General features: G+C 43.3%; 55 protein-coding genes (1 of these 55 running past the window's edge). 38 read left to right on the top strand and 17 right to left on the bottom strand.

Annotated features, from left to right (window positions below; translation table 11 throughout):
- Positions 1 to 344: 344 nt before the first annotated feature.
- Positions 345 to 1,268, bottom strand: a complete 924-nt coding sequence (locus M9196_RS15940) for a DMT family transporter (protein ID WP_250618515.1) — start codon at positions 1,266 to 1,268, stop codon at positions 345 to 347.
- Between the two features lie 57 nt (positions 1,269 to 1,325).
- Positions 1,326 to 1,457, bottom strand: a complete 132-nt coding sequence (locus tag M9196_RS23575; protein ID WP_284677200.1) for a hypothetical protein — start codon at positions 1,455 to 1,457, stop codon at positions 1,326 to 1,328.
- Between the two features lie 180 nt (positions 1,458 to 1,637).
- Here M9196_RS23575 and M9196_RS15945 point away from each other — a divergent pair, with 180 nt between their 5' ends.
- A complete protein-coding gene (locus tag M9196_RS15945; RefSeq protein WP_250618516.1) occupies positions 1,638 to 2,639 on the top strand; it encodes a Gfo/Idh/MocA family protein in 1,002 nt (333 codons plus the stop codon).
- A 101-nt stretch (positions 2,640 to 2,740) separates the two neighbouring features.
- Here M9196_RS15945 and M9196_RS15950 read toward each other — a convergent pair whose 3' ends face one another.
- A complete protein-coding gene (locus tag M9196_RS15950) occupies positions 2,741 to 3,001 on the bottom strand; it encodes a DNA polymerase III subunit epsilon (protein WP_250618517.1) in 261 nt (86 codons plus the stop codon).
- 66 nt (positions 3,002 to 3,067) lie between these two features.
- Here M9196_RS15950 and M9196_RS15955 point away from each other — a divergent pair, with 66 nt between their 5' ends.
- Both M9196_RS15955 and M9196_RS15960 read left to right on the top strand, forming a co-directional pair.
- Entirely contained in the window at positions 3,068 to 3,208 is a 141-nt protein-coding gene (locus M9196_RS15955; protein WP_250618518.1) for a hypothetical protein, read from the top strand.
- Positions 3,209 to 3,508: 300 nt separating this feature from the next.
- Positions 3,509 to 4,252 carry a class I SAM-dependent DNA methyltransferase gene (locus tag M9196_RS15960; protein ID WP_250618519.1) on the top strand — a complete coding sequence of 248 codons (744 nt, stop codon included), beginning with the start codon at positions 3,509 to 3,511 and terminating at the stop codon, positions 4,250 to 4,252.
- Positions 4,253 to 4,541: 289 nt separating this feature from the next.
- On the opposite strand, the gene M9196_RS15965 is transcribed toward M9196_RS15960, so the two are convergent.
- Together M9196_RS15965 and M9196_RS15970 are read right to left on the bottom strand one after the other, a co-directional pair.
- Positions 4,542 to 4,937: a GlcG/HbpS family heme-binding protein gene (locus M9196_RS15965; protein ID WP_250618520.1), complete on the bottom strand. Its 396-nt coding sequence runs from the start codon at positions 4,935 to 4,937 to the stop codon at positions 4,542 to 4,544.
- A gap of 35 nt (positions 4,938 to 4,972) precedes the next feature.
- Positions 4,973 to 5,920, bottom strand: a complete 948-nt coding sequence (locus M9196_RS15970; RefSeq protein WP_250618521.1) for an aldo/keto reductase — start codon at positions 5,918 to 5,920, stop codon at positions 4,973 to 4,975.
- A 130-nt stretch (positions 5,921 to 6,050) separates the two neighbouring features.
- Between M9196_RS15970 and M9196_RS15975 the strand changes: the two genes are divergently transcribed.
- Positions 6,051 to 6,932, top strand: a complete 882-nt coding sequence (locus M9196_RS15975; protein ID WP_250618522.1) for a LysR family transcriptional regulator — start codon at positions 6,051 to 6,053, stop codon at positions 6,930 to 6,932.
- A 57-nt stretch (positions 6,933 to 6,989) separates the two neighbouring features.
- On the opposite strand, the gene M9196_RS15980 is transcribed toward M9196_RS15975, so the two are convergent.
- Positions 6,990 to 7,463, bottom strand: a complete 474-nt coding sequence (locus M9196_RS15980; protein WP_250618523.1) for a Dps family protein — start codon at positions 7,461 to 7,463, stop codon at positions 6,990 to 6,992.
- Positions 7,464 to 8,049: 586 nt separating this feature from the next.
- Between M9196_RS15980 and M9196_RS15985 the strand changes: the two genes are divergently transcribed.
- Complete coding sequence (locus tag M9196_RS15985; protein WP_250618524.1) at positions 8,050 to 9,507, top strand: lipid-binding SYLF domain-containing protein; 1,458 nt, start codon at positions 8,050 to 8,052, stop codon at positions 9,505 to 9,507.
- 269 nt (positions 9,508 to 9,776) lie between these two features.
- Positions 9,777 to 9,935: a hypothetical protein gene (locus M9196_RS15990; RefSeq protein ID WP_250618525.1), complete on the top strand. Its 159-nt coding sequence runs from the start codon at positions 9,777 to 9,779 to the stop codon at positions 9,933 to 9,935.
- Positions 9,936 to 10,255: 320 nt separating this feature from the next.
- Here the strand turns inward: M9196_RS15990 and M9196_RS15995 are convergent, their stop codons facing one another.
- Positions 10,256 to 10,657, bottom strand: a complete 402-nt coding sequence (locus M9196_RS15995; RefSeq protein ID WP_250618526.1) for a DUF6515 family protein — start codon at positions 10,655 to 10,657, stop codon at positions 10,256 to 10,258.
- Between the two features lie 332 nt (positions 10,658 to 10,989).
- Here M9196_RS15995 and M9196_RS16000 point away from each other — a divergent pair, with 332 nt between their 5' ends.
- Complete coding sequence (locus M9196_RS16000) at positions 10,990 to 11,670, top strand: SDR family oxidoreductase (protein WP_250618527.1); 681 nt, start codon at positions 10,990 to 10,992, stop codon at positions 11,668 to 11,670.
- A gap of 17 nt (positions 11,671 to 11,687) precedes the next feature.
- On the opposite strand, the gene M9196_RS16005 is transcribed toward M9196_RS16000, so the two are convergent.
- The 3 genes from M9196_RS16005 to M9196_RS16015 form a co-directional block, all read right to left on the bottom strand.
- Positions 11,688 to 12,395 carry a GntR family transcriptional regulator gene (locus M9196_RS16005; protein WP_250618528.1) on the bottom strand — a complete coding sequence of 236 codons (708 nt, stop codon included), beginning with the start codon at positions 12,393 to 12,395 and terminating at the stop codon, positions 11,688 to 11,690.
- Positions 12,396 to 12,613: 218 nt separating this feature from the next.
- Positions 12,614 to 13,033, bottom strand: a complete 420-nt coding sequence (locus M9196_RS23640; RefSeq protein WP_319946357.1) for a response regulator transcription factor — start codon at positions 13,031 to 13,033, stop codon at positions 12,614 to 12,616.
- Positions 13,034 to 13,710: 677 nt separating this feature from the next.
- Positions 13,711 to 15,276: an arylsulfatase gene (locus M9196_RS16015; protein ID WP_250618529.1), complete on the bottom strand. Its 1,566-nt coding sequence runs from the start codon at positions 15,274 to 15,276 to the stop codon at positions 13,711 to 13,713.
- 341 nt (positions 15,277 to 15,617) lie between these two features.
- Between M9196_RS16015 and M9196_RS16020 the strand changes: the two genes are divergently transcribed.
- From M9196_RS16020 to M9196_RS16050, 7 genes are all read left to right on the top strand, one after another.
- Entirely contained in the window at positions 15,618 to 16,604 is a 987-nt protein-coding gene (locus M9196_RS16020) for an AAA family ATPase (protein WP_250618530.1), read from the top strand.
- Positions 16,605 to 16,618: 14 nt separating this feature from the next.
- Complete coding sequence (locus M9196_RS16025) at positions 16,619 to 17,593, top strand: DUF58 domain-containing protein (RefSeq protein WP_250618531.1); 975 nt, start codon at positions 16,619 to 16,621, stop codon at positions 17,591 to 17,593.
- Complete coding sequence (locus M9196_RS16030; protein WP_250618532.1) at positions 17,583 to 18,104, top strand: DUF4381 domain-containing protein; 522 nt, start codon at positions 17,583 to 17,585, stop codon at positions 18,102 to 18,104. The genes M9196_RS16025 and M9196_RS16030 overlap by 11 nt, the downstream gene beginning before the upstream one ends.
- Positions 18,091 to 19,191, top strand: coding sequence for a vWA domain-containing protein (locus M9196_RS16035; RefSeq protein ID WP_250618533.1), 1,101 nt, complete (start codon positions 18,091 to 18,093; stop codon positions 19,189 to 19,191). The genes M9196_RS16030 and M9196_RS16035 overlap by 14 nt, the downstream gene beginning before the upstream one ends.
- Positions 19,188 to 20,942, top strand: coding sequence for a VWA domain-containing protein (locus tag M9196_RS16040; RefSeq protein ID WP_250618534.1), 1,755 nt, complete (start codon positions 19,188 to 19,190; stop codon positions 20,940 to 20,942). The genes M9196_RS16035 and M9196_RS16040 overlap by 4 nt, the downstream gene beginning before the upstream one ends.
- Positions 20,939 to 22,270, top strand: a complete 1,332-nt coding sequence (locus M9196_RS16045) for a BatD family protein (protein WP_250618535.1) — start codon at positions 20,939 to 20,941, stop codon at positions 22,268 to 22,270. Before M9196_RS16040 ends, M9196_RS16045 begins: the two co-directional genes overlap by 4 nt.
- A gap of 76 nt (positions 22,271 to 22,346) precedes the next feature.
- Positions 22,347 to 23,270 (top strand): LysR family transcriptional regulator, encoded by a 924-nt coding sequence (locus M9196_RS16050; protein WP_250618536.1) that lies wholly within the window; start codon positions 22,347 to 22,349, stop codon positions 23,268 to 23,270.
- Positions 23,271 to 23,728: 458 nt separating this feature from the next.
- Here the strand turns inward: M9196_RS16050 and M9196_RS16055 are convergent, their stop codons facing one another.
- A complete protein-coding gene (locus tag M9196_RS16055; protein WP_250618537.1) occupies positions 23,729 to 24,655 on the bottom strand; it encodes a LysR family transcriptional regulator in 927 nt (308 codons plus the stop codon).
- A gap of 156 nt (positions 24,656 to 24,811) precedes the next feature.
- Here M9196_RS16055 and M9196_RS16060 point away from each other — a divergent pair, with 156 nt between their 5' ends.
- Positions 24,812 to 25,849 (top strand): alkene reductase, encoded by a 1,038-nt coding sequence (locus M9196_RS16060; protein ID WP_250618538.1) that lies wholly within the window; start codon positions 24,812 to 24,814, stop codon positions 25,847 to 25,849.
- 651 nt (positions 25,850 to 26,500) lie between these two features.
- Here M9196_RS16060 and M9196_RS16065 read toward each other — a convergent pair.
- Positions 26,501 to 29,185: an ankyrin repeat domain-containing protein gene (locus M9196_RS16065; RefSeq protein WP_250618539.1), complete on the bottom strand. Its 2,685-nt coding sequence runs from the start codon at positions 29,183 to 29,185 to the stop codon at positions 26,501 to 26,503.
- Positions 29,186 to 29,314: 129 nt separating this feature from the next.
- Here M9196_RS16065 and M9196_RS16070 point away from each other — a divergent pair, with 129 nt between their 5' ends.
- Positions 29,315 to 30,229 (top strand): viperin family antiviral radical SAM protein, encoded by a 915-nt coding sequence (locus M9196_RS16070; protein WP_250618540.1) that lies wholly within the window; start codon positions 29,315 to 29,317, stop codon positions 30,227 to 30,229.
- Between the two features lie 96 nt (positions 30,230 to 30,325).
- Positions 30,326 to 30,943: a deoxynucleoside kinase gene (locus M9196_RS16075; RefSeq protein ID WP_250618541.1), complete on the top strand. Its 618-nt coding sequence runs from the start codon at positions 30,326 to 30,328 to the stop codon at positions 30,941 to 30,943.
- 333 nt (positions 30,944 to 31,276) lie between these two features.
- Here the strand turns inward: M9196_RS16075 and M9196_RS16080 are convergent, their stop codons facing one another.
- Positions 31,277 to 32,002, bottom strand: a complete 726-nt coding sequence (locus tag M9196_RS16080; RefSeq protein WP_406707695.1) for a formylglycine-generating enzyme family protein — start codon at positions 32,000 to 32,002, stop codon at positions 31,277 to 31,279.
- 198 nt (positions 32,003 to 32,200) lie between these two features.
- On the opposite strand from M9196_RS16080, the gene M9196_RS16085 reads away from it, so the two are divergent.
- On the top strand, positions 32,201 to 33,547 hold the full coding sequence (locus M9196_RS16085; RefSeq protein WP_250618632.1) for an anaerobic sulfatase maturase: 1,347 nt from the start codon (positions 32,201 to 32,203) through the stop codon (positions 33,545 to 33,547).
- A 12-nt stretch (positions 33,548 to 33,559) separates the two neighbouring features.
- Positions 33,560 to 34,609 carry a tetratricopeptide repeat protein gene (locus tag M9196_RS16090; protein WP_250618543.1) on the top strand — a complete coding sequence of 350 codons (1,050 nt, stop codon included), beginning with the start codon at positions 33,560 to 33,562 and terminating at the stop codon, positions 34,607 to 34,609.
- Positions 34,610 to 34,681: 72 nt separating this feature from the next.
- Here M9196_RS16090 and M9196_RS16095 read toward each other — a convergent pair whose 3' ends face one another.
- A complete protein-coding gene (locus tag M9196_RS16095; RefSeq protein ID WP_250618544.1) occupies positions 34,682 to 34,930 on the bottom strand; it encodes a DUF3297 family protein in 249 nt (82 codons plus the stop codon).
- A gap of 648 nt (positions 34,931 to 35,578) precedes the next feature.
- Between M9196_RS16095 and M9196_RS16100 the strand changes: the two genes are divergently transcribed.
- The 3 genes from M9196_RS16100 to M9196_RS16110 are packed head-to-tail and all read left to right on the top strand — an operon-like array spanning position 35,579 to position 40,173.
- Entirely contained in the window at positions 35,579 to 37,723 is a 2,145-nt protein-coding gene (locus tag M9196_RS16100) for a TonB-dependent receptor plug domain-containing protein (RefSeq protein WP_250618545.1), read from the top strand.
- Positions 37,724 to 37,738: 15 nt separating this feature from the next.
- The gene (locus M9196_RS16105; protein WP_250618546.1) at positions 37,739 to 38,260 is read left to right on the top strand and encodes a YfiR family protein; all 522 of its coding nucleotides are present in this window, start codon (positions 37,739 to 37,741) and stop codon (positions 38,258 to 38,260) included.
- Positions 38,257 to 40,173: a diguanylate cyclase domain-containing protein gene (locus tag M9196_RS16110; protein ID WP_250618547.1), complete on the top strand. Its 1,917-nt coding sequence runs from the start codon at positions 38,257 to 38,259 to the stop codon at positions 40,171 to 40,173. Before M9196_RS16105 ends, M9196_RS16110 begins: the two co-directional genes overlap by 4 nt.
- A gap of 97 nt (positions 40,174 to 40,270) precedes the next feature.
- Here the strand turns inward: M9196_RS16110 and M9196_RS16115 are convergent, their stop codons facing one another.
- Positions 40,271 to 41,206, bottom strand: coding sequence for a LysR substrate-binding domain-containing protein (locus M9196_RS16115; RefSeq protein WP_250618548.1), 936 nt, complete (start codon positions 41,204 to 41,206; stop codon positions 40,271 to 40,273).
- A 112-nt stretch (positions 41,207 to 41,318) separates the two neighbouring features.
- On the opposite strand from M9196_RS16115, the gene M9196_RS16120 reads away from it, so the two are divergent.
- From M9196_RS16120 to M9196_RS16145, 6 genes are all read left to right on the top strand, one after another.
- Positions 41,319 to 42,281 (top strand): DMT family transporter, encoded by a 963-nt coding sequence (locus tag M9196_RS16120; protein ID WP_250618549.1) that lies wholly within the window; start codon positions 41,319 to 41,321, stop codon positions 42,279 to 42,281.
- 119 nt (positions 42,282 to 42,400) lie between these two features.
- Positions 42,401 to 44,554 carry an LruC domain-containing protein gene (locus M9196_RS16125; protein WP_250618550.1) on the top strand — a complete coding sequence of 718 codons (2,154 nt, stop codon included), beginning with the start codon at positions 42,401 to 42,403 and terminating at the stop codon, positions 44,552 to 44,554.
- 9 nt (positions 44,555 to 44,563) lie between these two features.
- Positions 44,564 to 45,031 (top strand): hypothetical protein, encoded by a 468-nt coding sequence (locus M9196_RS16130; RefSeq protein WP_250618551.1) that lies wholly within the window; start codon positions 44,564 to 44,566, stop codon positions 45,029 to 45,031.
- Positions 45,032 to 45,184: 153 nt separating this feature from the next.
- Positions 45,185 to 45,763, top strand: coding sequence for an RNA-binding S4 domain-containing protein (locus M9196_RS16135; RefSeq protein ID WP_250618633.1), 579 nt, complete (start codon positions 45,185 to 45,187; stop codon positions 45,761 to 45,763).
- Positions 45,764 to 45,931: 168 nt separating this feature from the next.
- On the top strand, positions 45,932 to 46,678 hold the full coding sequence (locus M9196_RS16140) for a phosphatase (protein WP_250618552.1): 747 nt from the start codon (positions 45,932 to 45,934) through the stop codon (positions 46,676 to 46,678).
- A gap of 222 nt (positions 46,679 to 46,900) precedes the next feature.
- The gene (locus tag M9196_RS16145) at positions 46,901 to 47,299 is read left to right on the top strand and encodes a cytochrome b562 (RefSeq protein ID WP_406707692.1); all 399 of its coding nucleotides are present in this window, start codon (positions 46,901 to 46,903) and stop codon (positions 47,297 to 47,299) included.
- 219 nt (positions 47,300 to 47,518) lie between these two features.
- Here M9196_RS16145 and M9196_RS16150 read toward each other — a convergent pair whose 3' ends face one another.
- Both M9196_RS16150 and M9196_RS16155 read right to left on the bottom strand, forming a co-directional pair.
- Complete coding sequence (locus M9196_RS16150) at positions 47,519 to 47,869, bottom strand: hypothetical protein (RefSeq protein WP_250618553.1); 351 nt, start codon at positions 47,867 to 47,869, stop codon at positions 47,519 to 47,521.
- 340 nt (positions 47,870 to 48,209) lie between these two features.
- On the bottom strand, positions 48,210 to 50,324 hold the full coding sequence (locus M9196_RS16155) for a TonB-dependent siderophore receptor (protein WP_250618554.1): 2,115 nt from the start codon (positions 50,322 to 50,324) through the stop codon (positions 48,210 to 48,212).
- Positions 50,325 to 50,622: 298 nt separating this feature from the next.
- Here M9196_RS16155 and M9196_RS16160 point away from each other — a divergent pair, with 298 nt between their 5' ends.
- The 10 genes from M9196_RS16160 to M9196_RS16205 all read left to right on the top strand — a co-directional run.
- On the top strand, positions 50,623 to 51,279 hold the full coding sequence (locus M9196_RS16160; RefSeq protein WP_250618555.1) for a PepSY-associated TM helix domain-containing protein: 657 nt from the start codon (positions 50,623 to 50,625) through the stop codon (positions 51,277 to 51,279).
- 13 nt (positions 51,280 to 51,292) lie between these two features.
- Positions 51,293 to 51,805 carry a DUF2271 domain-containing protein gene (locus M9196_RS16165; RefSeq protein WP_250618556.1) on the top strand — a complete coding sequence of 171 codons (513 nt, stop codon included), beginning with the start codon at positions 51,293 to 51,295 and terminating at the stop codon, positions 51,803 to 51,805.
- A gap of 6 nt (positions 51,806 to 51,811) precedes the next feature.
- Positions 51,812 to 52,624, top strand: a complete 813-nt coding sequence (locus M9196_RS16170) for a DUF4198 domain-containing protein (RefSeq protein WP_250618635.1) — start codon at positions 51,812 to 51,814, stop codon at positions 52,622 to 52,624.
- 30 nt (positions 52,625 to 52,654) lie between these two features.
- The gene (locus tag M9196_RS16175; RefSeq protein ID WP_250618557.1) at positions 52,655 to 52,966 is read left to right on the top strand and encodes a hypothetical protein; all 312 of its coding nucleotides are present in this window, start codon (positions 52,655 to 52,657) and stop codon (positions 52,964 to 52,966) included.
- Positions 52,963 to 53,550 carry a hypothetical protein gene (locus M9196_RS16180; RefSeq protein ID WP_250618558.1) on the top strand — a complete coding sequence of 196 codons (588 nt, stop codon included), beginning with the start codon at positions 52,963 to 52,965 and terminating at the stop codon, positions 53,548 to 53,550. Before M9196_RS16175 ends, M9196_RS16180 begins: the two co-directional genes overlap by 4 nt.
- Before the next feature lie 50 nt (positions 53,551 to 53,600).
- Complete coding sequence (locus tag M9196_RS16185; protein WP_250618636.1) at positions 53,601 to 54,482, top strand: metal ABC transporter solute-binding protein, Zn/Mn family; 882 nt, start codon at positions 53,601 to 53,603, stop codon at positions 54,480 to 54,482.
- Positions 54,482 to 55,195 (top strand): metal ABC transporter ATP-binding protein, encoded by a 714-nt coding sequence (locus tag M9196_RS16190; RefSeq protein ID WP_250618559.1) that lies wholly within the window; start codon positions 54,482 to 54,484, stop codon positions 55,193 to 55,195. The genes M9196_RS16185 and M9196_RS16190 overlap by 1 nt, the downstream gene beginning before the upstream one ends.
- A 5-nt stretch (positions 55,196 to 55,200) precedes the next feature.
- Positions 55,201 to 56,079 (top strand): metal ABC transporter permease, encoded by an 879-nt coding sequence (locus tag M9196_RS16195; RefSeq protein ID WP_250618637.1) that lies wholly within the window; start codon positions 55,201 to 55,203, stop codon positions 56,077 to 56,079.
- A 13-nt stretch (positions 56,080 to 56,092) separates the two neighbouring features.
- The gene (locus M9196_RS16200; RefSeq protein ID WP_250618560.1) at positions 56,093 to 56,995 is read left to right on the top strand and encodes a metal ABC transporter solute-binding protein, Zn/Mn family; all 903 of its coding nucleotides are present in this window, start codon (positions 56,093 to 56,095) and stop codon (positions 56,993 to 56,995) included.
- A gap of 328 nt (positions 56,996 to 57,323) precedes the next feature.
- Positions 57,324 to 57,671 carry the 5' portion of an ABC transporter ATP-binding protein gene (locus tag M9196_RS16205; RefSeq protein WP_250618561.1) on the top strand. The gene runs 336 nt beyond the window's last position, so the window shows 348 of its 684 coding nt (coding positions 1–348); the start codon lies at positions 57,324 to 57,326; its stop codon lies beyond the right edge, outside the window.

Genomic DNA, 57,671 nt, shown 5'->3' on the forward strand with positions numbered 1-57,671 from the left:
TTCTGAAGTGTCGTTCAATCAAGAAACAGCGTGAAAGCGAAAATTCAATATTGCGGTTGCTACCTGATTTACAGGTTGTAAGTTCGTGTTTGACAGTCGAGCTGATATTTCAGCAAACATTGTAGAAGATAACTTTGACGTTGAAGAGGTCATTGAGTAGTGGCTATTCTAGCGTAAATTAAGAGCTAAGAGCTAAGAGCTAAGAATTAAGAGTAACAAAGGTTAGGAGCGACAGGATGGAAGATAATGGCGTTTTTTGCTGATCTTTATGTGTCATGATTGACTAAGGGCACCGCTTCGATCCATGGCGGCGCTCTGACGTTGAAGTTGGGAAACTCACTCCACTAGTAGAACATTGCTTTCAAACGATACCAAATACGCCCATCAATGGCCGATAATCCAAGCGCTATCATCAACATGCCTAATAAGTGAATGAGTTCAAGGGACTCATCAAGAAATACAGAACCGAGTAGAACAGCAGAGACAGGAACGAGTAATGTCACCAATAATACGTTAGTCGCCCCTGCTATTTCGAGTATTTTAAAGTACAACACATAGGCGATAGCTGTAGAGATAATAGCCAGCCCAAGGATCGCTAACCAAGTTTGGTTACTCGCAGCGGATAACGCGGCTTTGCCATCCACGATAAAGGTAATAGGCAGTAATATGAATGCCGACGCCGTTACTTGCCCCGAAGCGATGATGACCGGTGGTATTTCTAGTGCTTTAAACCTTCTGCCGAATACACCAGCAAACGCGTAACATATCGTCGCAGCAATGATCGCCAGTTGAGCCAACAAGTGGCTATTTCCACTTAAGGCTGGCACGCCAATCATAACGACGACGCCAATGAACCCAATGGCAACACCGAAGAGTTTGAGTGGTGTTGGTTTTTCGTCGGGTAGAAATAGACCGGCGACAACCACTGCGAAAATTGGCGTTGCTGCATTCAATATAGACGCGAGCCCTGATGCAATTTGAGTTTGTCCCCAGACAATAAGTAAAAACGGAATGACGTTATTTAGTAGCCCCATTGCTAGAAACAATCCCCATACTTTGACCTGTTTAGGGGGGCGTAGACCAATAGCAAAAGCAAAACTCCATAAGGCAATAGCGGCGATCCCAACGCGAAGCGCGACGATAGTCAGTGGGGTAAGCTCTTCGACCGCAATACCGACGAAGAAAAACGATCCACCCCAAAGGACAGAAAGTAAAACAAGCATAATCCATACGGTAGTATTCATAGTATGGGTGATAGGTGAAGGCATGGGGTTGTCCTAAAAGTGAAAATGGGTTGCTTAAACCGCAAAGTAGAATCGTTAATATTATGCGATAACGACGCAGCCCAATAGGGCGACGGAAAATAGTGAGATCCCTAACCAATAAGGCCAAACACTCACGTTGTCTCGCTTATCCAGTTCCTGGCGATGCTTAGGGTTTGCTATAAGTTCGTTCATTTTCCTTATGAATATTACACGGGTTGGATATTCACGCTGCAATATCAATAGCATTATCTTATAGAATTCAATATCGTTATCTTAAAGAATAATGGCAGCTTTAGTTGATTACCGAGTCTCAGATAGGGAAAATACCGAAATAAAACCGCTATTTATAGCCAAACCGTGAAGGAGAGTCGTTTGAAAAACAAAGTACGCTGGGGCATTGCAGGTTTAGGTAATATCGCTCATCGATTTGTTAAGGATTTAACCGGGTCAGTGGGCAATGCAGAACTCTATGCAGTAGCGGCGAGAGATTTAAGCAGAGCACAACAGTTTTCAGAGCAATATGGTTGTGATACGAGCTATGGGTCGTATGCGGAATTAGCGGCAGACAGCAAAGTCGATGCCATTTACATTGCGACTATTCACCCATTTCATAAAAAATTGATTGAGCTGTTTTTAAACAGTGGTAAACATGTGCTCGTTGAAAAGCCTGCATTGACCAATCTAGCTGATTGGGACGCGATGGCAGCATTGGCTCAAGAAAAGGGATTGTTGTTAGCTGAAGCGATGAAGAGCGTCACGTTTCCGGCTTATCGAGAGATGAAGCAATTTATCAGGCAACAAAACGTTACCATTACGTCGGTGGAAGCGTCATTTGGTAGCTGGCACGAATTTGATAGTACGTGGCATTTATTCAACCCGACATTGTGTGGCGGTGCGACGTTAGATGTTGGCGTTTATGGCCTGTGGTTGTACGCAGATTTATGCCAATTGGCTGGAGTATCAGTAACGGAACCACAAGTTGAGTTTGTTCAAGACAATCCACTAAGTGAAGTGGATGAAAACGCTACGTTTACTTTTTCCGGTGCGTTGGCAGGTAAAATAGGCGCTTCCATTACTCGCGATCTCGCTCGAGAAGCGATGATCCGTGGTCCTGAACTAGAAATTACTATTCATGGTAAGTGGTGGAACCCTACGACGATAGATATAACTTATCAAGGTCAGTCCAGCCAAATTTCAATGCCAGTAAAAGGTGGGGGATTTTCGGATGAAATTGAGCATGTATCATCGTTATTGTTAATCAATGAGACTCGATCAGAGTTACTTAGTCACACCACCAGTCGTCGTGTCGTCAGCATCATGGAGAAATCACTGCGTGAAGGCGGTTATGCTGAGCTAGTTAACAGCAAAAGGTAAAATCGAGCGCTAACATTGAAAAAGCCTAGTGTCGATACTCTTCCTTTTAAAGGCATGATGTCGATACTAGGCTTAACGTTTACCTATAAAGGTGAAGCAGTCTATTCAGCGTCAGTGTCGTTAGTGAACGACGCTTCAATACGCTTAAGTTCTTCCTTTTCTTTGAGTTGCTTTTCTTCTTGGTTAGCAAGCTTTCTGCGGTTGAGTTCTTTTCTCTCAGACTTGCTTAAGAACTTAACGGCTTTTTTTGTGGTCAGCGCATACGCGATAACATCTTCACCTTTTTCTCGGCGTTCTGCCACACGTTGTGAAAAGCGTTCATCATCACGAGCTTTTCGTTGCTCTGCAGTTAATTTACTCACTACTTTGTCCTCATTAGTTAATTCATAGCAGGTTGCTACCATGATCAGTCAAACAAATGAGATCAGTTGCACATTTATAAAGCTGATGGCCGTATGTTAGCACATAACATGCTGGAAGCCCTATTCTATATGGGTTTTGACGGCCGTAGTCATACAATAAGTGAGGATTTTGGTGTGAATGATGCGCAAGGCAGTAACGATGCATAAGGCATTAACGATGCGTAGGGCACTAGCGATGCATAGAGCACCAACGATGCGTAGGGCATTAACGCGAGAAATGACCACGGAATAATATTATCTAAGATAAATCTTACATGGCGATTGGTCAGTGTGCGTAACGCCATAATCAAGCCATTTTGGTTAACTGATTGTTTTTATTTATTTTAATTTAATGCTGGTTACGTTGGCTTAGTTTTTCGGCCCATAGGGGAATATCTTGTTAGAAAAACCAGTAAAGTCGTATACGATGCGCCACCAAAAAATTATGTCTTCCACGACTAGGCCATCATGTCTGCTAACGCCCTTTATACTGATCTTTCCCATTACTACGATCTTATGTGCGCTGATATAGACTATCAATCACAGAGTCACTGCGTACAAAGGTTGCACCAGATATTTGGCAATTCGGGTAAATTACATCTCGATTTAGCCTGTGGGACAGGCCCTCACGTGCGTCACTTTATTGATTTTGGCTACCAAAGTAGTGGGTTAGATATCAACCAACCTATGCTTGATATTGCCGCCACCCGATGCCCTGAAGCGCCGTTTACGTTGCAAAATATGAGTGAATTTCAAGTCACGCAGCCTTTGGATTTGATTACCTGCTTCTTATATTCGATTCACTATTGCGATGGATTACAGAAACTCCAAGATTGCATCCATCGAGTATTCAAGGCACTTAATAGTGGCGGGGTGTTCTGCTTTAATGTGGTTGATAGGCTTAAAATCGACAATCGTTCCTTCGTTAAACACAACACTCAATATCTAGGGGAGACATTGAGTTTCTGCTCTGGTTGGTACTATGGAGGCGAAGGTGAAAAGCAGGCACTAAAGCTCAACATTGAAAAACATAACGCCAACGAAACACTATCTTGGCATGATGAACACCCGATGGTGGCGTTCACCATTAAAGAGATAGCAGACTTACTTAAACCTTGGTTTGAGGTCCATATTTTTGAGCACGATTACGATAAAATTCTACCTTGGGACCAACGATCGGGTAATGCGATCATCGTTTGCGTAAAAGCGTAATTTTGGGTAGAAGCGCAACCTTGCATACTTGCGTACCCGTCCAATTATGTGTTGAAACTTATTTATGTGTTGAAACTTATTTATGTGTTGAAACTTATTTATGTGTTGAAACCAAATTATGTGTGGAAACTAAATACTGCCCAAAAATTCATTTTTCAACAAAGCATCAACCATGCAGATGACGCTTAACTCGGGTTGATGATAAGCTTTGAATGATGCTTAGCTTTGGTCGACGATACCCATTAAAATGAAGGTGCAGGACGTAATTTTTGTCCTGCAACTTTGGGTTCTATGCTGCAAAAACGTGTGAGATAGCGAGGCGAGCAAGTGCTTCGTCATCAGTTTCGCTCAAGCCGCTGATGCCTACCGCTCCAATAACAGTACCTTGGTGCTCGATAGGTAAACCACCGCCTAATCCGGTAAATCTAGCATCCGTCCAATACCCCATATCTTTACCTGTCTCTTGCGCCCATTTACCAAGTGAGGCGCTAGGTTGACGATCGCGTGCCGCAGTGTACGCTTTGTTTTGAGCGAGCCGTGCAGATTGAAGGCTCGACTTGTCCATTTTAAAGAATGCGATAAGTTCGCCATGGCAATCGGTAATGGCGGCTGAGATCTCAAGTCCATTTTCAACCGCGTATTGCTGAGCAAAGTTAAGTAACGACTGTGCTTGTTCCAGTTTCATTGTTTTCTCCTTGTCTATTTTATCCCTAGGGTTGGTTAAGGCACTTGTTGTCCACGAGCGGATTCAAACAATAGATACCAGTCTGCACGCGATAGTTCGATGTCCTTGGCTTGTGCACAAGCGGCAATACGTGCCGGGTTCGTTGTTCCGATTACTGGATTGATGTTGGCGGGATGACGCATTAGCCATGCGAGGACGATGGCTTCTTTAGACACCGAATATTTTTCAGAAAGCTGAGTGACTCGATGAGCCGTATCTTGTATGTCTTGGCTCTGTGAAGAGGTATCTTTCCCAGTTAGTATACCTTGGCTTAAACTCCCCCAAGCTTGTATTGATACATCGTGCATGCGGCAATACTCAATGGTCCCCAAACTAGAGCTCACCCCTGTGCCTATGCTTTGTTCAAGCCAATCAAGCTTGGTTAGACTCATTTCGATTTGATTACAAACAATAGGCGTATTAAGTGCCGATTGAAGCAAAGCCATTTGATGGCCATTCATATTTGAAACGCCTAATTGACGAATCTTTCCGGCTTGTTGTAAAGCCTGGACGGCCTCGGCAACTTCTTCTGGAACCATAAGCGGGTCTGGGCGATGCAGTAATAAGGTGTCTAACTGTTCAACGCCAAGTCTTGAGAGGATGTGGTCTACCGCATCTAAAAGGTAAGATTTGGAGAAATCATATCGAGCAGGACCGTTTTGGTCTGCAAATCGAATCGCACATTTAGACTGTAGGCGGATTATATCTGCAAGACAGGGGCGCTCTTTGAGAGCCGTCCCAAAGACTTGCTCAGCTTTTCCCAAGGTGTAGATGTCTGCATGATCAAAGAGGGTAATGCCAGATTCTAGAGCCGCATCAATCACAGTGTGAGTCTGTTGGATTTGCTCTTTGCTAATAGGTGCAGAGTCCCAGCCACCGCCAAGACCCATACATCCGTAGATAAGCGAAGAGGTTGAGGTGTTGTTTGCTACTTGAGAAGCCATCTTGGTACGCCTTGTTTTGTTGTCTTTAGTTAGAATGCCTGAAGATATTGGTAAGAAAAACATAGCAAATAAAAATCATTATTTGATATAACAAACAAATAATCGGAAGGATGCGGAAAAGGGCACATTAATGCAGCATAAGAAAATAGAACGGCTTATGTTATTTTCTGAGGTAGCGAAACAGCTCAGTTTTACCAAAGCAGCGGATACGTTAGATATTTCGCGCGGCTACCTTTCTACGCAAATAAAGCAGTTAGAAAAAGAGTTGGGTTATAGCTTAATGATTCGTTCAACTCGAAGTATTCGACTTACCCCTCAAGGAGAGAGAATTGCGACAGGGATGGAGTCTATTTCTCAGACGCTGGTGGATCTTGAGCGCAAAGCTGAATACGAAAACCAGTGCTTAGAAGGTACGATTCGAATAACGGCACCGATGCAATTTACTCAAGGCACGCTACTGGATGTATGTCGTCGCTTTACTGGTGAACATCCTGGAATTAAATTTGATATTGAGTGCAGCTATCAGAGCTTTAATTTGGTTAGGGATAACTTCGATTTCGCCTTCAGAGCAACACGAAATCCGCCTGATAATATGATTGCAAAAAAGCTGTTCTCTTATAGCCATGCGGTAACAGGGGCGCCTAGCTATTTCGCTCGAGTGTCTCGTCCTACACACCCAGACCAACTGCTAGAACACGATTGCTTGAATAACAGCAACGATGCAACATGGCCTTTTTCAGATGGCGAGTATCCGATTCGTGGGTGGCTCAAGAACAACGATAATCATATCTTGAAAACACAGGCATTAGAGGGGCGGGGTATTATTTATACTCCTGACTATTTTGTACGTAAAGAAATCAACAGCGGTAAGTTGGTGAGTGTGTTGTCTGAGTATATCTCAACCTCTAATGACGTCTATTTGCTCTATCCACCGATTGTTAATCGCTCGCAGCGTTTGAGCAAATTTATTGAGTTTGTCTTGAGTGAGTTTCAATCTTCAGCAATCGACTAAACGGTAAGTGAAAGAGGCGCGTTTCGCGCCTCGTTACTTTACTTTCGTATTTACCGATCAGTTAAGATAGGCGTTGAGCATCCAGAGCAGCTTTTCTTGCTCACGAATATAGTCACCCATCAGCGCCGCTGTACCTTCATCACTCGAGTTAGCTGCTTGCTCTAATATTTCGCGTTGGCGGTGAATCAGAACCGAAAATCCATTCACGAGTCCTGTGACACACTCTTTTCCTCGGAAGGCATGTTGATGTTCTTGGATTTGGCTCAACTCAAGGTAACGGCTGAAAGAGTGATCCGGCGTATGACCTATGGTAAGAATACGTTCTGCCAGTTCATCAATCTTGGTTTGTAAGTCGGTATAGATTTCTTCGAACTTCACATGGAGTTCAAAGAATTGCTCACCTTTAATATTCCAGTGATAACCTCGAGTGTTCATGTACAACACTTGGTAGTTAGCAAGTAGTTGGTTAAGCTCAACGGCAGTCGCTTGTGAAGCATTTGTATCAAGGCCGATTAGGGTAGTGGTTGTCATAATACTGTCCTCTAGGAAGCGTGGAATCTTGTTTCGTTGGAGTCAGTTTATGAGGTATCGGTAGGAAGGTATAATCGATTATAATGATTTCATTGATAGGTAATTGCAATCAAAGGGCGTATTGCAGGTTCACGTCACTAACTTGTTGTCTTTTTTGCATGACTGCATGACTGCATGACTGCATGACTGCCAAATTGATCTTGGTTCGAGTCGAGTTAAGATCTTCCTTAGATCAATACCATCGCCTTGTTCAGGCATCCAAATTTCTTTTCGCACATACAGTGAGCCCTGCTGGATAAGCAAAAAACATTAGTTTTTGGCTGGCGATTTACTCGGTATTTCGACGGAAGTTGTGAAGTGAAAGCAAATAGTCTGCTGAGCTATCGCGAAAAATCATCATTCATGGCTTATGTTTACTACTAGGTACTGCAAATAAGCACTCTGATTATTAAATAAACAAAAGAGTTTCAATGCACAGGATTACCTAGCTAATAGCAAAAGTATGGTATGTCTAGAGAGTGGGTTTTGGTAGGATATGCCGCCATAGTGTTGATAGCACTGTGATAATAATAATGAGGTTTAAGGAATGCAGATAGGTCTACGGTGGTTGGGGTCTTTGTCATCTCTGTTGCTACTTGGGTGCAGCAGTAATATTCCTCCCGATGAGCGACAAACTGCTCGTGATGAGATAGATGCTACATCCGCAAACATTGTTGGAAAACTGAGTGATGAATATAGTGAAATTCCTGCGTTAGTCGATGAATCCTACGGCTATGCCGCGGTCAGCATGGATGGAGTAAAAGTGCCTGTCATTGGTGGTGGCACGGGTGTGGGGGCAATCTACAACAACCAAGATGGAAGCGTGACCTACATTGATGTTGATCGTTACGATGTGGGAGCAGGGTTAGCTCTTGGTAACAATGAAGCTTTGCTTATCTTTAATGATGAACAGTCGTTAGAGTCTTATCGCGCTGGTGTGTGGCGATTTTCAATCGGTGCAGACGTAAGCTTGGGAGAAAGTAGCTCTCATGCCAGTACCACTCTAATGGGCAACGATGATGTGCCAATATACTTAATTACGACTTCCGGCGCTTCTGTGCTTGGCAGTGTGAGGGTGGTGTCGAGTTCGGTGAATTATGACTTGACGGAAACCGGAGTTGGCGACATTAGCATTGCCAATAAAGACCCAAATACTGATGCTCCAACCAAGGGAGCTAAGAAGTGGGACAGGGCACTGCCGTTTTTCGCTCAGGAGGTTATAGATAAAGGGTATTCACTTCCGAAGCCGTATGGTATCAGCGTTATTTACACCGATACGTTTCAGTATATGGACATTACAGACCTTAATGTGGGGATCAACGGGTCTCAGAAGTACCCGATAGAGTTTGTTTCCTTTGACAACAACAGCAACAATACCCAATCACCACAGCTCAAGCTTGATGCTTGGGTATTCCCGTTTATGAATGTGTTTGGCGCGGTAGGGAAAATCAGTGGCACGGCTGATATCGGGATTAAATTTAGTGGTAATGACCTGATCGATCAGATGGAAGCCGACTGTAGTTTACCTCCCCTACAAAGACCAAAAGTGTGTTTATTGCAGGGTGCAAATCCAGAGGTTTCCGTGCCTGCTCAACTTGACGGCAATAATTATACGTTAGGTACCGTTTTAGCGACCGGGTGGCATGATTATTTTGTCACCTTACCAATTTCGTTTACTTATGCCGATATGCGAAAAAATGATGCAGAAGGGCTGATTCTCAATATTTCACCTCGAGTAGGTAAAGTGATACCTACTGTCGGGTCACAATCTGTGGCGTTATATACCGGTGCAACGTATCTCGATAGCACACTCACTTTAACTGGGACCTATACCTTTAATGGGGTTGGTATTGACTATAAGGTGAAACAAAGCAATACCGATAAATGGGCAGGGCTTGTTGGTGCGAATTATAACTTTAATCGTGATTGGTCCTTAATGATGGAATACGGTTGGAAAAGTGATAGGAAACGCCAATTCATCTCTGCACTAAATCGACGTTTTTGATATACGGCGTTGAGTGTAGAGAAACGTAAAGGGCTGGTTGAGGGGAAAGGTGTATAAGAAGGTTATCAGCCCTAGTTTGAGCCATTGGCAAGCCGATAGTGCGATTGAAGTAGCGATATTTATCAGAAAGTAGTGTCGAACATTAGATTTTCTAATAAGCGAACATGAATATATTTAGTAATTTAATTACCAAATAATATTTGACCTGAATCACATTTAGAGTAAAATTTGTCCCGTTCTTGAAATCAAATTACAAAACGGTATATAAAATGAACTCAGCACTATTATCAACACTAGACAAATCAGAAAAAAAAGAAGCAACTCAAACGACAGAAACTTCAACGTTTGTAGAGATCGTATCTCTTGCGACAATGTTTTTAGCGACGTCAGCAGTGGTTCTATTACTCAGCCTTACTTGGGTTTTGTAGTACTTAGTTTCAGGGACATGAAACCGAGCGATACTCTTAGTATTATCATGAGTATCGCGTAAGTTCCTTCCTTGGTTTCTGTTACCCTTCTAGTGACGTTGTCACTAATTCGTAATCGCCTTATTGCTCTAACGCGACTAATTCTAACGTGAATGGTTTAATGCTATTGCTCTAACGTTACTGTTTTAACGTGAAAGGTCTAACGGTCATTGCTCTAACGCTAATACTCCTAACGCTTTTGTATTTGGTTTTATCTTCCCCTGCGAGTGGTGTGACTTATTAGATCGTCCACTATGAACGTCTCGTCATCGCATAATATCTTACGGTCTGACCACAACAAATCGCCCCTGTCCGGTAGATAAAAACCAATCCCCTCTTGATACAAAGTATTGCTGACCTCGTTTATTGACCGCCGTTGCTCCTTCTGGCAGTTTTCTGATCACTTGCCCTAATCGATAACGTTTCTTCGGTGGCTTCTTGACCACCACATAATGATCATCGTCCTCTCGATAGTATTGCCCGTTAATTAATGCATAAGACACGCCAGCGATGGCGAGCAATATAGCGGAATCTGGAAGGCGGTGGCGGTCATAATGATGGACAACGTGCACCTCTTTTTTATGATGGCGATGGTGTTTATGTTTTTTCCAAGGATCAGCCAGGCTGCTGCACGAAAGGATAAGCACAGTGATACCGATTATATAGCGAGTGTTTTTCTTCATAAATGTCGCACCTAAGAATAGTCAGCCGCTATTTTTGTCTAGGTTGAGTTAACGAACGTGAAGAGGATGTCAGTAGACGGTACAGTTTGCATGGGACGTCAATATGGTCGGTCGCCATTATCACTCTTGTTTATGTAACGGTCGTTTCAGCGAGTAAATAGGGCGTTTTTCTAGATTGTGATCTTGAATACAGTCACTTACACACCTAAATAAATGAATAAGATTACACTTAGCCGCTTGGTAATTTGGTAACCTAGTTAACTGGCTACTCGTTTACTCAGTAGCTAGATGAATCAGCGATGTTTTCTCTTGAAAATAAGGTAACGGCTCTAATGAAAAAGAAAATTCTAGTAACAGGCGCAACGAGTGGTATTGGCTATGCACTAGCGCTGGAGTTATGCGCAAAAGGGCACGATGTTGTTGCAACAGGGCGAAATAAGCAAAAACTCAATGAATTGAGCTCGCTCACGGGTTGCCATACTATTGCGGCCGATCTCAGCGTTGTCGAGGATGTGTTGAGTATGTTTGAGTCTGCTTGCACTCAATTAGGCGGCTTAGATGTGTTAATTAATAACGCGGGCATGATTTCGCGAAAATGCGCGATTGAAGAATTCACATTAGAAGAATACGAAGCGCAGTATGCCATTAATCTTCGAGCGCCTTCTTTGTTGTGTCGTGAAGCCTTGAAAGTGATGAAGCCGCAGCAACAAGGGCAAATTATCAATGTCATCAGCACTGTGGCTAAGCGCGCCAATGCGACCATGAGTATCTATACCGCGATGAAGCAAGGTCTTGCAGGCTTTAGTGCTATCTTAATGAAAGAGGCACAGCCTCATGGCATTAACGTAACATCGCTATTTCCCGGTGGAACGGATACCAACTTTCGCGAAGCTGAGCGTCCGGAATACATGAACCCGACCAGTGTGGCTAAAACCATTGCACAGCTGCTTGAACTGCCGGCGGATTTAGTCATGCATGAAATGACGTTTCGCCCACCTGTCGAATTGGAATAACGATCATTATGGCTAGGCTACCCTACTAGCGTCGATCGAAGCTCTGTATATTCGTGATGCTCTGGTGGTAAAACCGTGAGTAACGTTTCCGTCATCCCTTCCAACAATGTTGCCATCAGTTCGCCATAGTTCACGGTATTGTTTTCGGTGATTAAATGAACAATTAATTTTAACTCAGTGACGGGAAACAATGCCTTGTACTCAGTGGGCTGTTGAAGGAAGAACTGGTGAAAATAACGCCTTAGGTTCAAGATGACGGTGTTAAAAAAGCTATCCGTAATTTTTGCTGTACTTGAGTCATGCAATAAGTGAAGCATGGCAATAAAATTGTCTTCAATAGTCGTTAAGCTCGGCAGCTGTTCATTACTTTCACTCAATTCTTTGTTTATTTTAATAAAGTGGAAAAGCAGTTGTACGGCTTGTTGTTCTGATACTTGCTGTGTGCCGTTATTGCGGATATTACACTGTCTTCGAAAGTGAAAGATCAGGTAATCCATTAATGCTTCGAGCTCGGACTTTGTCAGAGGATTAACGTAGGTTCCCACATTAGGTTGATAATGTATAAACCCTATAGATGCCAGCTCTTGTGCAGCCTCTCGAATAGGAGAAAGCCCTATTTGATAGCGTTGTGATAATTCATTAACAACGAATTTTTGATTGGGTTCGATAGTTTGATCAAGAATGTCTTGCACTATAAGTTCTATGGCTTTTTGCTTAGAGGTCATCAATTGTAGCTACCGATTATTGAATGTGAGCTGCTATTGTCCATACCATGCTGGCGAAAAAATACAGTAAAACTACTGAAAATTACTGGAATCTTGCCAGCCGATAGGCCACCAGTAGGAGTGATAACTATCAAGCGTTCGAGTTCTCGAGCGAGGCGAGGAAAGGTGTTGTCAGTTACGTTATTTAGGGTGTTAGCGATGCACATGGAGCAAACACGCTACTGCTCGATACTAAAGCCATTTCGTAACGCAAATTGAATAAGCTCTGAATGGCTTTGTAACCCCAACACATCGATCATTCTGTATTTATGAGATTCAATTGTGCGTGGACTTAGAAATAGTGAGTCTGCACACTGCTTTGCACTGTAACCTTTAGCGAGCAATTCCAATACCGAACATTGTTTTTTACTTAGTAAAAGCAATTTTTCGCTGTCGTTGCTGGTCGTTTTTGCATCCTTATTGAGACTTCGAGCGATAATGGAGTGTTGCCAATAACAAAGCCAAGTATCTGATATGAGTTTTAATCGTTTAAAGTCGTGATCGGTTAACCCATTGGCTGGTCTTCCGAATTGAGTAAATGCCATTGCCCCCCATACCTCTCCAAATAACTCTAAATAACTCCAAACGAATAATGCCATGCCAGCGTCCACCCTCTGCATAAAGTGTATTTAGTACTGCTATATCCGTCGTTTTAAGAGTATTGTGATCGAAACTTTGCCATGTGGCTTTGGACTTTAAAAGGTCCATATACTTGCTGTAGCTGCTAGAAGCAAAAAGTGCTTTATCTAACGTTAGCTCAGGTGTTTTCGAAACAGTCATTGTCCGATCATGGTTAAGTACTAACATTGAGTTAGGAAATAACGTTAATCGATCGAGATTAAACCAATCAAGAACTTGCTTGCCGACAGCAGAAAACGTGTCTTCAAAATGAACAGGCCGACTCCGTGATAAGGCGAGCGACTGACTGATTAGTAAAGACTCAAAGCTTTCACTTGATGGTGTGGTCATAGCTTTCCTTTTGTGACTTAAGTATCTATTTAACGTAGCGCTAGCCGATGGTTATTGCAACAAAGCAAGGTTGAGTCCTGTCGAGTAAGGCCCTCAAAACTCGAAGATTTTGGTTTTTGTTACGTCATAATTGAGATAACCGTTGAATGTGGTGGTTTTATCGCAGAAAAGTGGGGCATTAGGAAAGACAGTATTACAGGTGGGGAGGCAACCAAACATAATGAGAATACGTATGCTTCCCATAGTTACTGAAAAGCCGCTAACTCTGTTAGCGGCTTAGGAATAAAATTAATAAAATACCAAAAGGTTATTTCATTACTTGTTGGCTAGCTTGTTCCAGTTGTTTGAGCTTACCTTGAAGCATGTACGTGTTCTGGTTGAAGTTACCCGGGTTAAGTACTTGGCTTTGTTGCATAGGGTATTCAGGCAAGGTTGCGATGAACTCTTGAACTTGGTTGCCTACTGGTACAAACAACCACATGTTGTCAGCCATCCAACGAAGGTACATGCCCGATTCGTGAGGGGCTTTTTCAAATGGGTCTGCACGTAAGTGAACGATTTGAGGCCAGTTAGTTTGGAAACGAACCGCATCCGTGATGTTACCTTCTAACAATGCAAATGAGATCTTAAAGTCATTCCAGCGAACCGCATTTAATTCAGCATTAGCAGAAAAATACAGTAGCGAGTCACGAGGGCCTTTCTCTTCTTTACCTTCAAAATAAGGTAAGAAGTTATAGCCGTCTAAGTGTACGCGCCAGTTCTTATTGTTGTAGCTTGCGCCTTTGTCTGAAGCGAGTTTCTCAACCACTTTGTCGTCACCCGCTGCCGCAAGAAGGGTTGGGATCCAGTCTTGGTGCGCCATGATGTCGTTGATCTTTGTGCCTGGTTCGATGACACCAGGCCAACGAACAAGTTGAGGTACGCGCATGCCGCCTTCAAATGTTGTGCCTTTTTCGCCGTGGAATGGAGTCGCACCACCATCAGGCCAAGATACAGTTTCTGCGCCGTTATCGGTTGAATAGATAACAATGGTGTTGTCAGCGACACCTAGGTCGTCAAGTTTATCCAGTAGGACACCAACGTGGTCATCGTGCTCCAACATGCCATCTGCGTAGATACTGATACCCGATTTACCTTGGTATTTTTCTTGTAGACGAGTCCAAACGTGCATTCGTGTAGTGTTGTGCCAGATGAAGAAAGGCTTGTCTGCTTTTACGGCTTTTTCCATAAACGCTAACGATTCTTCTAAGAACTCCTCGTCGGCATTTTCCATACGCTTACGCGTCATTGGGCCTGTGTCTTCAATTTTCCCATCTGCAGTCGACTTGATTACCCCACGAGGGCCGTAGTTTTTACGGAACTCCGCATCTTTCGGGTAGTAGTACGTTTCTGGCTCTTCTTCTGCGTTAAGGTGGTAGAGGTTACCAAAGAATTCGTCAAAGCCGTGGTTAGTCGGTAAATGCTTGTCTTGGTCACCCATATGGTTTTTACCAAATTGCGCAGTCATATAACCTTGCTCTTTGAGTAAATCTGCAATGGTAGGAGCCCAGTCTGGGATCCCGTGGTCAGAGCCTGGCATACCAATAGTGAGTAGACCTGTACGGAATGGTTCTTGACCCGTTAGAAATGCGGCTCGGCCAGCAGTACATGATTGCTGACCATAATGGTCGGTGAACAACGCACCTTCGTTAGCAATGCGATCGATATTTGGCGTTTGATACCCCATCATGCCATTGTTGTATGCACTGATATTGTAAATACCAATGTCATCACCCCAAATGGCAAGAATATTAGGCTGTTCAGCAGCGACGGCGGCACCAGAAGCAGCCAGTAAGCTCACTCCAACAGCAGCTTTGTTTAAACGGGTCGTCATAGGGACTCCAATTGTTATTTTGTGATTGGATGTTGGGACGCGATGTCTTCGAAGCGTCCTACTGGCAGCTAAACTAATCTTATTACCTGTATGCGTCGCTTTATACTGACTATAACCAAAGGTTATGAGCAGCTTGAGTACTATCGAACCTAGACTACTATCTAATTATCCCCGATATTGTTTACTAACTGATGGCTGTAACAACTGACGGCCGTAATACTTAATAGATCAAATTCTTGTTTGCTTTAAAAGTGATAACCGTTTGATTTCTCGCGTGAGCAGCTTGTTTGCTTTTTTAAACACTCAGCACACGCAAAGTACCTAATTTGATGAGATGACACATGAACCAAGCACAGCAAAAAATAAGCGAACTCATTACCCGTATTGAGCAAGATGTGGTGGGACAACAGCATGTTGTAAAAGCACTGGTGCTTGGCTTACTCACCAACGGCCACATTTTATTAGAAGGCTTACCGGGGACCGCGAAAACGCGTTCTGTTAAAGCATTGGCGAATGCACTCAATAGTCGCTTTGGTAGAATTCAGTTCACACCCGATTTACTTCCATCCGATGTCACGGGTACGGAGGTATATCAAGAGTTAGAGGGCAAGCCACAGCTTACCTTTCAGCAAGGTCCTATATTCAATGACATTGTCCTGGCGGATGAAATCAACAGAGCCCCCGCTAAAGTGCAAGCTGCGTTGTTAGAGGCAATGGCAGAATCAACGGTAACGGTAGGCGATCACACTCACGTATTACCTGAATTGTTCATGGTTCTCGCCACTCAAAACCCAGTGGAGCAAGAAGGCACTTATCCTTTGCCTGAAGCGCAAATGGATCGATTCATTATGAAAGTAAACGTGGATTACCCTGAAGATAATGCCGAGCTTGCCATTATTCGTTTAGTACGAAGTGAGGAAGAGAAGAACGATCGCAAAGCCGAACATGCATCATCTTTACCTCCGATTGACCCTCAATTAATTCATCAAGCCCGCCGCGAATTGCCGAAGATTGCCGTGTCAGACTTGGTTGAAAAGTATATTGTGGCGCTTGTGATGGCGACACGTAAACCCGAGCGATACCCAGACAGCAAGCTAAGCGAATGGATAGCAGTCGGAGCCAGTCCACGAGCGTCCATCGCTTTGGATAAATGTGCCCGCGCGAATGCGTGGTTAGAAGGGCGAGATTATGTCTTGCCAGATGATGTGCGAGCAATGGCGTCTATGGTTCTTGGTCACCGTTTTAGTTTGTCTTATGACGCTTTAGCTGATGGTGTGAGTCACCAAGTCGTCGTGGACAGGTTACTTGATAGTGTTGAAATCGGATAGAGGGCATCATTGATATGGTCAGCCCAACTACGCCACCTAAATCGGTAAGTCTCGACGCACGAATTTATTGTGATTATCCGCAATTGGTTCGCTTGCAGTCTCAATCTCAATCCTTTCATTTGCTTCCCAACCTAAAAGCGGGAAGTGTGTTGTCAGGGCGACATCAATCTCTGTTTAGAGGTCGTGGCCTCAATTTTGAAGAACTGCGCCATTACCAACTCGGTGATGACATTCGAAACTTAGACTGGAAGGTGACAATGCGAACAGGCAAGCCACACGTTCGTACTTATACCGAAGAGAAAGATCGAGATGTTGTGATTGTTGTTGATCAACGTAGTGCGATGTTTTTTTCTTCTGTGGATGTCATGAAATCAGTCGTTGCGGCAGAAATTGCCGCACTGTGTGCTTGGCGGGTACTAAAAGACAGCGATAGAGTTGGCTTTCTGCTCGCCGATAACCAGCGTTTGACGTGGAGCAAGTCGAAGCGATCCCAAAATGATCTGTTGGCGCAGTTAAAACGCATTGCTCATGCAAATCAGATGCTTGATGCCGAAAGTGTCGATGCAAAAGGCACACACTTTGACGATATTGTTCAGTTACTGCTGCGCTTAAAGCTTAAATCGACAACGCTGATACTGATCAGTGATTGGAGTGATGCGAGTGCTCAAAATATTTCCCACTTACAACGTCTACAGCAGCACAATGATGTACTCGCCATCATGGTGTCTGACCAGTTCGAACAGCAGTTGCCGTCTCATGCTTCAACGCAAGGTTGGGTGATGGGTAACGGTGCCCAACAAATTAGTATTCAAAATGATGCGATGCTACAAGTTGTCAATCGTGAGTTACAAGACCGTATTGACTCCAAGCGAGAGCAGCTTTCCAAATTGATGCATCGTTATCACATTCCGTTAGTCGAACTGGATACATCTGGGCAGCACATTGCCCAATTCAAGAAAACGGTGGGAGGCGGCAACGATGGTGCATAAACCGCCAAGTACTTACATCCTTCGAGAGATGGTGGATGTCGACATACCTGAACCCATTAGCTGGTTTCCTCAAACATTAGGCTGGAAGATGGTTGCAGTGGTGCTTGTCGCTCTATTGCTGGTGGTTATCGCCAAATTAATGATGCATTGGTGGAAGAACCGTTATCGTGACGAAGCATTGCAAGCGATAGAGCAAGTTAACGTGCTTGACCCCAAAGCTGAGTACCAATTGTTTTTAGTGATGAAAGCGGTATTGCGCTATCGAGACAAGGAGGCGGCATCCTTATATGGTGTGGATTTTCTTACTACGTTAGACCGTATGAATCCAGCTAGCCCCGTTTGGGCACCTAACGAGTATTGCCATGTTGATGAGCATTTAGGTATGCAGTGGATGGAGAGTATCGTCAATCCGAAGTCAGCGTTAACCCGTGAACAAAAGCACACTTTAGTGAGTGAGTTAAAGCAGTGGATTCTTCATCATGATTCTGGAGACGCACATGTTACTTGCTAGTTTAGGCATTACTGGTCTTGATATCCGTCAATTCCAATGGAGCAGTTTAGAGCTAGTACATCCATTCTGGCTGTTATTACTGCCGTTACCTTTGGTTATTTATCATCTTATTCCTGCTTATAGAACAAAGAAAAAAGCGACAAAAGTGCCGTTTTTCCAATTGCTTGTCGATGCTCTAGGGGAGCCGCCACGACAAGGCGCCCATCAACTCAAAGCGCGCGGGTGGCAACGTGTGGTACTTTTGGCCGCGTGGGTATTAGTGGTACTGGCGCTAACAAAACCAACCTTACTTGGGCCTCCGCAATATCGAGAAAGCTTTGGGCGCGATGTCATGGTGGTGCTCGACTTATCTGGGTCCATGGCAGAAGAAGATTTTATTTCTCGCCAAGGTAAGAAAGTGTCGCGTTTAGATGCCGCTAAAGATGTGTTGAACGAGTTTGCCGATGGGCGAGAAGGCGACCGTTTAGGGATGATCTTGTTCGGTGATGCGGCTTTTGTACAAGCCCCTTTTACCGCTGATCATAAAGCGTGGCGAGCGCTTTTAGAGCAAACCAGTGTCGCGATGGCGGGACCAAGTACTCGTCTAGGCGATGCCATTGGTCTAGCGATTAAGGTGTTTGAAAATCAGAAAGAAGACAACACCAATGATTCTGAGCGAGAAAAAGTGGCGATTGTTTTGACCGATGGTAATGATACGGGAAGCTTTGTTGAGCCGATTGATGCCGCCAAAGTGGCCGCTGTAAAGGGCGTGCGTATCCATATGATTGCAATGGGCGATCCTAGAACTGTTGGAGAACAAGCGTTGGACATGGATACTATTCGTCGTGTCGCGAGTGAAACCGGCGGCGAGTCTTTCGAGGCGCTCGATCGAGATTCGCTAACGGCGGCATACCAAGTGATTTCTGAACTCGAGCCAAGACTATATGAGAGTACCAGTTTCAGACCAAAGCAAAGTCTACATCACTATCTTGTGTCCATTGTGATTGTTTTAGTCCTGCTGGCATTTACTGCGGCAAGCGTGATTCGACGATTTGTCCCCGTTCAGCCAAAAAGCGCTGAAGATAAGAAAGCGGGAGGTAAGCTATGATAGACACCCAGTGGTTAGAACAGGTTAGTACACAGTTCCATTTTATACGGCCATTATGGCTACTGGCATTGATCCCGATGGCTGTCGTGTTTTATGTGCGATGGAAGCAAGATGCGAATTCTGAAGATAGCCGATTTTTACCGTCACACCTTCGGCAAGCATTGACTATCGAATCACAAGGATGGAATAACCAGTTACCGCTAAAAATGTTGGTACTCGGTAGTAGTCTGCTGATTATCGTTGCTTCTGGACCGACGTGGCAACGTCAAGCTTCGCCCTTTGGTGAAGATAAAGCGTCCTTAATGATTGTGCTGGATGTTAGCGAAAGTATGCTGCAAACCGATGTGGCGCCAAATCGTTTAGAGCGAGCCAAGCATAAAATACACGATTTGCTAGAGACACGACAGGGTGGTAGAACGGGGCTTGTGGTCTATTCGGGCTCGGCGCATCTTGCAATGCCTACGACTCAGGACAATCGCGTTTTTGCACCATTTCTTGCGGCGATAGACCCACAAATTATGCCTGTGGCGGGGAAAGCGGCAGAGAACAGCTTACCGATAGTGAAACAACAACTTGACGGCCAGCCTGGCAGTACAGTGCTGCTCATAACCGATGGTGCGACACCAGCAACGGTTGATGCTTTTAAATCTGAATTTGGCTCATCATCTACTCAACTGTTGGTGCTTGCGATGGGTAACCGTGACATTGTCACTAATAGTCCATTAGATTTAGTGTCATTAAAGCAATTAGTCGATGCCGCAAATGGTCGCCTTGTTGAGACGAGTATTGATACCCGTGATATTCAGGCATTGACCCGCGATATCGATACGCATATGGAAATCAATGGAGAGTCGGCCATGCCATGGAAAGACATGGGGTATGGCTTATTGGTTCCCATTGCGTTGCTGATGTTGCTTTGGTTTAGAAAAGGCTGGTTGGTTCAATGGTGCCTGCTTATCGCGTTGGTTGGCCCCACGATCTCGCCTTCAACGGCTTTTGCCAACCAAGATGTACTGCTACAGGGGAGCGCTGAATCTAACGTTGAGACATCTAACCTTGATACCTCTAGCCGTGAGACATCTAGCCTTGAGACAGGCGGCAACGAAGCAATGCAAACGCGAACGCTAGGGGATAAGGGGTATCAATGGTGGATGGATCTTTGGTTTACGCAAGATCAGCAAGGGCAGAGATTGTTCGACCAACAGCGTTATCTCGAAGCGGCGCAGCATTATACGCAACCTCAATACAAAGGCGTGGCTTACTATTACGGCATGGAGTATCGCTTGGCGCATGCGGAGTTTCTCAAAATGGACAATGAACAAGGTGATTATTACGCTGCCATTGCCCTTGCTCGTCAAAGAGAATATCTAGCCGCAAGAAATATGCTTCAGACCGTTTTAGAGTCCAGTGCCATTGATGACAACTTACGACGTAATGCCACCCAGAATTTGGAGGTCATGGAAAGCATTATTGAAGAAATCAATCGAGTGAGCGAGAGCCAAACCAACACGACTGAAAGTATGGAAGAGTCGATTGAATTAGGGGACAACCCTCAAACGGCGGATGGTGCAGAAGAAATGGCCTCGGGTATATTGATGAAAAAAGAGAGTTTGAATGCTAATGAGATCTTGGGTAGTGAGGCGCTTGCAGATAAATGGTTAAAACGAGTAGAAGCCGATCCTAAGCAATTTTTACGTGCCAAATTTCAACTTCAATATCGTGATCAAATGGCGTTGGGAGAAAGCAAGTGAGCCTTAAATCTAACTTCATCTTAGTGTTGCTTGCGACAGTCGCGATGCTGCCTCATTCGGTTTTGGCTAATGAGAAGGGCGGCTCGAAGATACAGACCGTTAAAATGTCGGCCTGGTTAGGGCAAAAAGAGAACTCGAATCGGAAGAATGTCTCAAAAAATCATGAGTTTACCGTTAATGAGCAAATAATTTTGACGATTGAAGTCGCGACACCACGTTGGTTTACGGGCGGGACGCGCATTAGCCGGATCGATGTGCCTAACCTTATTGCTAAGCAACGTAACCCATTGGCCATAAACTCAACAGAGCGTATCAATGGCGTCACTTGGTCAAAGCAGCGTTGGGAAGTGACGTTATATCCACAAACCTCTGGCACATTTGTTATTCCGCCGGTCGCCATCCAAACACAGGTATCGACGCCAAATGTGCGCTCGGTTTCTCGCACGTTATATACACAGCCGATGTCGTTTGATGTTAGCATGCCGACAGGAAAATTGTCGGAGCAGCAGTCTTGGCTGTCGGCGAGCGACATGTCGCTAACGCAGCAATGGGAGATGTCGAGCGATGAACTCAAGGCAGGGGCGTCAATCACTCGAACGGTCACGCTTAACGCTGATGATACCCTTTCTATTCTTATCCCTAGCTTGATCCCCCAAGAGGCTACGCATGCCTATCAAGTTTATCGTCAACCTGATCGCCTAAGTGACAGTCATGAAAGGGGGGCGTATAACGCGCAGCGAACTGAACAACATACTTATGTCTTGCAAAGGGGCGGCAACTTTACACTTCCCGACATTGATGTTGTTTGGTGGAACAGCAATAAAAAGACATTGGAAACGGTGACCTTGGAAGGTAAAACGATTTCAGTTGGTCATACGTTTTCGTCATTTGTTGCTCAATATCAACGCTGGCTTGTTGGCGTGGCAATTTTACTAATAACGCTTATTGCTGGCAGCGTTTTGCTTTACAGACGTGTTCAACAGCAAGGTTTTTCAGACGGTTTTCATTTACTATTCGCATTGAAAAATAAAAACTTTTCGCGGTTGCGCTTACTGACCTATCGAAAGCTAAAGATGTCTCAAGGGCAAGTCGCTTTATCGACAGCTTCAAACAGTGCCGACTGGAAAGAGCAAGCTAGGCAGTGGCAGACGGGGGAAGAAAGCACCAGTTTGTTAATGCAGGTGTGGCGTAAAGTGAGCCTAAAACAAGGTGAAGAGGTGGCAACACAAAGTCAAAAAGGCAGGTCAGCGTTGACTGCCCTGAGAAAACGGATATGTCCTCCTGCGCTGACGTTGCCAGAGGACTCTAGACGCGAGCATTCTCAATAGTGTCTGTGACATGACATTGCAGACGGTGTCGATTTTAACAGCAACGCTGCCTTTGGCGGAGTTGCTATGGAAGCTTATGAAAAACACAGAATTGAATCTCATCCCTATTTTTGTTGCGATTTATGAAGAAAAAAATCTGTCTAAAGCGGCTAACCGAATGGATATTAGCCAGCCTGCGGTCAGTAAAGCATTAGCAAAACTGCGCGATATTTATGATGATCCATTGTTTCATAGAAACGCGGCGGGCGTAGAGCCGACCCCTTTTTCTAGTGATATATACCCAGCGTTGGCAGCTGCGTTAAAAAACTACACGTCCACACTTTCTGCTTCTCGTGATTTCAATCCAAAGAAATCGAAGCGGATATTTTCAATTGCCTGCGTATCCCCGACAAATTTCAGTCTCATTCCTATTGTCGTAAAGCTCATTAGTGCATCGGCGCCGGACATTTTCTTAGAAGTGCACCCCTTGTTTACTGAGGACTATGAGTCGGATCTACGTTTGCAACGTTACGATTTGATAATAGATATGACCCCGAAAGGGCGAACGTCGTTAAAACATGAAGTCTTGTATAATGAAGATTTGTTCGTTGTGTGTAGCCAAACACACCCTAGAATTGGTCATTCGATAGAGATGGTCGACTTTCTTAAAGAAGAACACGTTGTGGTATCACGATGGCACGCAAGACGGAGTCTATTAGGGGCTGAAGACTTTAGCGAGCTTCAACAACGAAGGGTGGTTTATCGAGCGGCGGGTGTAATAGAAATGCTGCCAGTTATCGCTGGCACGGATTATATAGGGATCCTACCTGGGGCAACCATCACGGACTTTTCTGATAAATATAAAGTTAAGGCTGTACCGCTGCCCTTTGAGTTACCTGATCTTGGTTTATCGATGATTTGGCACCCAAGCAGAACGAAAGAAAGCAGTCATCGTTGGTTAAGAGCCAAGTTTAAAAAAGCAGCCAAACACTGGACTCAGCAAAGAACGTTGGGTGAATGAAGCGGCGTAGTTATATTGCGATGGAATGATGACACGATGGGACGATAGAGCGGAAGGACCATCCTTTGTCCTCGTTTCTGTGACTGCGGCTAATACACTCGTAACTGTCGGAGGACATTAAGGTTTAAAACTTTGTCACTTCCGAAGCTCGTTTCTATCGTGGCTACCAGAGGCCAAATGTGACATTAAAGATTGAAACCTAGGCTCTATCAACGTGGCTACCCCAAAAAGCGCGACAACAAAGTTCGAAACTCACTTATGGATAGTTCCGAGTCGCGATCCACAGAACACTCTGACTTTTCGGATTACTTCTAGTTTTTTAACGATGCCACCAGCCTACATCAGGTGGATGAAACTCCCTTGTCCACTACAAACATCGTTTGGCGACAATGGATGTGAGCAATGAAGATCATGACCTATGACAAAGGTGGCGAAATCTTGGTTATCAGTCCTTAACGTTAGCGACTTAATAAGCCTTTATTTCTGCATGTAATATCGCTGCCTTCAGATAATGCAGTTTTCAAAAAATCGATAAAACAACGAACTTTCAACGGGGTGTATCTGTTTCGTGGGTAAATGGCATTAAAGGGTAGGCTCTGGCTAGAGTAGTTCTCTAGAACAACCTTTAATTGGCCTGACGAGAGCTCGTTATTTACCATCCAAAGAGGCAGTTGAACTAGACCTACACCGGCTAGTGCTGTTTCTAGCAATGTGTCACCGTTATCACATTGAAAATTGCCAGACACGATTGTAGACATTGTGTTTTCTTCCCTGGTGAAACGCCAGAGGTTTGATGATTGCAACCTAGAGTACACCAGACAGTTGTGATTTTTTAATTCTTCGGGGGACATTGGCTCTCCGTGCTTGGCCAAGTAGCTAGGGGACGCTAACGTTAGCATTGGATCGTCAAAAAGATGTCTTGCAACAAGCGATGAATCCTCCAACTCTTTTGCTCGGATCGCAACATCTACCCCCTCGCTGATCAAATCGATATGCTTATCATTGAGGAGCAAATTGATTTTTATATTCGGGTACAGGTCGAAGAACTGTATTATTAGTGGTGCGATGATAAGTCGGCCAAACGCAATAGGCGCTGCTACACTGACCACACCCTGGGGCGAAGACACTTCCAAACGAGCTTTTGCTTCTGCTTCATCAAGCTCACTCAAAATAGCAACGCATGTCTCATAGTATTGCGCCCCTGCGGAGGTCAATGAGTGATATCTACTGCTTCGAGTTAACAGCTTCACACCAACCTTTTTTTCCAATGCCGCCACCTTTTTACTAATGGTGGTTTGAGTCGTGAGCATCTCTTTTCCCGTTGCAGAGAAACTGCCTGTTTCAACCACTCTGACAAAGGCCCGGATTGCACCTAACTGATCCATCTTGAATATTCCAAAAACGCATACTTGGTAGTTAACTTAGCATACTTCTAGTCATTTATGTTTAGGGTTAAGATTCTTTCCAGCAAACAGCCGTCGCAGCACGACTAAGTTTGAATATTTAAAGATGGTAATAACAGTGTAGTGAAAAGAGACAATATGAAAAAAGATATTTTGTTTGAAAGCGTTGAATTAGGTAAAAATCTGAATCTTGATAATCGTATCGTTATGCCTCCAATGAGTCGCTCAAAGGCGAGTGATGATTTGGTTCCGACGGCTGCTATGGCGGAATACTACGCTCGTAGAGCCGACGTTGGATTGATTATCGTTGAAGGCGTAATTGTTTCGACAATGGCTCAAGGCTACCCAAACTCACCAGGCTTATACAATGACGATCAAATTGAGGGCTGGAAAAAGGTGACTGATAAAGTTCACCATAATGGAGGCAAAATCTTTGCTCAGCTTTGGCACGTTGGTCGAGTCTCTCATCCTTTTTATCTTGATGGCCAGTTACCTTTAGCGCCTTCTGCTGTTCCTTTGCAGGGGAGAGTGCCACGAGGCAAAGACTTGGAATATGGTATGCCTCAGGAAATGAGTGAAGAAGTTATTCTTTCTGTGATAGGAGAGTTTAAACAAGCGGCCGCTAATGCTCGTAAGGCTGGATTTGATGGTATTGAGATTCATGGCGCGACCGGTTACTTAATCGATCAGTTTCTTCATTGGGAGACAAATAGACGAACCGACGCATGGGGGGGGACGCCTGAGAAAATGAGTCAATTTCTATTCAAGATTATTGAGGCTGTCAAACAAGAGATTGAACACGTGGGCGTTCGTCTATCTCCGATCGGGTATTTGCATTTAGAGGAGAATGAAGAAGATAAAGTGATTTCAGATTACTACTTGAAGCAGCTTAATCAGTACGAACTTACTTATGTTCATAACAGCTCTGTTGATGATAAGCCTTATCATCATATTGATGGATCGGTTACTCAATATATCCGACGTTTGTATCAAGGAACAGTTATCGCGAGTGGCGGATATAGCGCTGAAAGTGCACGGGAAATGCTATTGAGAGGAGATGCTGATTTAGTGGCTATTGGACGTCCATTGATTGCAAACCCAGACTATATCGAAAGGGTAAAAACTCAACAGGAAATAAAGCCGTACAGCAATGAGATGTTAGCTGAGTTGGTATAAGCGTGGTGGGCGAACAAATTTTCCACATCGCTAGAGTTTTTGTCATGAAGAAAAGTCAATCAAATACCAAACTAAATGTTGTGCAGAAAATTTAACGTAAAACACAATGGTCGGGGAGATGACACTTGTTACCAAGTGCCGTCTCCCTACGAACCCAGCGTGCAACTTTCACTGCGCTAGGCTCAAGCTTCACAAAAGCATCGTTTGATACCAAGCAACTTATAGGCAGTTTGTTCCAAGAGTTGCGAGCTAGCCTTTTGGCTTTTCTCTTTGCCAAGTATTCTTGGTAATTAGGGTCTGTCCGCACCAGCAGTTTCGAATACCGAGTTAAGTGAATAATCGAGTTGGTTGCTGTGTAAACGGGATAGAGCTGAATCGTTATTGTCCCAAAGCATGGCGGCATAACACGTCTCTGGACACTTTTAATTTACGACAACGGACTGATTTCTACCCTATTAATAACTTTTAGTATCCAACAGCATAATCAGGTACTGCTTATCACTATTCCTGAAATTCAAAAAAACGGACAAAAATTTCCATCCTCGACCTGTTGTGCTAGTTTTATTCTATGCAGGTTTTTAAGCAGAACATGCAATTTTCCACAGAAATATTCGTACCCAAAAATAGATTTCAACACCAATAGGCCTACCATTAAAAAACCTCTAAAACTTTCTTGTACGTATCGAGACTAACTACAATTCTATCTTCGGATATGAGAAATTGTTTTAGTGATTCGTAGATAAGTGGTTCAGTTACAATTTTTCTAGCCAACTGTTCAGGTAGAATGCCTTTTGAATCTTCAATCTTTAGCAACTCTGGTCGCTTTTCTATTAATAATTCGATTATAGCTCTTTCTCCCATACGGATAGCAGTATGTAACGCTGTTGAACCTTCTGGGTTAGTTATAGCGGCATCACAGCCATGCTCTAGTAGGAGTGACGCAGATTTACAACATCGGCTAGCCGCAGCGGCATGAAGCGCTGTTCTACCTCTAAAATCTTGCCTATTAGGATCTGCGTTAGCCTTCAACAATGCTTTTACCGTTTGATAATCTTTGTTGTTTGCAGCAAACATCAAAGGCGTCTGATATTTAAAGTCTGTAATATTAACAATTTCTGGCCATAGCTCGATAACCTTACGGATACCTTGAATCATCCCATTACAGGCATCACTAATTTCATTAGCAATGTCTGTTGGAACCATCTGCTTGTTATAATTTAACTTCCGAAGCAACTCGTAACTCATCTTCATCATTAGCAAAATGATGCTATCTGCTTGTGGATATTTCAGTTGTTTCTTTTTTAAAGCTTTGTGTTTTTTAAGTACTAGATCAATAGAACGTCCATTTTTTATACACTCTGCGAAATCACGACTAAACTTTTCCATATCGCTAGAACAAGAAGCAAAAAGTGGTTGATAGTTAGGATAGCATTGATACAACTTTTCCCAAAAATATTCATGTAACTCACGCGAAACGTCATAAATATTAGGTTCTCCTTTCAGCCCCCCCCAGTAGTACATGTCTCTAAAGTACTTTTCGTGATTATTAGGAATGAGTTTTTGGTTTGCTATAGCCAATGCAAATGCATCTCTGGCTAACAACCCTCTAAACTTTCCAAAGCTGTATTTCTTACATTCATCGATAGCCAAATTAAGATTTTTTTCTGCTTCTTTAAGCTTGTGCTGCGCAATATAGTGAAGTGCTTCATAACGTAGTATATTTGCTTTTGAAAATTCAAAATCATCACAATTTTTCGCCTCATCTAGTAAAGCAGTTACCTCTTCTTCAGTTTTTGAACCAAACTTCTTAAGGAGTAGATGAGTTTCTAGTTCAAATAATATTCGCTTCATTGACTCAGTAGGTGTGGCTTCTAGAAATTTTAACCTTTCAACAATCATGTCACCTATATTAGGGTTTGAATATTGATTTACCTGAATAATTCTAGCCCCATATACCAACTCAAAATCATCTATATTCTGTAATTGTTTAAATGGAGCTTTGTTTTGTTTTAGCTTATCTATCAAAACATCTCTACGCATAAGGTAATCATTTGAATAATCACCTTCTTCTTTTATAAGTTTACGCATTTTTTTAGATTCATATTCAGACGTAGGAAAGATATTATCTAATATATCCTCTTCTCCAGAACGGCTAAAAATTTCGTTAATTCTATCTGTAGCGCTCCATGGAATATGGTAATCATTGGCTGAGGTAAAAAGTTGCAATAAATCGCACATTAAAAAAGAAGGAAGTTGTTCTTCAAAATACTTATTTTCCTCATTGTGTCCTAAACTTCTTTTTTGAATATGAGCCTCGAAAGTCAGATTATATATATACTTGTAAAGTTCAACTAATTGGAGTGTTTTATTTTCATTAATATCAAAACATAGCTCATCCACTTGGGGGTTGAAAAGCTTAACTAGTTGTTCATATCCGACTTGAATAGCTCTAGCGATACGTAATCTTATACGTATCAATTTGGGGCTTGGGGCCTGATAACGTACTCTTAGTTTTTGTACAAATTCATGCTGCTCAATTGTAGAACGTTCGCCACTTAGTATTCGTTTTAGCCTTTTTAAATCAATATCTATTTCATGCTGTAATGCTTCAGCAGACAAGCCTTTTTTTTCTATAAACGTCAGAGCTTGTTTAAACTGTGAAGACTTTTCATTAGGTTCAAAGCAGCCACCAAACTGTATATTCACTTCGTCCGAAAACGTTTTCTCGATACTTGATATTTCAGGGGTACTCTTGGATTTTTGCCAATTGTAAAGATTCCTTAATACTTTCTCGTATTTATCCACTCTATCTAGATCGTTGTTTAAATTATTAGCAATAGATGTTTTGGTGTTTTGGATTAAGTCGATAAGCCAATTCAAGACTTGCGGTACAGGGAGAAGAAGTTGCGTAGGTTCAATCGGAGAATCTACGGCTGGAAGATACCAAAAGCGGCCACTTGGCATACCTTTATCCATTTTTGATTCAATTTGCCAAAATACCGTATGTCTCGCTAGAGCTGGTATGATAATTCTAGCTAAATAGTGCCAGACAATCTTTCTTTGTGACGCTTTTGAAGAATAAACTTCAAGCTCGACTCTCTTATGCAGCAGGTAATCGTCTGCAACGTTGGAGATGAGATCTTTTTTAGCTCCTTCATCAAGCCCTAGAGCATCCGCTATATCAGTCAAAATTCTTTCCCAAGTAGTAGACAAGTTATCCATCTCCATATCGACATATTTAAACTTGGTTTTCGATTTTGAATTCATCTGACCATTGGCACCAAGTGATTTAGCAATCTGAAGAAGTACCGACTCGAAGGTTGGGAAAGTAGCCATTGAATGTCCTTTTATTGTTTCGTTTTCCATTAGAAAAAGAAATTTGATGGGGGGGGGATGTTGAATTTCATTTTTCTACAGAACCGATTTTATCATAATGAAGCCATCTGAATACCTGAGACAAGAAAAATGACAACAGCACAATCTAGAAAAGCAAATGAACTGGTTATCAATTGGCATATGACAGAAGTCTGCAATTACAGTTGTAAATACTGTTTTGCAAAATGGGGACGCCCCAAAGAACTCCATCGTTCAGAGCAGGCAATCGCTAACTTATTGGATAAGCTAGCAGACTACTTCATCAAAGGCTCTCCAGTCTTAAAAGAAAAGCTGGGTTACGAAAGTGTTCGTCTTAACTTCGCAGGAGGGGAACCAATGATGTTAGGAAATACGTTCATCACCGCTTTGGTTCTGGCAAAGCAAAAAGGATTTAAAACCTCAACCATAACTAATGGACATTACCTCATTCATGGAAAATCACCGTTGCCTAAAGATACTTTAGACATGATAGGAATCAGCTTTGACAGTCAGTACTTAAATACACGTATGCAAATCGGAAGAAACGATCGAAAAGGGAACTCTTTTGGTGTTAATGATTTAACACAAGCTCTAGTGACCCTGACACAGTCACAAACAGGAATCAAAACAAAGATTAACACTGTAATTAACAGCCTTAATTGGGACGAGGATTTCTCTAATTTAATTTATAATCTCAAGCCATACAAATGGAAAGTATTACAGGTCATGCCTTATGGTGATAATGAACTACTTATTTCCAAAGAACGGTTCGATAATTTTGTTCAAAGGCATACTGGGTTAGGATTACCTATGTATTCTGAGTCTAATTCTACTATGACAGAATCATACTTAATGATTAGCCCAGAGGGCTGCTTTTACCAAAATACTGCCAATAAGTCTGGGTATAAGTACAGCGAATGCATTAATTCATGCGGTGTGGAAAAAGCTCTTTCTCAAATAGAGTTTAATCCAATTACGTTTGCTTCAAGATATAAAGAAGCCAATATAGATATTGTAACAATCTAATAAATCCTACTAACAAAAAGTGAAATACAACTAGATTTTTTATTATACGAACTCTAGTTAATGCTGAAGAATTACAATGTATTAGATGAGGAATAAATGAAGAAATTTATCGTTTTTGAGGGGCTGGATGCATGTGGAAAAACGACACTAAGCTCCATATATGCGAAAGAAATCAATACTAATGTTCATAATGCGGTTGTGGCTGAAGCTCATGATTTGAGGAAGCTCATTGACTCTTACGAGTCAAAAGAAAGTGCATTTCTGTTTTTTTTGTTAAATAACTTACTGAAGAGTCATGAGATTTCTGGGGCATTAAAGTATGAAGATATCATACTAGACAGATATATCTTTTCAACTTTGGCTTACCAAACAATTATGCTTGGTGAAAATATTGTCAAAAATATCTTTGATACTCTTCTAATTAATAAAAAAATACGTCTTCCAGATGTAATAGTATTCATTAAGGCCGATAATGAAACAATAAATAGCAGAATAGTGTCCAGAGGTGGCAATGTTCAGTGGTACGGTGATGCTATTACGCAAAATAATTGTGTAGAAACAGCCTACCACAAGGTCTTTCAATGGTTTGATATTCCAATTGTAGAAGTCGACACATCAGAAAAACATGGCCGTTCAGTAGAAGAAAATTACCACCTAATGAAAGATCGGATCGAGCGCGTTATTTCGCGAGGGCGTAATTTGTATAGCTCCTAGTTCAATATCTCTCATTGATATTGCATGACTATGCAGACACAAGTTGCTCGTAAGAAAGTCTCTTTTGCTCACTTTTGGGAGAAAGTGAGCATCCGCTTTCGGTACCAGACATGAGGAAAAGTACTGCGATTTCAGTGGCACGATCTGCCACTGAGTAATTACGTTAACGAAGAAAGGGGCAAAACTTTCTCAGAGCAGAAGATAAACGACAGCAGAAGATAAACGACGACAAAAAGCATCGAAAAATTTCGAGCTTTATTGTCATATTTCTAGTCTTTATTGTCGAGTTCCAAACTTTAATGTTCGACGACATTAACCTAATGATTCAGTTGCTCAAAGGTCTTTAGCTAGTCTCAGACCAATGTCAGACATGATGATTGATTGGCTGGCAAAATCACGGCGATAGTTTTCAGAGTCATACTCTGCGTATGAGAAACTGCCACCACGCAATGACTTATGGGCGAGTTTGATGTTGCTATCATGAGCATTGTTTGGGTTGTCGGTTGGTCCGTAACGATAATAAGTGTCATCAAACGCATCAATAACGAATTCACCGACATTCCCCGTCATATCAAATATGCCCAGTTCATTTGGCGCTTTTAACCCGACGGGGTGCGCTTGGTTGTTTGAATTACTCGCATACCATGCGACATCGTCGATGTTGTTGGAGCCACTGTAGGTATAACCCTGACTCTTATTTCCGCCTCTCGCCGCAAACTCCCATTCGGCTTCGGTAGGTAATCGGTAGGTTTCACCGGTTAACTCGTTAAGGCGTTCAATAAAATAGTTAGCTTGTTGCCAACTTAAATTGTTAACTGGAATATCCGCGCCGGAGAAGTAGCTCATGGATGAGCCCATCACAGATTCAAATAGCGATTGAGTGACTTCAAACTTTGAAATATAGAAACTATCAACGCTCACTTCACGAGAGGGTTGCTCTGCTTTCGAAGCCGTATCCTCATCAGAGCCCATAACAAAGCTACCGCCTTCAACTAAAACAAGATCATCATTGATAAGTTTGGCAATAGGGTGGCTAGGTTGTGTCGCGCATCCTGTCATGACAAGGGCTAATGAAAGGGCACAGCACCCAATATAGGTTTTACGTTTTTGTGTTGGCATGACAGGGTTCTCCGGTCTTGTGTGGGAGACTAGATTACCGATTTTGGTCATTCCAATTGGTTATAAAGGGTATAACGGGTAAATAGAGTGAATGAGAATTATGATGGCCAAGATCAACTCATTTCAGGTGTTCCCAGTATGCATATCACTCAAGGCCCTCAATTTAACGGTAAAGCGTCGAAAAGATTACATACCATGGCTAAACCCATTGGTGCGGCATGTAATATCGACTGTACTTACTGTTATTACTTAAGCAAACAGGACTTGCTGGAATACAAAAAAGGATGCTCTCCTAGAATGGATGACGAGACGTTAGACACCTACATTCGTCAGTACATTGAAGGACAAAATACACCTGAGATTATTTTCTCTTGGCAAGGCGGAGAGCCGACCATGCTTGGGTTGGAGTATTTTCAAAAAATCGTCGCGCTACAGGCGAAGTATCGCCCTGCAGGCATTTTGATCTCTAATGATTTACAAACCAATGGTACGCTCCTTAATGATGAATGGTGTGAATTTTTGTCTGAGCACCAATTTCTGGTCGGGTTGAGCATTGATGGTCCCGAACTTCTTCATAATACTTATCGCACTAACAGAGCAGGGCGTGGCACGTTTCGTCAGGTGATGAATGCGGTTGAGTTACTCCATAAACATAACGTTAAGTTTGCTACCTTAACCTGCGTGAATAACCTGACCAGTCAAAACCCTCTTGACGTCTATCGATTCTTGCGAGATGTCGTTAAGTCACCTCAAATGCAATTTATTCCTATTGTTGAGCAAAAAACATTTCGCACCACAGCGCCGCAAACGTGGGCGGCTTCGGATCAGCTAAAACAAGGCGATAAACGCCTGATTCCGGGTCATAAAGATTCCGTCGTAGAACCTTGGTGCGTATCTGATCAGGCGTGGGGGAACTTTCTGATCGCGGTTTTTGATGAGTGGATTCAAAACGATATTGGTAACGTGTTCGTTCAATATTTTGAAGCTAGCGTAGAAACATGGACGGGCCGTCCTAACCCACTATGTACGCTCAATGAATTGTGCGGCAAAGGGTTGGCAATGGAACCCAATGGAGATGTGTATAGCTGCGACCACTATGTCTACCCAGAATACAAAATAGGGAATATTCACCATCAAAAATTGGATGAAATGGCGTACAGCCCATCCCAGCAAAATTTTGGATTTGCTAAGTCACGTACATTAACGAGTCAGTGTCAGACTTGTGATTATAAATTTGCCTGCCATGGTGAATGTCCTAAGAACCGCTTTATCCGAACCAAAACAGGTGAGCCAGGGCTTAACTATTTATGCGCAGGTTGGCATAAGTTTTTTTCACATGCAGATAAGGCATTGTCTTATATCTTAAGAGCGACGGGCCACCCTGTTGCCCACGGTAAGTTTAGTGATGAAGTACTGCGCAAACACCAAGCTATGATGTCCAAGAGACAGACCACCACGACAGCGTCATTTAACAGCAAATTTTAGGAGCAGACTCAAATGAAAAAATCGTTAGCCTGTGCTTTTTTGACGCTTGCATCAGCGTCCGTTATCGCCGCCAACGTTGCGACACCTGGGACAGCTCCGGATCAACAACCTGTTACCACTGCCGATGAACAAACAGCGACCACAACTCTTGATCAGCAACTGAGCCAACTCTCTTATACTGCTCAGAATATCAATGAATCGGAACAAGTACGTGCTAAAGCGCTAAGACAATTAGCGAATTACCCTAGCCAAAATGCGCTGGTGGCCGTGGCTCGAGGACTAAAAGATCCGTCTTACGTGGTTAGAGAGGCCGCAATAATTGGCGCTGAACCTTATCAGCTAGAACATCGTTGGCGTATTGTTGCGCCATTACTGACAGATCAAAACGAGGTGGTACGAGTGACAGCTGCGGCTAGCCTCGTGCGCGATTACGCGAATGTGACGCCAGACCAGCAGCAACAGCTAGAAACCCCTATTGCAGAACTTAAGGATTATTTAGCCAACAAAGAAGATTTTGACTCCCAGTTATTGTTAGCCGATGTATTACGCTGGAATCAAGAGTGGGCATTAGCCGATAAACACTATCAGACTTTGCTCATCGAGCACGATGATAATCCGCAAGTGTGGTTAAACATTGCGGATAATTATCGTGCACAAAACCAAGATAAGCGTGCGATAGAGACCCTCGATACCGCAATAAGGACCATTAAAGATGTGGCGTCTCTCCACTATGCAAAATCGTTAACTTTGGTTCGTATGGATGAAAAGAAGATCGCAGCAAATGAGATCGAAATCGCCGCAAAACTCGCAAAAGATAATAGCTATTACTGGTATTTAAACGGTGTCCTGCAAGAAGAGTATGACATTGATAAATCGACAAAATCGTTTGAAAAGGCGTATTTGATTTCAGGTGCCCCAGAGCAGTTGTATGCCGTTTGTGACATTTATGTGCGTTATGGAAATGAGCATGCAAACTCATGTTTAGATGAGCTAGGTAAAATTGCACCACCTTACGTCGTGGAAGATCTAAGAGCAAAACAGAAGAACGCTTCGGATTCTTAGTGCGTTAAAACGGACGAGTTAAATAACAAAAAAACCTCCTGTAAGGAGGTTTTTTCATTTATTGGATTAGGTTTACTTGTAAAACGCTTCAACCGTGCCTTTCAGCGTGATCAGCATTGGTTGGCCCCAACGGTCCAACGCTTTCGGTGAAGGGATTTTTACCCAACCTTCACTGATGCAGTATTCTTCTACGTCGAAACGCTCTTTGCCATTAAGGCGAATACCAATACTGTACTCAAAAATCTCTGCAACGTGGTGCGGGCTACGAGGGTTGCCTGCAAGGCGATCTGGTAAAGCTGGTTGTGACTTAGAGTCGTTCATGTTCATGACCTGACATAAATAAAAAGTGCGTTATTGTAGACAATAATCTGTCAAATATCATCATCACGTTAGAAAGAAATGCAGTAATCATCGCTTATTTATCGGTAACGGCTGATATACGCGTGAGATAGCTTCCTGAGTAATCAATGTTGGTTCAATTTTGAAACTAAATCTGACCAATGATCAAAATAGCGTCAACGAGCTGATAAAAAATACGAGTAGATAACGTTGCTTAGTTGATTTTATCAGATAACAAAAAGCGTTTAGTTAGCGTGAAGAGATAGGTCTCGAACTTTTGATGTCAGCTTTAGTGTCGGCTTGGTTCACGTTTTCCTACATAGTAGGTGAGGGCCTTTATCGGCTTTAATGGGCTTGATGGTTACCTAGTGGTTGGTTATTGCTGGAAACTAAATGATCGCGACAGTTTAAAATGCTAGCTAGGCCTTTGTTATACGTACAGCTTGTGATTAATCGCCTGATTAATAGCACCTTTCTATCGTAACGATCAAAATTATTATAAGTGGTTGTGTGGGTTTTTATATGTGATTAGACGCTTAAATGGTAGATTTCTCCGCTAATTATGCTGCCCTGTGCGTGTTTTATAGTTGTATCTGATATTGTTTCAGTACACGGCCATTGAGTAATAACATGACCGCGAAATCTTCGTTTCTCACTAATTTGTCTTGTCTCTTATTCGTCTCACCTACTTTAGCGTCAGATGACTTGTTGTCGTTAATTGATATGCCTTTATCATCACTTGCTGATACTAAAGTGGTATCCACAACGCGTAGCGCTCAAAGCTTAGCGGATACGCCTGCATCGGTTTATGTCATTACTGCAAAAGAAATTAACCGCTCAGGTGCACGTTCGGTGGCCGATGTTTTAGCTCTTGCGCCGGGTTTACATATCGCGAAGTTTTCAAATTATGACTGGGGAATCAGTGCCAGAGGGTCAAATGAAGCCTTAAATAATTCCTTACTGGTGATGGTTGATGGGCGCAGCGTTTTTAATGCGATGTTCTCAGGCGTAGATTGGGATTTAATTCCGGTGAGCTTAGACAGCATTGCCCAGATAGAAATTGTTCTGGGTCCTGTTGGTACTATTTGGGGCGGAAATGCGGTTAACGGCGTGGTGAATATCATTACTGCTGATGCGGAAAACGCACCGCAAGGCAAGGTGTCGGTTAGCGTTGGCAATTACCAATACAAAGAAGTAAAACTTCATGAAGCCACGCAACTCAACGCAAAGACGCACATTAGTGGGTATTTTGAATATGTTGAGCACATGCCATGGACGAGTGACGAAGAGCGTGTTCAGCCTAACCAGCATTTTGAGGTGCTAACGGGGCGGTTCGGTGGACGGTTGGACTACCAACATTTAGAGAATACCTGGAATGTGCAGTTTGGCGGTATTCGTTCAGAGGAAGATTACTTGTGGGCTAGGTACAATCCGCATTTCTTGTTCCCAGGTCAACCGAGTGCCCAGAACTTTGAGCAAGTGATGGTGGCCCAAGAATATTTTGTCGGCGCGAATCATGTCTATGAACGCGCAAATACAGATATGTGGGAAAGCGATGTTTGGTTAACTTACAGCTCTAACGATAGTACCGATAGAAACACACAGTTCGTGAGACTTGACCTTGATAGTCGCTACACTCTCAACGATTTGGCGGGAACACAACTGATGCTAGGCGCTAATGTTCGCTTAATTGATGAAACATTCGCGACATATACTCAGCAAGACCAATTCAGTATGCCCTATTTGCGAACAACCCAATCGCCTGATTTTTTTAATCAGAGCTATGGGGTGTTTGCCAACTGGACCGTGCCAATTAGTGATAGAAGTACATTGATGCTCGGCTCTCGTTGGCAATACGATAATATTACCAATAGCGTTGCTCCTCAGCCTCAAGCGCGTTTCAGCTATGCGTTATCGGATTCACAGAGGCTATGGGCAGGTTGGGGGCGAGCAATAGTGACGCCGTCACGCCTTGAGTTGAGTACTGACTTCCAACAAAACGGCTACATTGAAGGTGCTCAATTTAGTGATGGTAACTACTATGATTACTTTTATAGTTACCTCTACAAAGGGAATGAAGACCTCGCGGTAGAAAGTGTTGAAACCTATGAGCTTGGTTACCGTTTTTGGAATGAAGACCGTCTGCAATTAAGTGTCAGCGGTTTTTATAGTCAAAGAGATAATATTCGAGCCTATAAAGGTGTGTCATCTAACCAATGGGTTATTGTTGGTGGTTCGTCTCCGGGAACAAGCGGGACTGTGATTGAAGAGTACGTATCACAGTATATCGATCCACTATCAACTCGAACCTATGGTGGAGAGTTTGCACTAAAATGGCAAGCTCTGGAGAATGTTCAGCTCAATAGTAATTATAGCTACAAGCGGATTATCGGTGATTGCTCGGGGTCCATCTGCCGCAAGAATAATGAAGTCAAATATAGTTTAGAAAATCATCCCAGCCATTTTGTTAATGCCCAATTAATGTGGGACATATCCGCTAACTTTTGGATAAGCAGCGTGATGCAATATGTGGCACCTTCGGTTTTACACCCCGATTCGACCAGTGAAAGTGTTACACGTTGGCCTCGTATTTTTAATGTCGAATTGGCATTAAGTTGGTTGCCTAAGCAAGGATACCCGCGTTTCACCGCATCTGTGGAGAATTTAGCAGCAAATCAAACCACAGAATATCCAGAAACCTATGGGTCATTTCAGAATGGGACCCAATATTGGGTAACCGCGGAGTGGGACTATGCCTCTTCGCTGAAACAATAACGGAAAGATCACGTTATGTTACGTACTCGTTGGCTCCGCCGTATGTTTATTATGTTTGGCTTGTTTTGTTACAGCCTTCCCGTCTCTTCCCAATATAGTGATGATGATTTGAAATCGGTCTATTTATTTCGGTTTGCCATGTTGGCGGAATGGCCGAAAAGCGTAAGCGTATCGGCAAAGGAATATTGTGTCGCTCGAGGATCTCAAGTCGGTGATGGGCTAAAGAAAATTGTCGAAGCAAAACTGGGCGAACAGGCATTCTATGGTTCTGAAACTCTAAGTTTAGCCAGCACGTGCCACATTCTATATGTTGAATCAGGAAGCGCAGCGCTTGTATCGCGACTAAAGTCGCAATTTCCCCATGCTCTCTTAATTGGTAATGGTATGCAGTTTATCGATTTAGGCGGAATGATAGCCTTTATTCGAGTTAATAATCGAATCAAACCTCTGATTGCTCCTGCCCACGCTCAACAAAGTGGGGTGAAGATACGCTCGCAATTGCTAAAGGTCGCTGAAATTGTTGAGGTGTCGCTATGATAATCGACCGTTTTGCGGCCATGCCGTTACGCTATAAAATGATGTTGCCAACATGGTTTATTGTGACGTTTATTATGATTATCGTTGGCTCTAGTGCGATAACGATGTTGAGGCATTATCAAGAGCAAGCGCTTGAAACTCGCGTCAAGATATTATCGAAGGGGGTGGCGAATACGCTCCAAGCGGCACTAATGTTTGATGATGCAACCACCGCTCAGGAGCAATTGGCGTATTTGTCTTTCGACCCTGACATCATTGCAGCAAAGGTGAGAGATGTCACATCCACGCGTTTGGCGTTTATAGATAGAGCTCCCGCGCACTGCACTTGGATGCAACAACAGTTGGTTTGCGACAATATCGCTTTCGTTGAGCGCTCCATTAATATTGAGCTAGGCGATGATTATCTAGGTGAGCTCGTTGTATGGGTTTCGTTAGAGCGGTTGCATTTAGAGCAACAACATATGTGGTTTTGGTTAAGCTTGTTGACGATATGCTTGTCGTTATTTGCGTGGCAGTTGGCGAGAACCCTACACAATTTAATTGTAATGCCGCTAAGTTCTTTGCATTACTCAATGGAAACAATGATCAAAGAAGGGGTTAAAAAACGTGAAATCCCAGTGCTACATAATGATGAGTTAGGGCGATTAACTCGCTGTTTCAACGCAATGGTAGTGAGTTTGCTTGAGCGTGAACGCCAATTACATCAAGCACTAGAACATCTAGAAAGTAAGAATAGATATATAAACCGAGCACTCGATGTCATGCAAAAAGGCGTCATGGTGACCTCACCAAGTTTAGATATAATGTACAGTAATCCTCATGCAGCGAATCAGCTAAAAAAATACGACAAAATTAGTAATGCAAGAGTGTTGTTAGACGCGGTCTTTACACCGAAAGCGACGGTTGAGGCAATCGTCAAAGCCATTCAACATCAAACAATATTGACGGAAGTAGAATTAAGGAAAAGTGAAACTAACCAGAGATTTATGGTTAGCTGCCACCCTCTAGGAAGTGAGGAGCAGTCGCTAATCCAGTTTGAAGATTTTACGGAGCAGTATCTGGCGGAGCATCGTAGAAAGTTGATTGCATTGATGTTTGACCAGCATCAAGAGGCAATGTTGATGTTAAGCCGAAATGGCGATATTGAAATGCAAAACCCGACAAGTGTGAAGTGGTTTGGCCGGAGAGCGAAAGTCTTTGAAATAAACGTTAAAGGTAAAGTGACACCGACTATTCGCATCTTGAAGACGTTGCTAGCAGAAGGGAGTTTGTTGTATCACGTTAAGGCACAAAGTGAAGATGAAGCGTGGTTTCCCTGTGTACTTCAAATAAAAACATTAACCAATGAACATGGACGGGTTGAGGCGTTTGTATTAGCGATTCGGGATGAGTCTGAAAAAATACAGCTTAAAAAGCTTAACTATCAGGTTAATCATGATTTACTTACCGGTCTTTCTAACCGTGTGGGCGCAATGCAAACGTTACAACAGCAGCATGACTACGGGTTATCTCTGTTTGTTGTGTTTATTGATTTAGATGGCTTTAAAGCGGTCAATGATCAATTTGGCCATCATATTGGCGATGAGTTACTCAAAGTCGTTGCCGAACGAATGAACGCGAGAGTGGGGGAGCATTCGTTGGTGGCAAGGCTTGCTGGGGATGAATTTTTGATTGGTGTCGAGAGCCAGTACAACATAGACGAAATTCTGGAACAGTTGCTCGATGCTCTATCAACCCCTGCTGAAATTGAAGGGCATCATTGTCAGGTCTCTGCGAGTTTAGGCGTTGCCTTCTGGTCTGTCGCTTCCATGGAATCGCTTGATGGCATTATTGACCTGGCTGACAAAGCTATGTACCAAGCAAAGCGAACAGGGAAGAATCGTTATGTGTTGCAAGAGTCAACCGTGCTTTGAGCGTTGTTAGTATGGTTGAACGCTAATGCAACTGCGCTCAAATTTACGGCTCAGCATAACGATAAGCGCTGCGGCAGTGTATTTGATTATGAGTGGTTTACGCTTTAATCTTGCCCTGAGACTGAGACTGAGACTGAGACTGAGACTGAAACTGCTGTCTTAGCCAATGGCGCAGCGCGACAACGTTATCGGACTTCAGTTTGTCAGGTGCGCAGACAAAGTAAAAAGCTTGAATAGGATTCGCGATAGGCTCCCCAATTTCAACCAACAAACCATGTCCGATATCATCTTTGACAAATTGGCGGTGAGTGATTAGCACGCCAAGGTTGCGGATAGTGGCGTGGATGGCTTGAACCGACGCATTGAAGGTCAAGTTATTTGGAGACTCTGGTGTATCAACCCCGTGGGCTTCGCACCAGATATGCCAATCATTTTTTCGCCTGTCGTTAACTACTGAAATCGCAGGGTAGCGTGTAATCAATTCTGTGGCAGACAGTGCTGGTTTTTGTGTCAATGCGCTTGGGCTGGCGACTAAAACCAAATCATCGTCTGCTAATTTCTCGCAATAGTAATCTAGCCAATCATCAATAGAATCATGCACGAGGGCAATATCTACCCCTTCTAGTTCTAAACTAAACGACCCAACGCGATTTGATATGCGAATATCCAGCTGAGGTAGTGTTTGTTGCAAACTAGGAACGTTGGGGATCCACCAATGCAATGCCAGCGAATTAACCATGTTAATGGTCATTCTATGATCGCTTCCTTTGTTAAGTATTGCTTCATTAGCTTCTATGATTTTTGCAATGGCAGGGGCGATGTCTTGGTAGTACTTTTTACCTTGAGAGTTGACAGTGATGTGACGGCCTATGCGCTGAAATAACTGGGTTCCTAACTGACTCTCTAGCGTCTTGATAGCTTGACTTACTGCAGAATGACTCACATTTAGCTGCTCGGCTGCACGTGACATACTCCCTGTTTCTACCACATTAACAAAGGCATAAATTGATTTTAATGGGATATGGCTTTTCATTATATTCTTAGTTAAGTTTTTCTAACAATATAGTTCACAATTACTCGTTATTTTACTGTGGTGTAGATCAATATAATAACAATCAGTCAATCACGCTGTAGAGAGTAACGCGATGCTAAATAGTCCAGATCACCGAGCGGTAGGGTTTATGCTTTCCTCCACGTTAAGTTTGTCGATTACGGGAGTGGTAACGAAGTTTCTTGCTAGTGATATGTCGGCAGGTAACTTAACGATACTTCGCTTCCTTTTGCCAGCGGTGGTGTTACTACTATTTCTTGTGTTGACATCGATTCGATTACCTCCGAAGGAAATGCGTCGAATTCTTGCCATTCGTTCATTAAGTATTGGTGCCTGTCAGCTGTGCTTTATCTATGCGATCGATAAACTGTCGTTGGTTGAAAGCGTTGTATTATTTGGTACGGGACCTTTGTTTATCATGCTGTTCGAAACAGTATTTTTCCGTATTCGTTTGTCCTTTATTACCATAGCGTCATTGTTATTAACCTCGATAGGGGTTGTCTTGCTGGCGGGTGATGTGTCGGGATTTAGTGCAAAACCTGAGGTCTTGGTGGGGTTACTCGCTGGTGTGTTCAATGCGGGGTCGCAATTGAGCCTTCATAGAGCGTCAAAAGGCAGTATGTCCGGGATAGAAAATAATGCGTGGACGTTTTTATTCGCAGGTGTTGCTATAGTGCCGATTGTTTTTGTGACTTCACCTGACGCACTCAGTGAAACATGGCATGCATTTACAACACCAAGGCACATCGCAAACCATTGGGAGACGTTAACACTTCTCGCCTTGTTGACGGTGATGGTTATCAATACTCAAACGAGTCGTTACAAAGCCTATCAATTAGCGGCAACTAACTCTCAAATCGCCCCGTTAATTTATACCAATCTTATTTTTACTGCCGTCTGGCAGTTTGCTTTCTTTGATGTGGTGTTTACACACCCTCAAATTTTCGGTTTATCGTTAATCATTGGCGCAAATGTGATGTGTACGATGATCAAACGGCCTTTTATCGATAAAAAATCCAGAAGCAATCGGCACAGGCCACCAATTTCTTCAAATTGATTCTCAAATTGAAAGTTAACACCTGATTTTTATGTAAGCTGCTGATTTTGTATGTAATTTGAATTTGGCGCGAACCTTGTATTGATGTAAGTAATCTGCGTCAATCAAGGGACTAGATAATGCAAAATCCAAAACAGCACACTCAACTAACATCCATAGTAAAACTTGGGGTAGCACTGGCGATAGCGACGGCCACAAGTGCCCATGCCGCTCCTTTTGAAACGTGTCCAAGTAAAGCCTACTTGTTCCAAGCTAACCCAGTACAGGTTTATGGGGTCAATCTTGTCACCGGCTCAACAGCCCTTCTGCAAGGAGATACGGGACTAAACGCCAACATTAATGGGGTAGGGTTTGATTTCAATGGTCGTTACATCTACGGCTATGACACCTCGAACAAGCAAATTGTTAGACTCGGTGAAGACTTTATCGCAGAAACAGTATCGACAACGGGCCTGCCGACGAGCCACACGTTCTACGTAGGCGACGTATATGAAGATGTGTACTACCTATACCGCAAAGGAAAAGGGCTTTTTACCATCGATGTCTCCCCGCTCGCCGCTGACGCTAACGCGACGTTAGTTGTCAACCAAGTGAGCACGCGAGCGGTAGTTAACCTTACTGATTTTGCTTTTCATCCGAGTGATGGAAGTCTCTATGGTATTGATAATAATACCGGAGGCTTGTATTCATTCGACCCAGCTACCGGGCAAGAAACGTATATTGGTGACACAGGAGAGTTAGGTACCTTTGGTGCGGGTTATTTCGATGTGGACGGCTATTACTATGTCGCTCGTAATCAAGATGGACAAATATATCGAATCGATCTTTCTCCAGGTAATGCAGCGAATATTGCTGCTGGCGTGGTGCCTGCAGTTAAATTCGCTGACGGTCCTTCATCAAATCAAAATGACGGCGCGCGCTGTGCTAATGCGCCGGTCATCGATGAAGACTCAAACATTGACTTTGGTGACGCGCCAATCAGTTATTCGACCAAGCTTGCAGACAATGGTCCGAGACACGAACTGGATGGCGTTACGTGGATGGGTTCAGATGCGCCTGATGGTGACCAAGATGGTCTAAGTTCTGGGTTGGCGGATGACGAAGTAGGCATCGACGATGAAAATGGGGTGGGCTTTGTTACTTCAGTCGAGCCTGGATTAGACAGTATCGTAAGAGTGAATGCTTCAACGAGTGGTTACCTTTCTGCATGGATTGACTGGAACCAAGATGGGGACTTTGCAGATGATGGCGAGCAAGTATTCACCGATCAACTGCTTGAATCTGGGAATAATGATCTTATTTTAACAGCGGCTGTAGACGCAGAAATAGGGTCAACATGGAGCCGATTCAGATTTAGCCAACAAACGGGTTTGAGCTACTCAGGTGGTTCTACATCGGGAGAGGTTGAAGATCATTCGTTGACCGTCACAGGTGAAGGGATCTCCGTTCGTTATTATCCTAATGCAACAGGCTATACGACGGTAGCGTATGAAGACAACTGGCCATACACCGCGGATTACGACATGAATGATGTGGTGGTTAGATATCGAATCACTGAAATATTGCGTGATGGCGCTGTTGTTAAATCTAAGATCGATGGTTACTTAGGTGCGGTAGGTGCGTCGTATCACAATGGGTTTGCTTTGCGCTTGAAGGGGGTTAATCGTAGTGACATTGATGCTACCACCACTCGCCAAATTCATAATGGCAGTCAACGTGAAAGCAGTGGCCTTGAAGACATCTCCAATGAAGCCATTTTTGTGATTAGTGAAGATACATCCGTCTATAAAGTCGAAGGGTGTGACTATCACCGAACGTTGGCATCTTGTGCTCAACAAGAGGACGTGCAGCTCAACTTTACTCTACACGTCAACTTCCTTGACGGTTCGGATACTTCGTCGCTAATGAGTATGCCATATGACCCGTTTATCTTTGCCACCCCTGGTTACTATCACGGGGAAGGATACTTCCAACCTGGAAGAGCGTGGGAAGTACACTTACCCAACTATGAACCCACAGAGCAATTTAATGCACAGCTGTTTGCAGGCTTAGGTGTGGATGTCAGTGACTCGAATAGCGGAGTTTATTACAAAACGTCAGGTAATCTACCGTGGGCACTAATGATAAACGATGAATGGGAGTGGCCAATCGAAAGAACCGACCTTGTTGTTGCCTACCCACAATTTGCAACTTATGCCGAATCGGCAGGTGACCAAGCGAAAAATTGGTTTGAATCTCAATATGCAACGCCGGGCAAATGCTACGTACCTTAGGAGGCTGTTATGAAAAACACTATATTATTTATTACGACATTAGGAATGGTGACAGCTTGCGGCGGCGGAGGTGGTGGCGGTGATTCAACAGGTGGCGGTACGCCCACACCTGCACCCATTCAAACCCCGGCGACAACACCAACAGCAGCATCGCGGACAATGGCTGATTTATCTATTCCAGATGAGTTGGATTACAACCCAGTGGAGGAATATGCACTCTCTGTCGATGCAAGCGGGGAAGTTTCGGGACGAGCATTAGTGTCGGTTTACACTGACTTTACGATTCAGAGCTCTGGCGAAGCGCTGCCAGTTTATGATAGTCGTATTGCTTCAGTGTCACTGCAATCGGGAAAAGGCAATATCGATTTCTCCTCTGCAGAACATGTGGACGAATTCTTGCTAGAAATATGGACGCATGATGGTAATCCACCGCTGCAAAAAATTGTCTCTGCTGATACTGAGAACCTAGTTTGGTAGTGAGATACAGCTTAAACAGCTAAGAATCGAGCTCTAGTAACGACATGAAAAAGAAAAGCCCCGTTTTACGGGGCTTTTTATTAGATAGAATGGGCGCAAACCAGTACAATGCCCGACAATGATACAAAGACACTTATTTTGAGTAACCGCGATATGAATGACGAACACTTTGACGAAAGCTACGAAGAAGATGCGATAGAAATAGAGGCGCTCGGTATTGAGGTCTCCAGTCACCCAATAGAGCTTTACAAGTTGTTTAAAGTGGCAAACTTAGTCGGTGGTGGTGGCGAAGCTAAGCACTTTATCGCGGAAGGTTATGTGGCGGTTAACGGCGAATTAGAAACAAGAAAGCGTCGTAAAATGTATGATGGTGATTTTTTTGAATTCAACCAAGAGTACTACGTGGTGGTGTGCGATCAGCCACCATTAGAAACCACAAAAAACAACGATGAGAAAGAGACAAAGAAAGCATCAGGCTCTAAATCCTCATCAAAAGAGTCGAAAAAAAACCAGCAGACCAAACGAGATGCTAAGAAAAACTCATCGTCTAAGAAAGATCGGACGTCGAAGAAAGATCCGGCTAAGAACCCGAGCTCGAACTTAAGCGCTTCTGCTAAAAAGAAAGATAAAAGTAGCAAAAACACTAAGCCTAAAGCAGCAGAAACACCATCTGTGGATAAGTCAAAAAGCAAAGATCCAAATAGTGGTCGCGGTGGGATCGATTTCTTTTAATATTTCTTTGATAGGTTGAAGAAGCTAAGCGACAGTGAATGAAAGGTAGCCTCATCGCTAGCTTTTATTGAACAAGCAGAAACATTTCCCAAACACTAACTTGGTGGCGCTAATTTTGTTACTCAATAGTGTCACTAAATAGCGTCTTTGAAAGCTAGGAGAGCAGAAATGCAATTTGTTGTTGATACTCACACGCATACTTACGCGAGTGGACACGCCTACAGTACTATCATGGAAAATGCCCAAGCTGCGAGTCAGGCAGGGTTAAAAATACTGTGTACCACCGACCATGCGGATTCAATGCCGGGCGCGCCTCATTATTGGTTTTTTTCTAATCAACGTGTATTACCACGCTTCTTGTTCGATGTGGCGATTATTCGTGGCGTAGAAGCCAATATCTTGAATGAACAGGGCGAGATAGATATTCATCCAAGCTCTTATGCATCATTGGATTGGATTATTGGCAGCTTTCATGAGCCCGTTTTTAGACCCGCGACCAAAGATGTCCACACACAAGCGTTAATTAATGTCATCGAGAGTGGCAACATTGATGCACTAGGGCACCTTGGGAATCCTAATTTTGATTTTGATTTCGACGCCGTAGCTCGATGCGCAGCGCAACATCATGTTGCCATTGAAATTAATAATTCCACCTTGAAGGGACACAGCCGAGTGGGCAGCGTAGAGCGTTGCTATGACATTGCGAGAGCCGTCAAAAAGGCTGGGGGATATATTACAACGGGCAGTGATTCACACTTTTGTGACACGATAGGTCAATTTGAGTTCACCAGTAAACTGTTGGAAGAGGTGGCGATGCCGGCGGAGAAAATTATTACTCATAGTACCAGTCAGTTTCTGCGTTTTTTACAACGTCGCGGTAGAGCACCAATAGAAGCGTTCGCAGCGCTTGAGTAATATCACAACGCACACAAATGGGTTATTTAGTGTCGTTAGCATTGAGTTAGCTCAGGATAGATTAGTGATATTGTTGTGAATAAAAATATTACGTTTAGAAACAATTATTGTCGTAGATTGCCTATAGAGTTCAGTACAATGTCGCTCGTAAGTGATCTTTTTTTGTCGTATCAAGAGTCGATTGCGACATATAACGTCACTTCTTTTCAAAAGGAATCTCATATGAACACAACAATAAAAGCAGGTGCCTTTGCACTCATGCTTGCGGTTAGCTCGACCGCTTTTGCTACAGAAGGCGTTGACCTTAAGAAAAACATGCAAGCAATGAAGCTAGCATTCAAACAAGCCGCTGAAGCGCAGTCTATTGACGAAATGAAAACACCAGTCGAGACACTAGATACGCTCATTGCAGACAGCAAGCAAGGTGATTATCCACCTGAAAAAACGGAACTTTACCAAGAAGGTTTCAATAAACTGTCATCGGCGTTGGAGCAGGTGGACAAAGATTTACAACAAGGTGACTTAGAGGCGGCTAAGCAGACATTACGTGAAGTGGACAGCTTACGTGTAGAGTACCATGACCGACGTAACCCAAGTATTTGGCAGCGTTTATTCGGTTAATGGTCGCGGTTTCTTAAATGTTACCTGTTTCTTGATTAGTTATACCATGAAGGCTTCAATAGCGAGTAGGGGTATAACAATCAAGATACAAGGGTCTGGTTACTTAGTACGTGCTACGTATAACGCGTAATCTAGGATGGTAATTGATAAGTCGTAATTGATCGCACTTATCGTATAGCACGTGATCGTTAGGCAACTCGCCTACCATCAAGGATTAGGTTAAAGTCCAAAACCAATTTTTGGTTGCATGCGTACTGAGCGAACACCCCAGGGTGTCAGATCAGGCTTAGGTTGCCCCGTGTAATTACCCAAACAAATATAGCCTTTTGACAAATATCGATAGAGAAAGTCCCCGCCATCGAGGGAGTTGGCTTTATCATTACCCGTGATAAATTGAATGCGCTCGACACGCAAATCTCGTGCAGTTTTAAATGCGGCATAAACCGAAGAGTTAATCTTGTGAGCGTCGAGATCGTTGAGCACGGCTTTATCGGACATTTTTGCCGTCGTACGACTAAAGATCATAATCAAGCGCTTTTGTTGTTCAGATGAAACAATGAGCATTTCCATGAAAGACTTCCTTGAAAAAACGACAGACTATACAGCAAGCGCTTCACTAATCATAGTTAACCCCCAATAACACACATTTGAAGGAACACGTCATAAATAGTGGCTTATAAGCAACCGCTTATAAAACGTTGATCATAAAAAATAGTTCATAATAAATAACTCATAACAAATACCGTATCACTAAGAATAAATAATGAATGCTTCATAATGACAAGCTTTTCATTTTTAAATCGTAGTACGGGATCACCCACGCCTTGATGATTTTCTTATATTGATAACGACGAAAATCGCCCTATCAGGAAGACAGGGCGATGAATTTACTCAATATAGAGTTTGTAGATTAGAACGTTGCGTTAACAGATAACTTTAGACGACGTTCATTACCGTAGTGAACATCGGTGTACAGCCCTTCGCTTGAAGAACCGCCCGTTCCGGCAATATATTCTGTATCAAATAGGTTCTCGATATTGAATCGGAAGTCCCATGTTGTAGCACCGCTTTTCACTTTATGTGATGCACCTGTATCAATACGAGTATAGCCATCAAGTTTCAAGGTGTTGTTGTTATCAGCCCAACGTTCACCCTGATAGAATAAACCAATGTTTAGTGCGGTTGCTTCTGTCACGGCATATCGTGTCCACGCAGACCCCGTCCATTCTGGTACGTTTGCTGGCGTCTTTCCGTTGAGCGTCGCGTGATTTTCGTATTCCGCATCTAGGTACATACCTGAAGCCATAACAAACCAGTTTTGTGACACTTGACCTTGCGCGGTTGCTTCCGCACCTTTGTGATGTTGGCTTGCTCCTTGATCCCATACCGGAGTTGCGCTGCTGCCAAGGTTAAGCAAAATGTTGTTTTTAGTGATGTCAAATACGGCACCGGTCAATAATAAGCTATTATCGAGTAACTCCCATTTCGTCCCAACTTCATATTGTTTCGCTGTTGCAGGGTCAAAACTTAACATGTTGCCATTGCCGTCATCTTGGCTGCTAGTCGGTTCAAAACTCTCCGAATAATTCGCGTAAATACTACCGTTGTAGGCAGGATGGAAAATCACCCCAACTTTTGGTGAAAACGCTTGGCTATCGTTACCACCACTTACGTCACCATTGTCTGCATAATATAGATCATAACGACCACCAATAAGCACTTGCCAATGGTCGTTAATTGTCATTAGGTCTTGCGCATAGAATCCGTAGAATTGGTTGTCCGAATTGTAAGCGGTGCTATCTCTACGATAATCCAGACCAGGATCTCGCTCTTCAGTACCAGGAACAACAGGCGTCGTTGTTCCTGATTCACGATATTGTTCATAGTCGTACAAGCGACCGTTTGTCCCAAATAATAGTTTGTGTTCAATATTACCGAGTTTAACGTCACCGTTGAGGTCTAGGCTGAATGTACGCAGTTGCCAATCGTCGAGTCGGTCAAAGGGTTTGATTTCGTAGCTACCGTCGTTAATGGTATCAGAGGTTGGTCTCGGTGATGAATCATGACGTTGGCGTTTATAGAGTTGGTGGTTGTAAGCCGCTTTAACCGTCCAATCAGTTCCTAAATAAACCTCAACGTCACCACCGATATTATCAACGGTAATATCGGTATAGGCCCAAGACATGTCGTGGATCGCATCTTTTCCACCGACAGGGTTCCCTTCACTATCAAGCCAAGCGCCTGAATCGATATTGGCCTTATCTTGAGTTCGCTCATAATGGAATGAAGCTAAGCCCCAGTCGGATAGGTCTGCTTCGATGATGCCATAACCTAAGAAGCGATCGCGTTCACGGTTGTCGCCGTTAGCGTACTTACGTGATTCAATCGTATCTTGTTTAACCAACACTGTGCGGCCACGGATACTACCAGATTCGTTAAGCGCTCCAGATGCATCAATATGGATGCGGCTGCTGCCCAAATCATCGAAATCAGTACCGATATTTACCATCGGTTTGTGCGTCGGTCGCTTTGAAACCATGTTGATCAAACCACCTGGAGTCGTTTGACCGTATAGGAGGCTAGAAGGGCCTTTGATTATTTCAATACGCTCCATCGTCTCAATAGGTAGCATGTAGTGGGACCACTGTGTTTGTCCGTTACGCAAGTAGCTGGTTCCGGTATTTAGCTCAAACCCTCGTGAATAGAATACTTCACGGTTCCACTTTTTTGATCCCGCATTAATACTGGCGTCATTTTGTAACGCTTCCCCTAACGTTGTAGCAAGTTGTTCATCGAGAATAATTTCAGGAATGACGCTTACAGACTGAGGGGTGTCAAGCATGGTTGCGTCAGAGCGCATCGCACCCGTTGCACTATCAACTTTGTAATCATCAAAACTTTGAGCGTGAACCGTCAGGGTTTCATCTACTTGTTTTTCAGACTCAGTTTGAGTGTTTGCCTGAGCTTGCGCTGAAACTAATGCGATTAATACAGCACTGCTAACTGCCGTGAGAGAGAAGTTCATGACTTATCCTTTTCGTAACATGAATTTATTATTTTTGTTGTTTATTTACATACTATAAACACCATTTGATGCGGACGATATTGATAATACTTATCATTAACAATGTCATCTGTATGTTTGTGTGAGCTGTATCACGTTATTTTTGAGTTACTGATGTTTTTTTCTACTGCGGGTAGGGCGTTGAGGGGGGTGGAATAAAGTTAAATTGTAAAGCTATGTAAGATAAGAACTTATTTGTAACTTGGTTGTTCGCTTTTAGTTGTTTTTACAAAAATCCTTTGATAGTCTTCGCTTTCAAATGAAGATACAAATTATTATCATTAGTGTTGGCGGCAATGTGTTAAAAGGTAAAATCGTTCAAAATTGGTCCAGAAAAATTCATATTTATAGTTCAATGATGCTGTTGTTAGCCTTGCTTTTTTTTGCGTTCACCGGTCTAACGCTTAATCGGCCTCACCTATATGTTGCGAAATCTGAAGTGGTTGAGTATGTCATTTCATTACCTGAGACGCTGTTCTCAGCAGAAAACGGCTATCGACCTAATCGTGATGAACTTGTGGAGGTGTTAAAGCAGCACTCCGCAATAAAAGGGATACCTTCCGAGCTGTCTATCTATGTTGATATTGAGGACGGTCAATTACTAGAAGGCGAGGTTGAACTGGATTTTAAGTCCCCCGGTTACAACGCTGTGGTGTTCGTCGATGTACTTACCAAACAGGCTGAAGTATCCACAACAGATTATGGTTTGGTCGCTTGGCTAAATGATTTACATAAAGGCAGAAATACGGGGCCAAGCTGGGATGCGTTTATTGATTTTGTCAGCGTCATAATGATCTTATTTACAATTACAGGCGGAATTTTACTTCTGCCAAAGAAAAAAACGTTACTAACGGCAATGAAATGGACCGCAGTAGGAACGGTAGTGACTGTCCTCTGTTATTTATTTAGTTTTTAAAAATGGACCCTATATGTCTAAAACACTCTTGATTTTCTTATGCGTTATTTTAAGCCCGTTTGTGCAGGCTTCGGAAAATACGTTTCCTGAATCCAAAAAGTTTGAAATTGAGCTCACGATTCCTTCGTTAGAAGTGGCGGCTTATGCCAGACCGTATGTTGCCGTTTGGCTAGAAGATGATGAACGTACCGTCGTGAAAAATATTGCCGTTTGGACAGGTCGTCAAACCGAATGGCTAAAAGACATTCGTAAATGGTGGCGTAACTTTGGGCGTTATAACATCGACCACATTGATGGTTATACGTCTGCAACTCGCGCACCAGGAACATACAGTATTGTTTGGGATGGTTCATCGGATCTGGGTGAGCCGATAGCCCTGAGCCAGTACACGTTATATATCGAAGTGGTTCGAGAGCATGGTGGTCGTGACCTCATTCGTCAGCCCATCGATCTAACCCAAGAAAATTTTGTCATTGAAACCTCAGGTAAATCTGAGGTTCAGCAAATTACTATTACATACAAATAGGGAAAAATAATGAAACTAGCAAAAGTTTGTCTTCTTGCTGCGGCGCTAGTCGTGCCATCGCTAACGGCTAATGCACATCCACTATGGATTTTGCCTTCTCATTTTACGGTTTCTAAGCAGGAAGGTGACTGGATAGCGTTTGACGTGACCGCCAGTCACACCACATTCGCAGTCGATAAACCAGCAGGCGCCCTAGAAGCGTATGTGTTAACACCAAGTGGTAAAAAAGAGCGCCCTGATGCGGTATTAAAAGGAAAGCGTCGTTCTGTATTCGATTTTTTCTTCGTTGAACAGGGCACACATAAAGTCATTCAACAGCCTAAACCGTTCTATATGACGACGTATAAATCAGGTAAACGTGATGCTGAACGCCGAGCTCGTATTAATAAGGCGGAAATTGCTCAATTACCGGAGAAAGCGCGAGATATCTCTACGATAAAAATTAGTAAAATCGCCGAAACGTATATCACAGTGATGGCGCCAACAAAGGTGACGGCACCCAATAAAGGCTTTGCAATGCAGCCGATCACGCATCCAGCAGATATTGTTGAGCAGTCACCGGTCACGTTCCAGTTTCTGTACGATGGTAAGCCGCAAGCAGGTGTCGAAGCAACGGTGACTCAAGATGGTACGTTGTACAGAGAATCACAGCAAGAAATTAAATTGACGTCTGATAGCGAAGGGAAAGTCACGTTTACCCCGAATGAAGCTGGTCGCTATTTGTTGGCAACCTTCCATACAGTTGAGCTAGAGAATAATGCTTTGGCTGACAAAGAAGGCACAATGTACCGCTTATCTTTTGAAGCTCAACTCGATTAAGCCACCGGTGTGAATGATGAGAAGACTAAGATGAAACTCGCGGTATTGTTACTCAGTATGTTGCCTGCATTGGCGCAGGCTCATTATGGAATGATGGAGTGTTGGCTCTCGAACGAGGGGGAAGCATTAGTATGCCAAGCCGGTTGGACCGATGGTACTGGCGCACCGAATTATGACATAGAGTTGTACGACTACGATGAAACCTTATTGGCCCGTGAAGTCACCAATAGTGAGTCATTGGTGACATTCCAAACACCAACGGATGACTTTTTTGTTGTGTTTGATTCGGGTCACGAATACGCGGTTGAAGTCGACGTGGAAGATGTTAAGGAAGTGCGATGAAGGTGCAATTGGTTAAGCCTGACAATGGCTCACAAGAAGGTAAGTTCTTGCTGGTCGGTGTTGTTGTATTGTTCCTATTTGGGTTCTTTGCTTTACCGTTTAATCAAGTCCATACCGAACGTAGTGAATTGGCGTCACATCAGGTTGGAAGTAACGAAGTGTCTAGTAAGATGCTAAATCTACTGGCTCAGCTGCAACTTGCTCACCAAGAAATACATGATATTCAGCTCGACTATAACAATGAAGACGATAAAAACAGCAATGAAGACGACAAAAACGCTACAGCGCAAAAGTGGCCTTCGATTACTGAATTAGAGACTCTTTATCTTGCGCCGTTTATAAAAGACAAAAACTGGGAGAATCTTGGTCAGTTAACCTGGACAGATTCTCAAAACGGTGTGTATTCAGCCGTCGCTCAACAAGATTTTGATGTGAAGAAAATTTTGCTGGATCTGAGAAATGATGACGCTGAAGTATGGATCAATGCAACGAACACGCCGCTCGAAAGTTACTCGACACCATCACTCATCGGCAATGATTGGAAGCAAATTGTGTTCGTTAAAATTGATCGCCAGTCGCATTAACATTAGGAGTATTCGTGAAATTCTTGTTATCTATTACATTCGCATTGTCGATGTTATTGTCAACTTTTGTACACGCAGAGAATACTGTACCCGCTAAAAAATTGGTGGTTGGCACCACGCTACATCCTTACTACAGCTATGTTAAAACCGTCGTAGGTGAGCATGCTGATGTGCTACCTCTTGTTGACCACGGCTTTAATGCGCATAACTATCAGGCTCAGCCGGAAGATTTAAAGCGTCTGGCGAAAATGGACGCGATTGTTATCAACGGTATCGGTCACGATGACTTTGCGTTAGAAGTATTACGATCAGCGAATCGCACCGATCTTACTGTGATCAATGCTAATTATTCAGTGCCACTTTTACCGGCGATGGGGGCGAGTGTAGGCGAGGATGCAGTGAATCCTCATACCTTTATCGGTATTACCACGACGATCCAGAAGTTATATACCATCGCAGATGAATTAGGAAAAATCGACCCCGATAATGCTAGAGCGTATCGTCAAAATGCGCGCACAGCGGCCATGCAGTTTAGGCGAATTAAGCAACAAGCAATGATGGCGACAACAGACATTTCTACACAAGGAATGAAAGTCGCGACAACGCACAACGCCTACAACTATTTACTTCAAGAGTTTGGAATTGTCGTTGATGCTGTGATCGAACCGGCTCACGGGGTAGAGCCCAGTGCGAGCCAGTTGCAAGAGACCATTAAAAAAATCAAATCATCCAATGTGAATATCTTGTTCTACGAACTGAACATGCCGAATCGTTTTGTCGAGACCATTGAGCGCGAAACGGGTGTTAAGTTATTTTATTTTTCTCATATGACGCACGGCTCATTTGAAAAAGACAAAGTACTGAATGAAACCAAACAAAATTTAGACACGCTAGTCGAAGCGATTAAATTCTATTCTGGTGAGGAATCGTAATGGGGCCGGCAATTAAAATATCGAATTTGCAGCTTATTTATGGGCCAAATACCATACTTACTAATATTGAACATACGTTTGCTGCGGGTAAGTGTCATGTATTAATGGGGCCTAACGGTGGGGGAAAAACATCTCTATTGCGCTCGGTTCTTGGTTTGACACCGTTTGACGGCAGTATTGAACTTCATTGGGGAGATACTGAGCCAGCAATCGGCTATGTACCCCAAAAAGCGAATTTTGAAGCTAGCTTACCGTTGACGGTTATGGATTTCATCCTTCTTAATCAGACGCGTCATCCCCTTTTTTGGCGCCAAAACCGCAAACAAAAACAGCGGGCAATGGCGCAGCTTGCTCGTGTTGGAATGGCGGAACGTCATGATAGACGAATGGGGCAGCTGTCTGGGGGTGAGCAGCAAAGAGTGTTGTTTGCCCAAGCGCTGCTAGACGATCCACAACTCTTGGTTTTAGATGAACCCACGACCGGTATGGACGAACAGGGTGTCCGCTATATTGAGAGTTTACTGCATGACTTAACGGCGAAAGGTGTGACAATCTTAGCGGTGCATCATGATGTAAAAGCCGTGGAGCGAATGGCCGATCCTGAAGTGCATATTGTGAATCGTCGAATCGTTCATTCTGGACCGCGTGATAAGGTATTGACGCCCGAGAATATCGTGAATATGTTCCAGCATTACACGGAGTCTGCCGCATGAGTTTAATGGAACTAATAAGACAACAGGCTTTCAATGCTGCCGAACAAGGTTGGTTAAGCGAAAGCTTTCAATACGGTTTTGTCATTAACGCGTTGTTTGCTTCTCTATTAATAGGGCCATTGCTTGGCGGGCTTGGGACGCTAGTTATTGCCAAACGTTTAGCGTTTTTCTCAGAAGCGGTAGGGCATGCCGCCATGACGGGAATCGCCATTGGCATATTGCTGGGTGAACCACCAGAAAACCCAATTATCAGTTTGTTCGTATTTGCTATGTGCTTTGCTTTATTGCTGCATTACGTTAGACATAAAACTCAAGTACCGTACGATACTCTTGTTGGGGTCTTTTTAGCTGTGGCATTGGCAGGTGGTGCTGCCTTGCTCATGTACGTAGCTCGAAAGATTAACGTTCATTTGCTCGAAAATGTATTATTTGGGTCAATACTCACGGTCACAGACCACGATATTTATTTATTACTTCTATCTTCAGTTATTATTGTGGGTCTATTTATTCCGACGTTTAATAGAATGTTGTTGACTTGTATCAGCCCCGATTTAGCAAAAGTTCGTAAATATAGAACCGAAGTCTACGACTATTTGTTTGTAATTATGGTGACGTTGATAACTATTGCAGCGGTAAAAATTGTCGGAGCGGTATTGGTTGGCGCGTTATTATTGATACCGGGAGCAACAGCAAGAATGATTTCTCATGATATGGGCAGTTTTGTTCGTCGAGCCGCTGTTATTTCTACCATTTCTTGCGTTGTGGGTACCTATGTTCCAATGGAGTTAGGTTGGAGTATTCCCTCTGGCGCAGCAATCATTATGGTGTGTTCGTTAGGGTTTATTGGCGCAACGGTTTATCGCATGCTTTTTAAAGCGATATAGGAAGGAAATCATAATGCGAAAACTAAGTATTATCCGACTATTAAGCGTAGTGATTGCGTGTTTGGCGGTTTCTCCTGCCTATTCTCAAGGAAATAAAGCGGATTATCCAGACATTGTGACACTGTTGCCAACGAGTTACCTTTTGTCTCAACAGTTGACGATAGGTACAGGACTACAGGTGGAAAACATTGCGCCTAAAAGATACAGCTTACAACGCTTACCTAATTGGACTTCGACTAAAGGCCAAAAGGTATTAGATCGAGTATCTAACGCCACAGCGGTGGTCACTATAGGATCCGTGTGGTCGGAAGACCCTTTATATCTCGAACTAAGAGAGCGAAATATACGGGTTATTAATGTCGATGCGGCGCAGGCGCTCACGCCAAAAGGGCAAAGCGTTTTTGCGGTAAAAAAAAGCAGTGGTGATACTTCTCCTTATGTGTGGTTGAACTTAAATAATCTCACATTGATGGCGGCAAATGTTGCACATGATTTTAAAAAGATCTGGCCCAATCATGCGATTAAAATCGAAAACAACTTACAGGAGTTAACTACAAAAATTCAAGAGTTGAATCGAAATCAACAGAATACGTTGCTTGAACTCGGTATTGATAGTGTTGTTGTGATGAGTGATGTTCTTCTCGATTTTGTCCCTGCTAATTACCTGTTTCCATTAAGTTATTTAACTAAGCCGTCTTTAGATTGGACAGACGATGATATGACGCAATTGTCGTCACTTTTGCAAGACGCACCCGGAACCTGGCTGCTGATGTCGAGTCCGCCGTCAAAGGCTGCGTTAACTAAATTGCCTAAAGGCGTGAAGGTGTTAATTGTTGATCCCGTGGATCGCTGGCGAAATGGCATTGATTCTTCCGCACCGTTAAACCGATGGCAGGTGCAGTTTAAAAGCTATTGATGTTTGCCTAATAATTGATGCTTGAGTGATAAAAGGTTGCTGTTCCTGAGGTAGGCAACCTTTGCTTTATTAGAAGCATAACACCGTTATTACCTCGTTCAGTTACGCATGGTATTCACATGCTATCTACCGCATGACGAATTTCCCTATCTCTTAACGTATTTCCTCAGTTTATCTTCGAATCTCCTTAAGTTATACCTACGCCTCTCCTTACCGTTGATCCTCTTCATACACCGTTAAGTAGCTCTAAAGACCGTCTGTCGCACTGTGTCTTTTTACTTTCCAAAGAGCGGTACGCTTAAGCCAATCAAAAAGGGGGAGCTAAAAAATGATGAAGTTTGATGGAATCTCAAAACAATATTCATTAGGTCAGAGTCAAATTACGGCACTAGATGGCGTATCTGGTGAGATCGCACAGGGTGAACTGGTGGCGTTGTGTGGACCATCGGGCTCAGGAAAAAGCACATTGCTTAATATCTTGGGCATGCTCGACACCCATTACGACGGTGAAGTCATGTTTGGCGGTGAGGTATTGTCCAAAAACCCTAAAGCATTGATACCGTTTCGTCGTCAAAACCTAGGGTTTATCTTTCAACGGTTTAACTTAATTCCAGTGATGAGTGCATTAGAAAACGTGAGTTATCCATTGATGTTAAATGGCTTAACTACCAAGGAG

Origin of the sequence: Vibrio methylphosphonaticus, from assembly GCF_023634655.1 — a bacterium.
In the GTDB taxonomy this organism is placed as follows: domain Bacteria; phylum Pseudomonadota; class Gammaproteobacteria; order Enterobacterales; family Vibrionaceae; genus Vibrio; species Vibrio methylphosphonaticus.

Coding starts and splice junctions, on each gene's coding strand:
- M9196_RS16135 (WP_250618633.1), top strand. CDS start 45,185: ATGAATGACGAACACTTTGACGAAAGCTACGAAGAAGATGCGATAGAA.
- M9196_RS16150 (WP_250618553.1), bottom strand. CDS start 47,869: ATGGAAATGCTCATTGTTTCATCTGAACAACAAAAGCGCTTGATTATG.
- M9196_RS16095 (WP_250618544.1), bottom strand. CDS start 34,930: ATGAACGACTCTAAGTCACAACCAGCTTTACCAGATCGCCTTGCAGGC.
- M9196_RS16180 (WP_250618558.1), top strand. CDS start 52,963: ATGAAGGTGCAATTGGTTAAGCCTGACAATGGCTCACAAGAAGGTAAG.
- M9196_RS23640 (WP_319946357.1), bottom strand. CDS start 13,033: ATGGCATTATTCGTTTGGAGTTATTTAGAGTTATTTGGAGAGGTATGG.
- M9196_RS16200 (WP_250618560.1), top strand. CDS start 56,093: ATGCGAAAACTAAGTATTATCCGACTATTAAGCGTAGTGATTGCGTGT.
- M9196_RS16110 (WP_250618547.1), top strand. CDS start 38,257: ATGATAATCGACCGTTTTGCGGCCATGCCGTTACGCTATAAAATGATG.
- M9196_RS16140 (WP_250618552.1), top strand. CDS start 45,932: ATGCAATTTGTTGTTGATACTCACACGCATACTTACGCGAGTGGACAC.
- M9196_RS16050 (WP_250618536.1), top strand. CDS start 22,347: ATGAAAAACACAGAATTGAATCTCATCCCTATTTTTGTTGCGATTTAT.
- M9196_RS16075 (WP_250618541.1), top strand. CDS start 30,326: ATGAAGAAATTTATCGTTTTTGAGGGGCTGGATGCATGTGGAAAAACG.
- M9196_RS16165 (WP_250618556.1), top strand. CDS start 51,293: ATGTCTAAAACACTCTTGATTTTCTTATGCGTTATTTTAAGCCCGTTT.
- M9196_RS16155 (WP_250618554.1), bottom strand. CDS start 50,324: ATGAACTTCTCTCTCACGGCAGTTAGCAGTGCTGTATTAATCGCATTA.
- M9196_RS23575 (WP_284677200.1), bottom strand. CDS start 1,457: ATGAACGAACTTATAGCAAACCCTAAGCATCGCCAGGAACTGGATAAG.
- M9196_RS15940 (WP_250618515.1), bottom strand. CDS start 1,268: ATGCCTTCACCTATCACCCATACTATGAATACTACCGTATGGATTATG.
- M9196_RS15960 (WP_250618519.1), top strand. CDS start 3,509: ATGTCTGCTAACGCCCTTTATACTGATCTTTCCCATTACTACGATCTT.
- M9196_RS15975 (WP_250618522.1), top strand. CDS start 6,051: ATGCAGCATAAGAAAATAGAACGGCTTATGTTATTTTCTGAGGTAGCG.
- M9196_RS16115 (WP_250618548.1), bottom strand. CDS start 41,206: ATGAAAAGCCATATCCCATTAAAATCAATTTATGCCTTTGTTAATGTG.
- M9196_RS16090 (WP_250618543.1), top strand. CDS start 33,560: ATGAAAAAATCGTTAGCCTGTGCTTTTTTGACGCTTGCATCAGCGTCC.
- M9196_RS16055 (WP_250618537.1), bottom strand. CDS start 24,655: ATGGATCAGTTAGGTGCAATCCGGGCCTTTGTCAGAGTGGTTGAAACA.
- M9196_RS16065 (WP_250618539.1), bottom strand. CDS start 29,185: ATGGCTACTTTCCCAACCTTCGAGTCGGTACTTCTTCAGATTGCTAAA.
- M9196_RS15990 (WP_250618525.1), top strand. CDS start 9,777: ATGAACTCAGCACTATTATCAACACTAGACAAATCAGAAAAAAAAGAA.
- M9196_RS15965 (WP_250618520.1), bottom strand. CDS start 4,937: ATGAAACTGGAACAAGCACAGTCGTTACTTAACTTTGCTCAGCAATAC.
- M9196_RS16000 (WP_250618527.1), top strand. CDS start 10,990: ATGAAAAAGAAAATTCTAGTAACAGGCGCAACGAGTGGTATTGGCTAT.
- M9196_RS16020 (WP_250618530.1), top strand. CDS start 15,618: ATGAACCAAGCACAGCAAAAAATAAGCGAACTCATTACCCGTATTGAG.
- M9196_RS16060 (WP_250618538.1), top strand. CDS start 24,812: ATGAAAAAAGATATTTTGTTTGAAAGCGTTGAATTAGGTAAAAATCTG.
- M9196_RS16040 (WP_250618534.1), top strand. CDS start 19,188: ATGATAGACACCCAGTGGTTAGAACAGGTTAGTACACAGTTCCATTTT.
- M9196_RS16030 (WP_250618532.1), top strand. CDS start 17,583: ATGGTGCATAAACCGCCAAGTACTTACATCCTTCGAGAGATGGTGGAT.
- M9196_RS15995 (WP_250618526.1), bottom strand. CDS start 10,657: ATGAAGAAAAACACTCGCTATATAATCGGTATCACTGTGCTTATCCTT.
- M9196_RS15980 (WP_250618523.1), bottom strand. CDS start 7,463: ATGACAACCACTACCCTAATCGGCCTTGATACAAATGCTTCACAAGCG.
- M9196_RS16100 (WP_250618545.1), top strand. CDS start 35,579: ATGACCGCGAAATCTTCGTTTCTCACTAATTTGTCTTGTCTCTTATTC.
- M9196_RS16035 (WP_250618533.1), top strand. CDS start 18,091: ATGTTACTTGCTAGTTTAGGCATTACTGGTCTTGATATCCGTCAATTC.
- M9196_RS16145 (WP_406707692.1), top strand. CDS start 46,901: ATGAACACAACAATAAAAGCAGGTGCCTTTGCACTCATGCTTGCGGTT.
- M9196_RS16130 (WP_250618551.1), top strand. CDS start 44,564: ATGAAAAACACTATATTATTTATTACGACATTAGGAATGGTGACAGCT.
- M9196_RS16120 (WP_250618549.1), top strand. CDS start 41,319: ATGCTAAATAGTCCAGATCACCGAGCGGTAGGGTTTATGCTTTCCTCC.
- M9196_RS16025 (WP_250618531.1), top strand. CDS start 16,619: ATGGTCAGCCCAACTACGCCACCTAAATCGGTAAGTCTCGACGCACGA.
- M9196_RS16175 (WP_250618557.1), top strand. CDS start 52,655: ATGAAACTCGCGGTATTGTTACTCAGTATGTTGCCTGCATTGGCGCAG.
- M9196_RS16080 (WP_406707695.1), bottom strand. CDS start 32,002: ATGACAGGATGCGCGACACAACCTAGCCACCCTATTGCCAAACTTATC.
- M9196_RS16070 (WP_250618540.1), top strand. CDS start 29,315: ATGACAACAGCACAATCTAGAAAAGCAAATGAACTGGTTATCAATTGG.
- M9196_RS16085 (WP_250618632.1), top strand. CDS start 32,201: ATGCATATCACTCAAGGCCCTCAATTTAACGGTAAAGCGTCGAAAAGA.
- M9196_RS15970 (WP_250618521.1), bottom strand. CDS start 5,920: ATGGCTTCTCAAGTAGCAAACAACACCTCAACCTCTTCGCTTATCTAC.
- M9196_RS16160 (WP_250618555.1), top strand. CDS start 50,623: ATGAAGATACAAATTATTATCATTAGTGTTGGCGGCAATGTGTTAAAA.
- M9196_RS16185 (WP_250618636.1), top strand. CDS start 53,601: ATGTTATTGTCAACTTTTGTACACGCAGAGAATACTGTACCCGCTAAA.
- M9196_RS15985 (WP_250618524.1), top strand. CDS start 8,050: ATGCAGATAGGTCTACGGTGGTTGGGGTCTTTGTCATCTCTGTTGCTA.
- M9196_RS16005 (WP_250618528.1), bottom strand. CDS start 12,395: ATGACCTCTAAGCAAAAAGCCATAGAACTTATAGTGCAAGACATTCTT.
- M9196_RS16015 (WP_250618529.1), bottom strand. CDS start 15,276: ATGACGACCCGTTTAAACAAAGCTGCTGTTGGAGTGAGCTTACTGGCT.
- M9196_RS16195 (WP_250618637.1), top strand. CDS start 55,201: ATGGAACTAATAAGACAACAGGCTTTCAATGCTGCCGAACAAGGTTGG.
- M9196_RS16190 (WP_250618559.1), top strand. CDS start 54,482: ATGGGGCCGGCAATTAAAATATCGAATTTGCAGCTTATTTATGGGCCA.
- M9196_RS16125 (WP_250618550.1), top strand. CDS start 42,401: ATGCAAAATCCAAAACAGCACACTCAACTAACATCCATAGTAAAACTT.
- M9196_RS16105 (WP_250618546.1), top strand. CDS start 37,739: ATGTTACGTACTCGTTGGCTCCGCCGTATGTTTATTATGTTTGGCTTG.